Raw genomic sequence first — 41,782 nt, 5'->3', positions numbered from 1 at the left:
GCCCGGCCCCGCTGGGGCTGTCACGGACCCCGGCGCGCCCGGGCGCGTCCCGGTTCGGGGCCCGGCCGCGCACGCCGCCGCAGCGGCGCAGCCGCCCGCCCACCACGGCGATCACCCGCCAGGCGACCCAGCAGGGCGTCGCCGACGACCTGCGCCTGCGCCCCACCGTGCAGGTGCCGGTCTCGGGCCTGCCGGACCTCGCCACCGCGACGCCGCTCCTGCGACGCCGCACGATCGATCCCCTCGATCCCTACGGCCCGCTCGGCATCCGGCTCGGCGGGCTGACCCTGTTCCCGGCGCTGCAGCAGAGCGTCGGCTACGATTCCAACCCCGACCGCTCGATCTACCGCCGCGGCTCGATGGCCCTGCTCAGCCAGGGCGAGCTGCGCGTCGCGAGCGACTGGTCGTCCCACGAGCTCACCGGCGCGATGCGCTTCGGCTACTTCCTGTACCCGGACAACCGCGCCGCCAACCGGCCGGACGGCGACGGCGCGATGCGGCTGCGCCTCGACGTCGCCCGCGACACCAAGGTCGACGTCGAGGGCCGCTACGCCATCTCGACCCAGCGCGCCGGCAGCCCCGACCTCGCCGTCCAGGTCCGCGACCGGCCCCTCGTCGCGACCTATGGCGGCACCGTCGGGGTGACGCAGAACTTCAACCGGCTGCAGGTCACGGTGGCGGGCCTCGTCGACCGCCAGACCTACGAGAACGCCCAGCTCACCGACGGCACGCTGCTGCGCCAGGACGACCGCAACGCCAACCAGTACGGCCTGCGCCTGCGCACCGGCTACGAGATCCGCCCCGGCTTCACGCCCTTCGTCGACACCCTGGTCGATACCCGGATCCACGACTTCGCCGTCGACCAGTTCGGCCTGCGCCGCGACTCGGACGGCGTGACGGTGCGGGCCGGCTCCAGCTTCGAGGTCAGCCGGCTCCTCACCGGCGAGGTCTCGGGCGGCTACCTGTCGCGCCACTACGCCGACAGCCGCCTGCGCGACGTCTCCGGCCCGGTGATCGACGGCACGATGACCTGGGCGGCCACCGCCCTCACCTCGCTGCGGCTCGGCGCCTCGACCGGGGTGATCGAGACCATCGTGCCGGGGGCGAGCGGCATCCTCACCCGCACCGCCGTCGCCGAGATCAGCCACGACCTGCGCCGCAACCTGCGCCTGACCCTCACCGGCACGCTGATCAACAACGACTACCAGGGCACCAGCATCCGCGAGCAGGGCTACAGCGCCGGCGTCAAGCTCGACTACCGCCTCAACCGCTGGCTCGGCATCCGGGCGAGCTACGCCCGCGAGCTGCTGAAGAGCACCGCGGTGGGGTCGAGCTACCACTCGGACACCTATCTGGTCGGGGTGCGGGTCAACCCGTAGCCGCGGACTCACCCTGCGACACGGGCGCCGCGCAACCCTCACCCGCCTCCCCCGGTTTCACCGGATCGAGGCATCGGTCCCGAGGGAGGGTGGATCCACGCGATGACGACGGCGTTCCGGCCCGAGCGGATCTTCCTGGTCACCAGCCTTGTGCTGACCGCGGCCGCGGCGATCGCGCTCTACCTCCTCCAGGCGACGACGCTGACCATCGCGGTGGCGCCCCGGGACGGGACCGAGCCGGCCCTGATCCGCGCCTACGCGGAGGCGCTGAAGACCGCCCAGAAGGGCGTGCGCCTCAAGATCCTGCCCTTCGACGACGTGCGCGAGAGCGCCAAGGCGCTGGAGCAGGGCAAGGCCGACCTCGCGGTGGTGCGGCCCGACGTCGACCTGCCGGCGAACGGCCTGACGCTGGCGATCCTGCGCGACCAGGCGATGCTGATCGCCTCGCCGGCGCCGTCCGGCATCACGAGCTTCCCGGGCCTTGCCCGCAAGCGCCTCGGCATCGTCGCCCATCGCGACGCCGACCTGTGGCTCCTGAAGAGCCTGATGAGCTATTACGGCCTCGCCCTGCAGGAGGGCGGCACCGGCCCGATTCCGGCCGGACAGGTGCGGCTGGTGCCGCTGGCGGAGGACGACCTCGCCGGGGCCTTCGCGCAGAAGCGCATCGACGCGGTGGTGGCGGTGATCGCGCCGGCCGCCCCGATGGCCTTGCGCCTCGTCGGCACCGTCCAGGCGGCGAGCCGGACCCGCAAGGTCGATTTCGTCGGCGTCGAGGACGGGCCGGCGATCATCGAGCGGCTGCCCCGGCTCCAGGCGGTCACCGTGCCGGCCGGGCTGTTCGGCGGCAGCCCGAAGGTGCCCGAGGAGGAGGTGAAGACCGTCGGCGCGTCCTACCGGCTGATGGCCAAGGCCTCGATGAGCCGCACCGTGGCGGCGGACGTCACCCAGCACCTGTTCGAGCTGCGCTCGCGCCTCTCCGACGCGACGCCGGCGGCCGACTACGTGGCGGCGCCCGCCTACGAGACGACCGCCGAGGCGACGAGCGCGCGGCTGCCGATCCATCCCGGCGCCATCGACTATTTCGAGCGCGAGCAGCAGGGCTTCATCGAGCGCTACGGCGACTGGGTCTACCTGCTGGCGGTGCTCGGCGGCGGCTTCGGCTCGGCGCTCGCCTGGCTGCGCCAGCGCCTGCGGCGCCTGCGGCGCGAGCGCATCGACGTGGTGATGGACCGCCTGCTCGAGATCCTGGCCGAGGCCAGAGGGGCCGACGCCGCCGGCCTCGACACCCTCACGGGCGAGGTCGACGCGCTCGCCGCCGACGTGGTGCGCTACACCCGCGAGCGCGAGACCGACACCCGCACCATGGCGGCGGTGATGATCGCGATCGAGACCGCCCGCTCGACCATCGCCGATTGCCGCCGGATGACCGGGAACGCGACGGGGGGCGCCGCGGAGCCACGCCGTCAGGCCTTCCGGCTCAGCGCCGCCGAGTAGGCCGCCCGCCTGAGGGGGCGGTCCGATCATCATGGGCGGATTCTCGGGGCCCGCCCCACGCGACGTCCGGGTTCGTCCCGGCCGGCAACGGCCGGACCGGCGACACGTCCCTGCCCTACCGCGGAATCGGCGCGATCGACCGGAACGCCCATGACCGAGGCGAGCGGGCCGAGGCCGAGGCTGAGCTGGCACCCTGCGATCGACGAGTGCGGACGAACCGAGCCACACCACGGGCCGGCCCTTCCCTCCAGAAGGCTTGACGCGCTAAAACATTAGTGCACCAATAGTTGGAAAGCACGCAGCGATTCACTCACGATCGCGGGCCGCCAGAGCCCGGTGCGAACCAGCGGGGGGAACATGACGATCACACGCCGCAGCGCGGTCGTGGGGCTCGCGGCCGGAGCGGGGATCGCCCTCGGCGGGCGTGCCCGGGCCGGCCTCGCCCTGCCGACGTCGCCCGTCGTCGTCACGGTGGTGGACGTCGCCGGCAACCTGGCGCTCACCCAGAAGGCGATCGAAGCCTATCGCCGGGCGCGGCCGGGCATCGTCTCGCGCTTCGCCTTCACCAAGGCGCCGGCCCCCGAACTGCCCTCGAAGCTCAAGGCGCAGCAGGCCGCCGGCCGGGTCGACATCGACCTCGTGCTCACCGGCACCGACGGCATCGCCGCCGGCATCGAGCAGAAGCTGTGGGTCGACCTGAAACCCCATGCCGGCCAGCTGCCGAAACCCGCCGAGGTCTACCAGCCCGCCGCGCTGCGGCTGAACGGCCTGGCGCAGGACCAGGGCCTGTGCGTCGCCTGGTACCCGTCGGGCCCGCTGATCGAGTACATGCCCGACCGGGTGAAGACGGTACCGACGAGCGCCGAAGAGCTCCTGGCCTGGGCACGCCAGAACAAGGGCAAGTTCATGTATGCCCGCCCGGCCAATTCCGGCCCGGGCCGCACCTGGATCATGGGCCTGCCCTACATCCTCGGCGACAAGGATCCCAAGGACCCGGACAAGGGCTGGGACAAGACCTGGGACTACCTCAAGGCGATCGGCGAGACGGTCGATTACTATCCGGGCGGCACCTCGCAGACGATGAAGGAACTCGGCGAGGGCAGCCGCGACATCATCGTCTCGACAACCGGCTGGGACATCAATCCCCGGGTGCTGGGCATCGTGCCGGCGGAGGCCAAGGTCGGCACGCTCAAGGACTTCCGATGGGTGGCCGACGCCCACTACATGGCGGTGCCGAAGGGCGTGCCGGAGGAGAAGCTCGCGGTCGTCCTCGACCTGATGGCGTTCCTGCTCCAGCCGGCCCAGCAGGCCTATACCTACGACGAGGGCTACTTCTATCCGGGTCCCGCCGTGAAGGGCGTCACCCTCGACATGGCCCCGCCGGAGAGCCGCGCGGCGCTGAAGGAGTTCGGCCGGCCGGAATACGACAAGATGATCGCCGACCACCCGATCGAAATGCCGCTCGACGCCGACAAGCTGGTGGTGGCCTTCCGCCGCTGGGACGAGCAGGTCGGCTCCGGCAAGAAGCGCTGACGACGCGATCGGTGCCCGGAAAGAGGCGGTAAAATCGAGGACCTGGCGCGACACCCGATCGTCACGCGATCGGGTGTCGCTCTGGCGGCAGAAGAGGACACCGATGGCACGCCATCACGAGACGCCGCAGGACCTGCGGCTGACCGGCCTGAGCCGCCGGTTCGGCGCGATGACCGCCCTCGACGGGCTCGACCTGACGATCAGGGGCGGCGAGTTCGTCGCGCTGCTCGGGCCTTCGGGCTGCGGCAAGTCGACGGCGCTCAACTGCATCGCCGGGCTCCTGCCGCTCACCGGCGGGTCGATCCATCTCGGCGAGCGCCGCATCGACCGGCTGAAGCCGGAGGAGCGCGGCTTCGGCATGGTCTTCCAGAGCTACGCGCTCTTCCCGCACATGACCGTCGCGAGGAACGTCGGCTTCGGCCTTGCCATGCGGGGCATCAAGGGCGAGGCCGCGGCGCGCCGGGTCGACGACGCCCTCGCGATGGTGCGGCTGCAATCGCAGGCCGCCAAGCTCCCGGGCCAGATGTCCGGCGGCCAGCAGCAGCGGGTCGCCATCGCCCGGGCGATCGTGATCGAGCCGCCGGTGGTGCTGATGGACGAGCCGCTGTCGAACCTCGACGCCAAGCTGCGCCTGGAGATGCGGGCCGAGATCCGCCGCATCCACGACGCCATCGGGTCGACCACGATCTACGTCACCCACGACCAGGACGAGGCCCTGTCGATGGCCGACCGGATCGTGGTGATGCGCGACGGACGCATCCGCCAGGTCGGCACGCCCGAAGACCTCTACGAGCGGCCGGCCCACCCGGACGTCGCCGACTTCATGGGCTTTCGCAACCGCCTGCGCGGCCGGGCGGTCGCGGTGGACGGCGTGCGGGCCGAGGTCGAGGTCTGCGGCACCCGCCTCGCCGGCATCCTGCGCGAGACGCTGGACCCGGGCGCCCCGGCGGTCGCGGCGATCCGCCCCGAGGACCTGACGCCGGCCGCCGAGGGGGTGCCGGTCCGGGTCGCCAGCGTCGAGTATCGCGGCCGGGCCTTCTTCGGCACCGCCGTGGCCCAGGACGGGACCGAGCTGTTTTTCCGCTCCGACCGCGCCGTGGCGCAGGACGAGCCCTTGCGCCTCGCCGCCGCCTCGCCCCGGGTCCTGGTCTTCCCCGGCGAGGCCGCGTGAGCGCGACCTCGCTCCCCACGGCCGCGTCGGCGACGCCCGGGGAGGAGACGCCGCCGCTCGCGGTGCGGCTCGCCGCCCGCGGCCTCGACGGTACCACGCTGCTGGTGCTGCCGGCGCTCCTCGCGATTATTGGCCTGTTCGTCTATCCCTTCGCCTACGGGCTCGTTCTGTCGCTCCAGCCGAAGGCCGGGGCCTGGTGGGCGAACTACGCCCGCTTCTTCTCCGATCCGTTCCTGTACGACACCATCGCGGCGACGCTGCGCCTCGCGCTGCCGGTGACGGTGCTCAACCTCGTGCTGGCGGTGCCGATCGCCCTGCGGGTGCGGCTGATGCGCCACCAGCGCCTGCTCACCACCATCCTGGTCCTGCCGATCACGCTGGGCACCGTGCTGGTGGCGGAGGGCCTGCTCAACTTCCTCGGCCCGCAGGGCTGGTTCAACCGCTCGCTGGTCTGGCTCGGGGTGATCGGCGGCCCGCTCAAGCTCACCAACAACTACTGGGGCGTCTTCGCGTCTCTGCTCATCACCGGTTTCCCGTTCGCGTTCCTGCTGACGCTCTCGTCGGTCACCGGCATCGATCCGGCGCTGGAGCAGGCCGCGGCGACCCACGGCGCCAACGCCTGGCAGCGTTTCAAGGCGGTGATCCTGCCGCTGATCCTGCCGGGCCTCGCGGTGACCTTCTGCCTGTCCTTCGTCCAGGCCTTCTCGGTGTTTCCGTCCGCGGTGCTGCTCGGGGCGCCGGCCGGCGCCACGCGGGTGATCTCGATCGCCGCCTACCAGGCGGCGTTCGAGGAGTACGACTACTCGCTGGCCTCGGCGATCGCGATGATCATGGGGGCGGTCCAGCTCGCCATCGTGGCGGCGGTGCTGTGGGGGCGCAGCCTGCTCTATACCGGCCCGGTCGGAGGCACCAAGGGATGATCGAGCGATGATCCGCGACACCGGTCCCGGCTCGCGCCTGTGGCGGATGGCGGTGTGGGCCGTCACGCTGCTGTTCTGCCTCAACCTCCTGGCGATGATCGCCGCGGTGGTGCTCAACTCCTTCGCCACGCGCTGGCTCGGCACCTGGTTGCCGCTCGCCTTCACCACCCGCTGGTACGCCTCGGCCTGGGACGAGTTCCAGCTCGGCGACGTGCTGGTGGTGACGCTTCAGGTGGTGTTCCTGGTGGTCCTGCTCTCCGGGCTCCTCGGGGTCACGGCGGCCTACGCGCTGGCGCGGCGCGACTTTCCGGGCAGGCGGATGGTGATGCTGGTCTTCCTGCTGCCGCTGCTCGCCCCGCCGATCACCTACGGCATCCCGCTCGCCACCGTGCTCTACCGGGCGGGGCTGGCCGGCACGCTGTGGGGCGTGGTGCTGGCCAACCTCGTGCCGAGCATCCCCTTCGTGGTGCTGGTGATGATCCCGTTCATCGAGCAGATCGACCCGCGCATCGAGGCGGCCGCCCGGGTCTTCGGCGCCGGCACGGGCCAGCTCTTCCTGCGGGTGCTGCTGCCGCTCCTGATCCCCGGCATCCTGGCCGCCCTGCTGCTGGTGCTGGTGCGCACCATCGCTATGTTCGAGCTGACCTTCCTGGTCGCCGGGCCGACGAGCCAGACCCTGGTGGTGGCGCTCTACTACGCGGTCTTCGCCGCCGGCGTGCGGGCCGGGCAGTCGATCGACGCGATGGCGGTGGTCTACATGGCGCTGACGCTCGTCTGGCTGATCGTGGCGTTGCGCTTCGTCAACCCGACGCAGATCGTGGCGCGGGCGAAGCGCCAGGAGGCGTGAACGAGGGGGCGGCCTGCCTCCTCACCGCCGAAACCGCCACACCCCCGTCCGCTTGATCTCGGCATCCTCCAGCGCCCGGGTCACCGGCACTTCGTAGGTCGCCAGATTCTCCAGCCGGTCCTTCGGCAGGTAGGCCCGGCCGGGGTCGCCGAGCAGCACCCGGGCGCCGCGGGCGTGCAGCGTCGCGAGCCAGTCGCCGACCCGCAGCGCGAGGTCGCGCTCGTAGAAGATGTCGGCGGCGAGCACGCAGTCCCAGCCGTCGTCGCGGCCGATCAGGTCGTCGGCCTGCACGGAGACGCGCTCGGCGACGCCGTTCTCGGCGGCGTTGAGGGCGATCGCCGCGTGCGCGAAGGGATCGAGGTCGCTCGCCTCGACCGACGCCGCCCCCGCCAGGGCGGCCGCGATGGCGACGAGGCCCGAGCCCGAGGCGAAGTCGAGCACACGGGCGCCCGCCACGGTCCGAGGGTTCTCCAGCACGTAGGCGGCGAGCGCCTGACCGCCGGCCCAGGCGAAGGCCCAGAACGGCGGCGGAAGGCCGATCTCGCCCAGTTCCTCCTCGGTGCGGCCCCACAAGTCCGTCGCCTCGTCGGCGACGTGGAGGCGGATCGCCGGGGCGTGCGGCACCGGGCGGAGCGCCGTGTGGGCGCGGATGAAGGCTTCGGGCTCCATCAGGCGAGGTCCGCGTAGAGCGCGAGCACGGCCCGCGTCACCGCCGCCTCGGTGAAGCCGCCCTCGACGATGCGGGCGCGGGCGGCGGCCCCCATCCGGGCGACGAGGGCCGGATCGGCGGAAAGCCGCAGCATCGCGGCGGCGAGCGCCTGGGGATCGTCGGGCGGTACGACCAGGCCTTCGATCCCGTCCCGCACCAGGGTGCGGCAGCCCGGTACGTCGGTGGTCAGGATCGCCCGGCCGCTCGCCGCGGCTTCGAGCAACGCCCGCGGCAAGCCTTCGCCGCCGCGCGAGGGCAGGCAGGCGACGTGGGCCTGCGCCAGGGCTCCGGCGACGTCGTCGGTCGGACCGTGCCAGGTCACCCCGTCCCGCGACCAGTCGCGCAGGGTCGCTTCGGGAATCGCGCGGCGGTTCGACGGGTCGGGGGCGCCGTGGAGCGAGAGCCCGAGGTCGACGCCCTGGCTCCGGGCGAGACGTGCGGCCTCGACGGCGGTGTCGATGCCCTTCGACCACAGCATCCGGGCAATCAGCGCGATCCGGAGCGGCGGGTGGGGCGGCAGGGGCCCCGGCGTCCACGCCTCCGGGTCGATGCCGGCGCCGCCCACGATCGTCACGCGGGGATCGTCGGGGCGAAGGCCGAGCAGCGGAGCGTCGTCCGGGTTCTCGAACAGGTAGCGGGTGCGGGCGGTTTCGAGCGGGCCGCGGATCAGGAGGCGCAGGCCCGTACGGGCGAGGCGTCCGGCACGGTCCCGGCGCGCGCCGAACAGCCCGAGGCCGGTCAGCGCGTAGACCCGGGACGGGATGCCGGCGAGCACCGCCGCCGCGCCGCCGACCAGGATGCCGCGCAGCGCGATGCAATGGACGATGTCGGCCTTGAGCGCCTTCAGGATCGCCGCGAGCTGGCCGGCGGCGTAGCCCGCCGCCATCGGGTTGAGGCTCGATCGCTCGGCCTCGAGCTCCACCACCCGGGCCCCGGTCGCCGCGATCGCGTCCCGGTGGGCCCGGACGCGGGTGACGACCGAGACCGGATGGCCGGCCGCCACCGCGGCGCGGGCCATCGGCAGGAAATGCGAGGCGAAGAACCAGTCCTCGGTCACCACGAAGGCGATGTGCGCCCGCTTCTTCTCCCCGCCGTCGTCCTGTGGCTGCACCCGGTCTCTCCCGCTGTCGCTTCCCCCCTCCCTACAGGGCGGCGCGGCGCGGGGGAACGGCTGCGCCGCGCCGGAACCGGCGCGGGCGGGCGCCGGTTGAGACCGACTAGGAACGTATCGAAGGTCGGAACGCCCATGCTGTCGGATCCCGAGATGGCGGCGAGCGCCGCCGAGGATCGCATCGACACCCGCGAGGCCGCCCGCGAGGCGGGCCTGCGCTACGTCGGCGACGAGGAGCCGGGCTACCGCCGCAAGCGCAGCGGCCGCGGCTTCACCTACGTCGACGCCAAGGGCGCCCGGGTGCGCGACGAGGCGACGCTCGACCGGATCAGGGCGCTGGCGATCCCACCGGCCTATACCGACGTCTGGATCTGCCGCCACGCCAACGGCCACATCCAAGCGACCGGGCGCGACGCCCGCGGCCGCAAGCAGTACCGCTACCATCCCGAGTTCCGTGAGGCCCGGGAGAGTACCAAGTTCACCCACATGATGAGCTTCGCCGAAGTGCTGCCGGGCCTGCGCGCCACCGTCCAGGCGCATATGGGCCGGCGCGGGCTCCCGCGCGAGAAGGTGCTGGCGACGGTGGTGCACCTCCTCGAGACCACCCTGATCCGGGTCGGCAACGACGATTACGCCAAGCAGAACAAGAGCTTCGGCCTCACGACCTTGCGCGACCCGCACGTCACTGTCGAGGGCAGGGCGCTGACCTTCCGGTTCAAGGGCAAGAGCAACAAGGTCTGGGACGTGTCGATCCACGACCGCCGGGTGGCGAAGATCGTCAAGGCCTGCCAGGACCTGCCGGGCCAGGAACTGTTTCAGTACCTCGACGAGGACGGTGTTCAGCGCGACGTGACCTCGGCCGACGTGAACGCCTACCTGCGCGAGATCACCGGTCGCGACATCACCGCGAAGGATTTCCGGACCTGGTCCGGCACGGTGCTGGCCGCCATGGCCTTGCGCGAATTCGAGGCCTTCGACAGCGAGGCGATGGCCAAGCGCAACGTGCGCGCCGCGATCGAACGGGTGGCCGAGCGGCTCGGCAACACACCGACCGTCTGCCGCAAGTGCTACGTCCACCCGGAGGTCCTCGGCTGCTACCTCGAGGGCGAGCTGCTGCTCCAGGTCAAGGACGAGGTCCAGGCGGCGCTGCGCGACGACATCGCCACCCTGCGCCCGGAGGAGACGGCGGTGCTCGCCCTGCTCCAGGGCCGCCTCGCCCGGGTCGAGGAGGCGGCGAGGTCCGGCACGCGGGCGAAGGCCGCGAAGAAGAAGCGCTCGGTCGGCGGCAAGGCGAGCAGCGGCAAGGCGAGCGGCGACACGTCCGGCGGCGCCCGGAGCGTCGCGTCCCGCGGCGGGCGGTCGGCGGCCCGCAAGGCGGCCTGATCGCGCCGGCGGGCCGTCCGGACCCGGTCCCGCGCGTCGGCGATCCGTCCCGGATCGCCCGGTCCCGCGCCGCCCCTCAATGAGGGACGACGCGGTGCGCCTCGTGGGCGATGCGCCGCAGGGGACGGGCCTCGTTGTCGAGGACCGGCGCCAGGCCGATCTGGCGGGCGAGCTGCACCAGGTCCTTCAGGCGGCCGGTCTTGGTCTTGCGTCGCAGGTTGAGCCGGTGGGTCTCGACGGTGCGGACGCTGACGGTGAGGCGGCGTGCCACCTCCTTGTTGCTGAAGCCGGCGCTGAGGAAGCGCAGCACCTCGGCCTCCCGGGGGGTGAGGCCCAGGCTCTCGGCCGCCATAGTCTCCGGGGCCGGCGCCTCGGCGTCGCCCTCGTGCAGCGGCAGGCCGCGGGCAAGCGCCAGGATCGCCGCGCAGATCTCGCGGGCGGGCGCGCAGCGGGCCACGAAGGCGTCGGCGCCGGAGGCCGCGAACCGGCCGATCTCCGCTGCGTCGGCGGCCTGGAACGCCACCAGGATGCGGGCCTGCGGCGCCCGCTCGCGCAGGGCGGCCACCGCGGCCGGGCCGACCTCCGGCGCGAAGGCCAGGACGACGCAGGCGCCGCCCGGCTCCGCCAGCTCCTCCTCGCCGATGGTCCGCAGCGCGGGGTCGTGCTCCAGCGTCGCCCGGAAGGCGGCGCCGAGATCCGACGGCTCGTTGATCATCAGAACCTTGACGGCGTCACTCATGCCGCTTGCCTCCGTTCCAGCGCGATACAGGCGCGGTGTCCATGCCGGAGACTGTTCAAGCGGCGTTCCATTCCGGCCGGGCCGGGCGGCGTGCCGCCTCCCGGCGAGCGACGGAGCGGCGCTCCCGAGGGGAAGAATGCCTAGGTAGACCGACTCCGCGGCAGGATGTCGCGAATCGCCGCGCGCGGGGCGGGGCCAGGTCGCGTGGCGGGCGCGAGCGCGGCGCCTCAGTTTGGAACGTCGGCCTCGGTACTTTCCCGCATTGGGATCGAGCGAGACGCTGGGACCGGACCGAGAATGGCCGGCGGCCCCCGGCCGTTGCACCGCCTTCTCGAGGAAGTTGCCGGCGGGCGACGCGCGATACGGCGGGAACGGATCGCGCGGCGCGAAGCCCGCTCGACTGTAGAGGCTCGGGGCCTCGACGGTGCGGTCGCCGCGTTCGAGCACGACGACCCGGGCACCGGCCCCCGCACGACGGGGGCATCGGCGGCCGGTGCCGCGGGCTCAGGCGTACATCGCCTTGAGGTTCAAGGTGCTCTCGCGCCCGACCGCGTCGTAGTTCTCCGCCAGCCAGGCCTTGGCCGCGTCCCGTCCGGCATCGCGCAGATGCAGGAAGAACGGCCACTGCGCCCGCAGCCGCGAGGAAGCCGAGGCATCGTCGAGGGCCGAGCCGCTGCCGTCGATGCGGTGGAGCAGCACCTGCTTGTAGGCATTGGAGCGCCCGAGCACGCCGTCCTCGATCAGATCGTCGACGAAGTCGATCGCCCGCAATTCCCGCAGGAGGTTGGCGTTGAAGCTGATCTCGTTGAGGCGGTCGCGGATCTCGGCCGGGCTGCGCGGGGTCTCGCGGCGCTCGACCGGGTTGATCTGGACCAGCAGGATGTCGGACGAGCGGGCACCGTGATAGAGCGGATAGAGGGGCGGGTTGCCGAGATAGCCGCCATCCCAGTGCGGCACGCCGTCGATCTCCACCGCCTGAAAGACCGTCGGCAGGCAGGCCGAGGCCATCAGGTGGTCGATCGTCAGGTCCGGCCGCTCGAACACCGCCATCTTGCCGGTCCACACGTTGGTGGCCGAGATGAACAGGTCGGCCGGCCCGTCGCGGCGGACCGCCTCGAAATCGACCGTGTCGGCGAGCGCCCGCTTCAGCGGATTGATGTTGAGCGGGTTCGTCATGTACGGGCTGGCGACGGCGTTCCAGAACGCCCCGACCGGGGTCTTCTTCCAGAAGCTCATCACCCCGTCGATGACGGTCTGCTGGGCGTGCGACAGGTCGGCGTCGAGGCTGATCTCGCGCCAGAACATCTCCAGACGCTCGCGCGCGCCGTCGGGGCCGCCGCGCAGCCACCCATCGACCATCACGACGGCGTTCATCGCGCCGGCGCTCGCGCCGGTCATCGCCTCGAAGGCGAGGCGCCCGTCCTCGATCAGGGCGTCGAGCACGCCCCAGGTGAAGGCGCCGTGGGCGCCGCCACCCTGGAGCGCCAGGGCGATCGGCTTCTCGGCCCGCGGGCCGACGAGGCCGCGGCCGAGAGGTCCGGTGGCGGCGTGCGAGCCGGCTTCGGGAGCGGCGGGCGGGACGGGACCGCGGTCACCCGCGCTCCGATCCGGTTCCGGGAACGAGGCTGAATCCGTCATGACCGGGGATGTGGTGTGTCGCACTGCGAAAGCCAAATGGTGCGCTGCAAAGTCGCGCAAGGGAACCCGACGAGGGAACGCAACGTGCGACGGTCCGACGGCCCATCGGGGCGTCACGCGCTTGACGCGCCCGTCCGGCATCCTCAGCTAAAGGCGAAGCGATGGAGTGGGGCGATGCACTGCCGGGAGCCGGCGCAGGAACGGCTCCCCGCGAAGGAAATCGCAAGGATGTCGCGGCATTCCGCCGGGGACCGGCGTAGCCCGTTGATCGCGCCGGGATTTCATACGGGCAAGGCGATTTCCACCGCGCCCGGAAATGCTCTAGACGGAGGGCAAACCGCGGCTCTCGCGACCGCGCCCGACCGTCTCGTCACGATTCTCCTGCGAACGACCCCCTGAAGGTATCCGATGCAAGCCATGGAAGCCCTCGCCCCGGCGGAGACCGCCGCCCCCGAGATCGCGGGCCCGAGCCCCCGCCACCGCACCGTCGGCGTCCGGATCGGCGAGGGCGAGGGCGCGGTGGTGATGGGCGGCGGCGCCCCGATCGTCGTGCAGTCGATGACCAACACCGACACCGCCGACATCGACGCCACGGTGGCCCAGGTCGCCGCGCTGGCGCGGGCCGGCTCCGAGGTCGTGCGCATCACCGTCGACCGCGACGAGGCGGCGTCGGCCGTGCCGAAGATCCGCGAGCGTCTGGACCGCATCGGCGTCCACGTCCCGCTCGTCGGCGACTTCCACTATATCGGCCACAAGCTCCTGACCGACCATCCGGCCTGCGCCGAGGCGCTGGCCAAGTACCGGATCAACCCGGGCAACGTCGGCTTCAAGGAGAAGAAGGACCTGCAGTTCGGCACCATCGTCGAGCAGGCGGCCCGCTACGGCAAGGCGGTGCGGATCGGCGCCAACTGGGGCTCCCTCGACGAAGCGCTCCTCACCCACATGATGGACGAGAACGCCAACTCGGCGAAGCCGCGCGACGCCCGCGCGGTGATGCGCGAGGCGATGGTGCAATCCGCCCTCCTCTCCGCCGACCGGGCGGTGGAGATCGGCCTGCCCAAGGAGCGCATCGTGCTCTCGGCCAAGGTCTCGGCGGTGCAGGACCTGATCGCGGTCTACCGCGAGGTGGCGCGCCGCTCCGACTACGCCATCCACCTCGGCCTGACCGAGGCCGGCATGGGCACCAAGGGCATCGTGGCGGCCTCCGCGGCGATCGGCGTGCTGCTTCAGGAGGGAATCGGCGACACGATCCGCTACTCGCTCACCCCGGAGCCTGGCGGCGACCGCACCGTCGAGGTGAAGGTGGCCCAGGAGCTGCTCCAGACGATGGGCTTCCGCACCTTCGTGCCGCTGGTCGCCGCCTGCCCGGGCTGCGGCCGCACCACCTCGACGGTGTTCCAGGAACTCGCCCGCGACATCCAGAACTGGATCACCACCTCGATGCCCGAGTGGCGCAAGACCTATCCGGGGGTCGAGGGGCTGAACGTCGCCGTGATGGGCTGCATCGTCAACGGCCCGGGCGAGTCGAAGCACGCCGATATCGGCATCTCGCTGCCCGGCACCGGCGAGACCCCGACCGCCCCGGTCTTCATCGACGGCAAGAAGGCGATGACCCTGCGCGGCCCGACGCTGGCCAAGGACTTCGAGGGCATCGTCGTCGACTACATCGAGCGCCGCTTCGGCAAGGGGACCGGAGAAAGCCTGGGCAACCGCAGCGCCGCCGAGTGAGGCGAGGCGCGGTCCTCCACGGCCGACGAGGTGACGCCGGTTAACGGTGGGGCAGCAGGCGGTCCGCCTTGCGCCCCACCGGCTCCGTGCTACAATCTTGCCACATTCCGACCCGGCGGACGCGCCGGGCCGCCAAGGATTTGAGCCCGCCACCCGGCCCATCAGCGCGCTTGGCGGCCATCCCGACCGCCCGCGGGCGCATCCCCGATCAGACATGACCCAGTCAGCCGCACCCACGGACGGTTCCGCCGCGCCGACCGACACCCTCACCCCGCCGAGCGGCGGCCCGCCGACCAAGGCCGGCACCGTCGACGAGGCCGAGGGCCACGGCCACGCCAAGGCGAGCTTCTGGACGCTCTTCCTCGGCTCCGTCGGCGTCGTCTACGGCGACATCGGCACCAGCCCGCTCTACGCCTTCCGCGAGGCGCTGGCCCCCGGCCGGGCCGACGGCGTGCTCACCGGCGAGGAGGTGCTCGGCACCGTCTCGCTGCTGCTCTGGGCGCTGGTGCTGATCGTTACCATCAAGTACGTCCTGCTGCTCCTGCAGATGGACAACAAGGGCGAGGGCGGGATCCTCTCGCTGATGGCGCTCGCCCGCAAGGCGTTGGGCGGCTCGCACATCGTGTTCATGCTGGGCCTGTTCGGCGCCGCCCTGTTCTACGGCGATGCGATCATCACCCCGGCGATCTCGGTGCTGTCGGCGGTGGAGGGCCTGAAGCTGGTCACGCCGGCCCTCGACCACTACGTCCTGCCGATCACCATCGCGATCATCCTGCCGCTGTTCCTGGTCCAGAGCCGGGGCACCGCCCGGATGGCGACGTTCTTCGGCCCGATCATGCTGGTGTGGTTCTCGGTGCTGATGCTCGCGGCCCTGCCGCACATCGCCCGCACGCCGCAGGTCCTGTGGGCGCTCAACCCCTGGCACGCCGTGCACTACCTCCTCGGCCACGGCACCGGCGCGCTCGTGGCGCTCGGCGCGGTGTTCCTGGCGGTGACCGGGGCCGAGGCGCTGTTCGCCGATCTCGGCCATTTCGGCCGCCGGCCGATCCAGACCGCCTGGATCGTCCTCGTCGGGCCGGCGCTCGCCATCAACTATCTCGGCCAGGCCGCCCTGGTGCTGTCGAACCCCGACACGACCGACCCGTTCTACCAGCTCGTCCCCGAATGGGGCCTGCTGCCGATGGTGCTGCTCGCCACCGCCGCCACCGTCATCGCCAGCCAAGCGGTGATCACCGGCGCCTTCTCGCTCTCGCGCCAGGCGGTCCAGCTGGGGCTCCTGCCGCGGCTCGAGATCCGCCACACCTCCGAATCGCATTCGGGCCAGATCTACCTGCCGCAGATCAACATGCTGCTGATGATCGGCGTGGTGATCCTGGTGGTGCTGTTCCGCTCGTCCTCGGCGCTCGCCTCGGCCTACGGCATCGCCGTGACCGGCACGATGCTGATCACCGCCGGCCTCGCCTTCCTGGTGCTGTGGCGGGTGTGGAAATGGTCGCCGCTCGCCGCCGGCGCCGCGATGGTGCCGTTCATCGCCGTCGAGCTCCTGTTCCTGGTCTCGAACCTGCTCAAGGTGTTCGAGGGTGGCTACATGCCCCTGCTGCTCGCCGGCTGCCTGGTGCTGCTGATGTGGACCTGGGTGCGCGGCGTCACCATCCTGTTCAACAAGACCCGGAAGACCGACGTGCCGCTGACCGAGCTCGTCGCCATGCTGGAGAAGAGCCCGCCGCACCACGTCCGCGGCACCGCCGTCTTCCTCACCTCCGATCCCGACACCGCGCCCGCCGCGCTCCTGCACAACCTGAAGCACAACAAGGTGCTGCACGAGAAGAACGTCGTGCTCACGGTGAAGACCATCGACCTGCCGCGCATCGCCGATGCCGACCGGGTCCGGATCGAGCCGATGGGGCCGCATTTCTGGAAGGTCGTGATGAAGTTCGGCTACATGGAATCGCCGAACATCCCGAAGGGCCTGGCGCTCCTGCGCAAGCAGGGCTTCAAGTTCGACATCATGGCGACGTCGTTCTTCCTGTCGCGGCGCTCGATCCGCCCGGCGGCGCAGTCGGGCATGCCTCTTTGGCAGGACCGGGTGTTCATCACGCTCGCCCGCAACGCCAACGACGCGACGGACTTCTTCCAGATCCCGACCGGCCGCGTGGTCGAGGTCGGAACCCAGGTGACGGTGTAGCCCGCCGATGGGAGCGCTCGACGGCAGGCGGATCCTCCTCGTCATCGGCGGCGGCATCGCGGCCTACAAGTCGCTGGACCTGATCCGGCGATTGCGCGAGCGCGGCGCCTCGGTGCGCTGCGTCCTCACCAAGGGCGCGCAGGAATTCGTGACCCCGCTCGCCGCGGCGGCGCTCGCCGGCCAGCGCGCCCATACCGACCTGTTCGACCGGGCCGACGAGGCCGATATCGGCCACATCAAGCTCGCCCGCGACGCCGACGCGGTGGTGGTGGCGCCCGCCACCGCCAACACGCTGGCCCGCATGGCCGGCGGGCACGCACCGGACCTCGCCTCGACGGTGCTGCTCGCCACCACCCTGCCGATCCTGATCGCGCCGGCGATGAACGTGCGGATGTGGCTGCACCCGGCGACGCAGCGCAACCTCGCCCTCCTGACGGGCGACGGCGTCGCGGTGGTGGGACCCAACGTCGGACGGATGGCCGAGGCCGAGACCGGTCCAGGCCGGATGGCCGAGCCGGACGAGATCGCCGACGCGGTGGAAGTTCTGCTCGCAGGGCCGCAGGAAGCGAAGCCGCTGTCGGGCCGCCACCTTCTCGTCACCTCCGGGCCGACCCATGAGCCGATCGACCCGGTGCGCTACCTCGCCAACCGCTCGTCGGGCAAGCAGGGCCACGCCATCGCGACCGCCGCCGCGGCGGCCGGTGCCCGGGTGACCCTGGTCTCGGGCCCCGTCACCCTTCCCGATCCGCCGGGCGTCACCGTGGTCAGGGTCGAGACCGCCAGCGAGATGCTGGCGGCCGTGGAGGCGGCGCTGCCGGCCGACATCGCGGTCTTCGCCGCCGCCGTCGCCGATTGGAGGCCGGTGGCCTTCGGCGAGGAGAAGATCAAGAAGGGTCCCGACGGGCCCCCTCCCCTCGCGCTCACCGAGAATCCCGACATCCTGGCGACGATCGCGCAGCGGCACCAGGGACGCCCGCTCCTGGTGGTGGGCTTCGCCGCCGAGACCACCGAGGTGATCGCCCATGCCCGGGCCAAGATCGCCCGCAAGGGTTGCGACCTCATCGTCGCCAACGACGTCTCGGCCGCCACCGGCGTGATGGGGGGCGACCGCAACAGCGTCCACCTGATCGGCCGCGACGGCTCGCTCGAGACCTGGCCGGACCTGCCGAAGGACGAAGTCGCCCGTCGCCTCGTGGCGCGCCTGGCCGAACTGGCTCCCTCCCCCTGAGGCAAGATACCTCCAGCCCTGGAGGTTTCTCGTGGACGCAATCGGCATTATATCACCGCCTCCCTAGCCGGGAGGTCGCCTTGCCCACCATTCTCGTCATCACGCTGATCTGCGCCTCCTCCCTGGCGGCGAAGGATTGCACGCGCGCCACTGCCCAGGACGTCATCACCCACCCGGCCCACTCGCCGCAGGAATGCATGCTGCTGGGCCCGGCCATCGCCGCCGGATCGGGCCGCGGCACTGAGGCCGGAACCTACGTGAAGACCCTGTGCGAGCAGCGGCGTTAGAGCGTCCGCCTACACGCCCTGTGGTACCCCCCTTGCCCCCTGCCCGTAGCTCCGGTTCGGGGTGCCTTCGCTAAAGGGGGGGAGCCCATGAAGTGCGAAGACCTCACGGAAAAGCTGCTCGACAGCAAGCGCGAAAAGGGCTGCACCTGAAAGTGCATTCAGGAGGTGATCGGCGGCAACTCGCCGATCCTGATCACCGCCGCCTGCATGGGCCAGATGAAGCTGCCCAAGGCGCAAGCGGCGAAAGCCGCCGCCCTGTTCGACCTCTCGGCCGCCGAGGAGCGGATGCTCAACGAGGCGCCCTATCGCGGCTCGATCCCGCAGATGCCGCCGACCGACCCTCTGATCTACCGCTTCTACGAACTGGTAATGGTCTACGGTACCACCTGGAAGGCGCTGATCCAGGAAGAATTCGGCGACGGCATCATGTCGGCGATCGACTTCAACATGAAGATGGAGCGCGAGCCCAACAACAAGGGTGATCGCGTAAAGCTGCAGATGTCGGGCAAGTTCCCGCCGTACAAGTATTACGGCAACGAGGAGGGTGTGCCGGAATACGGGTTCAAGGAAGGCTGAGCATCACAAGCTGCCGACCCGGGAGCGCGAGCGTCTCCGCCCGCTCCCGGTTAGGGCAAAGCAAGGCTCGCGGCAACGGCAATGGAAGATCACTCTCATACGGCATCCGATTGATCGCTTTGCGATGCGGATACCGGCCCTCCTCTGGCGCCGCGCGGACCTGCAATACATTTTCCCAGAAGATCTCCTCCGGGAAACTGTATCATACACTTCGCGCAAAATCGACGATCTCGCGGGCAGCTGCCTGAGGATCATTCAGCTCGTACCGTGCAACCCCATCGTCATAATTTTTCCACTCGCAGGGCGTATAAACGTAAAACGATCTGTTGTTGTTTATAGCATCAAACATCGCATGATTCGAGCTATAGGTGTGCGGCGACGCGTTGAAGGCAACGAAGACTTGATCATAGCGTGGTTCATTGAAGATGTTCGTGTGCAATGCAGACCCGACCTGACCCATGACGATCCGTGTCCTTCGGAAGAGCGCGACTTGCTCCGGTATCGTCAGCTGCTCCGGATGAACGATCTGAACACCGAGATGCTGCAGGGCTTCGACCAGACGCGCTTCGTTCGCCATTCCGTGCGGAAGGTCTCGGAATTTAGTCTTTGCCAGATAGATCATATCTATCGGGCTGGTGACGTCCTGTGTCTTGGCAAGCCTGTCGCCCCAACGATGCGCGGCGTGCGCATGCGTCGTATGGGCGTGCGTGCATTCCACGAAGGACGGCCGCGCCACCACCAGTTCCCGAATGCGCGTCGGTCGATCGAAATTAGCGAAATCTTCGTAATTGATCCCGGCGGCGCCGAACAGGGTCCGGGTATGCGACCACGAGAACCAATGGGGCGGGCCACCGACCGCGTGGCCAAGCAACGGCATAGACCCTTCCCGATACCGCGGCAGTGCCCACAACCGGGACATCGTGCTACAAAGAAAATGGCCGTAGTGATTGAAGACATTGCCGACGTAGAAGTATCGCTGGCGCGGCGCATAGGGCGCTCTGGACAGGTCGAGAGGGCAAACATCGCTTTGCCCTTCGCGCTTGCCGACGCGATAGAAGGCTGCCGCCTCGATCAGCTTCCCATCGCGGTCATAAATCCCCCAATCTTTGTTCTCCCAATAATTTGCGGGCTCGATCACCGGGACATAAACACAATCGCGATAAATCTCGACGATCGGCTCCGACGATTCGATGACAAAGCGCTGTTCGGGCTCATAGGCAGCCAGCATTTTTTGACCTGATCTTCCAGTTTTTGTTAATCGGCATAATAACAAAAAGAAACCTGGATGTCTACACCCGAAAAATCTCTCGGACAACTAGATTTCCCACCCCGGTGATCAGGCACCAGTCGATATCTGCACATCGCACCCATCGTCATCTCCGATTGACGATCAGGCTACAGCGTAAGTAATGACCTCGGTGGATGATCGAGACTCCCCTTGAGGTCGCAGAGTGTCGTTTTCATGTCGGAACGATCCAGAAAATTAGGCACAGAACCATTCGATGAGTCAAACTCCAATATCTAAAAACTAAAGCACCATGAAAAAGAGCCGGAGACAAATAATCAGAAAAAGTTGAGATAGTGCCGCGTTCAAATTTAAATTTCATATTTTCGCCTTCATGATCGCCAATAGCTCATAAGCGCACTCCCGGGCATTGGGCAAATACCTCGCAGTTAAAAAGCCTTCTTTCTTTTCAAGCACTTGTATTTCGCTAGAGTAATGATAGGTAGCAAAATTGTCTGATAGCTTGTCAATAATGGAGAAATTTGAATTTATTTGCAATGCTACGTTCAAGCATGTGATGTTACGGTCCGGGCAGAATAGGCTAGTGTGTAAGAATGATCCGGACGATCCCATGATATTCCTACGACTTCCCATTAATTTTATTTGATCTGGGAACGACAGCCTCTCTGGATAAATGATATCCACGCCTTCTGATCGCATGACATCATCGATTTCGCCCTCATTAACAATAACTCCTACCGCCGAAACGAGTTGTGATTTTGAATAGTATATAGGCCGATCGTCATTTATCAGGCTGGCATGCGGGCAAATTCGGTCGCTGATTTCACGACATAGCTGGCCGTACACGACGTGACCAGCGTACTGCTCCTGGAAACTGGTGCGGGGAACGACGAGCGTGTCGACGACGGTCGGAGCGTCGAAGACGACGAAATCCCGCTCACTCAATCCGAGAGCAGCGAATGACTGCGCCAAGAATGGAATATTGAACCAATCCGAGGGCGACCCTGCGCCGTGGCACAATATCGGCGTATTCGGAGTCCGTATCTTTAGGATATTCCAGAATCTTGGAAGGGTGTTGACCAGAAAATGTCCGTAATGATTGCTGATCTTGCCGCCATAAATGAAGACACCATGTGCCCGGCTTTGGACTGGCGCCGAAATGACATGATCGAGCGATTGGCCGTGCGAGCTGAAATTGTTTTCCCGATAATCTGTCGCAGATCGGATGATTCGCCCGCCTTGATCGTAAATGCCCCATGGATCGGAGCACCCGATAGGAATGCAAAATACATTCTGGTGTATCTCGTAGCCGGGATCCCTTTGAATGACATGGGCAGCCCCCCACAACTCGCTGCAGAGTTCCATCGGAGCCATGACCTCTTCCTCGATCTTCATTTAATTATTAATCCCTATATTTTTCATTTTCTTATTTATGAAAGGCGTTTTTTCAAACACTAAAATACTGTCGTATGCCGTCATGGCAAAGGTTTGCCTTGTGAAGTCACTGCAAGCCACCATACCATCTTTTACATGCTCTGCGTTCAGATCATCGATCAGACCCTTAAAACGTTCGACCATCGAACGTGGATCGCCGCGGCCGCCACCGTAAGCCGGCCAATACGCGGTGTGCATGCCTTCGATCAAGTAGACGCCGGCAGGCGACATCTTCCGATAGAGAAAGTCGAACGTCGGCACGACGTGGGCCATGTGATGGCTTCCGTCGTCAAGAATGATGTCGAACGGACCGAATTCGTCGATCAAGGATTGGAGGAATTGCGGATCTGATTGATTTCCCGTGCGAGCGGAAATCTGCTCGTCGGCGCATTGCGCACAACTTGGATCAATATCAATGGTCACGATACGCGCGAGCGGACCGAGCCACTGCTTCCACATTTGCGCCGAACCACCACACCCCGTACCGATTTCCAGAAACGTCACAGGACCGCCGACGAATCGTCCAAAATGTCGCTCATACGCGAAAAAATAGTGGCTTGATTTGTGGATTTGCTGGCCTGAGTTGTTCAAAAATAAACTATATAGCGACATTTCCCTATCCGCCCCTCGTTGGAAGGTGCCTTGCATTCAACGATCACAGGCAATCATTTATAAAACCTGTAATCACCGTCCATCTGTGTTCTGCAGCGCACCTGCTAGCTCCATACGTGAAGGCGCGCCAACCCGCAAGGTAACGGCGACAATGCAAGACAAATCAATGGCCTATCCCACACCGTCGACGCCCGGCCTTCAGAGGAGGATGGATCTTTTCGGTAGCATTTCGGCCTTCTGTCGGGAATTGGCGAGAGCTCGGCACCGGCATCGAACGCCACGACGTCGCGACCGAGTGCCGACGCCGTCGGGATACGGTCCGCTTGCCATCCCACCCCCGATCCGATAAAGGCCCGGCCATCCCACACGCGGAGCCGGCCTCATGCCTGAATGAGGCGTTTCCGGTGGCCGGTCGCCTGTCAGGTCTCGCCTCTTGGCAAGTCCATCAATGCGCCGGTCGCTTCCTCCGCGGCGGAGACAACCGGAGAGAACGAAGACCATGGCCCTTCCCGACTTCACCATGCGCCAGCTGCTCGAGGCCGGCTCGCACTTCGGCCACCAGTCGCACCGCTGGAACCCGAAGATGCAGTCGTACATCTTCGGCACCCGCAACAACATCCACATCATCGACCTCGCCCAGACCGTGCCGGCGCTCGCCCAGGCGCTGCAGGCGGTGAGCGACACCGTCGCCAAGGGCGGCCGCGTGCTGTTCGTCGGCACCAAGCGCCAGGCGGCCGACACCATCGCGGACGCGGCCAAGCGCTCGGCCCAGTACTACGTAAACTCGCGGTGGCTCGGCGGCACGCTGACCAACTGGAAGACCATCTCGGGCTCGATCCAGCGCCTGCGCAAGGTCGACGAGACCCTCGCCGGCGGCGGCCAGGGCCTCACCAAGAAGGAGCGCCTGATGCTGTCCCGCGAGAAGGACAAGCTCGAGAAGGCGCTCGGCGGCATCAAGGACATGGGCGGCGTGCCCGACCTGCTGTTCGTGATCGACACCAACAAGGAGCAGCTGGCGATCAAGGAGGCGAACCGCCTCAAGATCCCGGTGGCCGCCATCGTCGACACCAACTGCAACCCGGACGGCATCACCTACGTGGTCCCGGCCAACGACGACGCCGGCCGCGCCATCGCGCTCTACTGCGACCTCGTCGCCCGCGCGGCGATCGACGGCATCTCCCGCGGCCAGGGCGCGCTCGGCGTCGACCTCGGCGAGTCCGAGGAGCCGATGGCCGAGGAGCTGCCGGCGCTTGCCAACGAGCCCGAGGTCGCCCCCGTCGACGTCACCGAGCCGTATGTCGGCGAGCCCTTCGAGCTGCTGGCCGCCCCGCGCGGCGCCCCGGACGACCTGACCAAGCTCACGGGCGTCGGCCCGCAGCTGGTCCAGAAGCTCAACGACGCCGGCATCTACCACTACTGGCAGATCGCCGCGATGAGCCCCGAGGACGTCGCCAAGGTCGACGGCGACCTGAAGCTCAACGGCCGCTTCGACCGCGACGGCTGGGTCAACCAGGCCCGCGGCTTCGTCGAGGCCGCCGCCGCCGCGTAACGTCGGTTCGGTGACCCGGCGGGGCGAGAGCCCCGCGACCCGATGCTCTTCCAAAGCCCGGCGCCGCCACGGCGCCGGGTTCCCTTTTATCCGCCGACCGGCGCGGCCTTCGGGGCGCGCGGGGGCGCCAATCGAGAGGATCCCACGATGGCCAACATCACGGCAGCGATGGTCAAGGAGCTGCGCGAGAAGACCGGCGCGGGCATGATGGACTGCAAGTCGGCCCTCAACGAGACCGCCGGCGACCTCGAGGCGGCCGTGGACTGGCTGCGCAAGAAGGGCCTCGCCAAGGCCGCCAAGAAGGCCGGCCGCGTCGCCGCCGAGGGCCTGGTCGCGGTCGAGTCCGCCGGCCACCACGCCGCGGTGCTCGAGGTGAACTCCGAGACCGACTTCGTCGCCCGCAATGACGGCTTCCAGGCCTTCGTCCGCGAGGCCGCCAAGCTGGCGCTCACCGCCGGCGACAGCATCGAGACCCTCGAGGCCGCCCGCTTCCCGGGCGCCGAGGGCACCGTGAAGGACAAGCTGCAGGAGCTGATCGCCACCATCGGCGAGAACATGACCCTGCGCCGCGTCGCCAAGCTGTCGGTCGAGAAGGGCGTCATCGCCTCCTACGTCCACGGCCAGGTCTCCGAGGGCCTCGGCAAGATCGGCGTGCTCGTCGCCCTCGAGTCGGCCGGCGACGTGACGATGCTGAGCCAGCTCGGCCGCCAGATCGCCATGCACGTCGCGGCGACCAACCCGGTGGCGCTGGACGCCTCGGGCGTCGACGCCGCGACGGTCGAGCGCGAGAGCAACATCCTGCGCGAGAAGAACGCCGGCAAGCCGGACCACGTCATGGCCAAGATCGTCGAGAGCGGCCTGAAGAGCTACTACAAGGAGGTCACCCTCCTCGATCAGCCCTTCGTGCACGACGGCTCGAAGACCGTCGCGCAGGTGCTCAAGGAGGCCGAGGGCAAGGCCGGCGGTCCGGTGAAGCTCACCGGCTTCGTCCGCTACGCGCTCGGCGAGGGCATCGAGAAGGAAGAGGCCCCGGACTTCGCCGCCGAGGTCGCCGCGGCCGCCAAGGGCTGAGATCGCCAGGGGCTGGGATCGACCGTCAGCGTCGCCCGCGGCGACGCGCGGCATGCAATGGGGGGCCCGCTCAGGCGGGTCCCCTTTTTTCGTGCCGGGACCGCGTCCGGCGCGCGTCGTCCGGGCGTGCCGATTCCCGCAGGCCGATGCCTCGACGGGCCGGGAGCGACAGGCTAGAACCCGGCCCGACTCGCATCGACGCTTGACGCCGGCGGCGGCCGCTCCACCGGGGCGGGCCAGAGGAGCCCCCATGCCAGACCATCGCTTGTCGGACCCTTCCCTGACGGCGCAGGGCGCGCCGCGCTTCCGCCGCGTGCTGGTGAAGCTCTCCGGCGAGGCGCTGGCCGCCCCCGACGGCTATTGGCTGCATCCCCCGACCCTCGCGGCGCTCGCCGACGACATCGCCCGGGCGGTGAAGAAGGGCTTCGAGATCGCCCTCGTGGTCGGCGGCGGCAACGTGATCCGCGGCGCCCGCGTCTCGGCCGCGGGCTGGATCGACCGCGCGACGGGGGATTCCCTCGGCATGATGGCGACGGTGATGAACTCGCTGGCGCTCGAGACCGCGCTCAACGCCGCCGGCGTCACCGCCCGCACGATGTCGGCGGTCTCGATGCCGACGATCTGCGAGACCTATGCCCGCCAGCCGGCCCTGCACCACCTCGACAAGGGCCAGGTCGTGGTGCTCGCCGGCGGCACCGGCAACCCGTACTTCACCACCGACACCGCCGCGGTGCTGCGCGCCGCCGAGCTGAAATGCGACGCGGTGCTCAAGGCCACGCAGGTCGACGGCGTCTACTCGGCCGACCCGAAGACCAACCCCGACGCCGTGCGCTACGAGCGCCTGAGCCACGACGAGGCGATCGCCCGCGACCTCAAGGTGATGGACACCGCCGCCTTCGCGCTCGCCCGCGATGGCGGGCTGCCGCTGATCGTCGGCTCGGTCCACGCCCCGAGCTCGGTGACGGCGATCCTCACGGGTGCCGCGCCCTCGACCCTGGTGGCGCCCTGAGGAGCCCGCGGCGTGCGAAATCCGCCGTATCCCCGAGCGAAATCCGCCGCCCGACGATTTGCGGCGGGTCGGGTTTTGGTTCATTGAAGCCCGATCGGGGCGCGGCCCCGGCCCGCCCGCAAGGGTGCGGCCTCGGGCCCGCCCCTCCCCCTCTCCTCACGACGCCTCGGGACGCGCAGGAATGGCTACACCCTCCTTCGACCTCAACGACATCAAGCGGCGCATGCAGGGCGCGATCAACTCCCTGAAGCACGACCTCGGCTCGCTGCGCACCGGACGGGCCACGCCCTCGCTCCTCGACCCGATCCAGGTCGACGCCTACGGCGCCGCGATGTCGATGGCCCAGGTCGCGACGATCAGCGTGCCGGAGCCGCGCCTGCTCAGCGTCTCGGTCTGGGACCGCGGCATGGTGGCGGCGGTCGAGAAGGCGATCCGCGAATCCGACCTCGGGCTCAACCCGATGACCGAGGGCCAGACCATCCGCTTGCGCATCCCCGAGATGAACGAGCAGCGCCGCAAGGAGATGGTCAAGGTCGCGCACAAGTACGCCGAGGAGGCCCGCGTCGCGGTCCGCCACGTCCGCCGCGACGGCCTCGACCTCCTGAAGAAGCTCGAGAAGGACGGCGCCATCAGCCAGGACGACGAGAAGCGTCAGGCCGACCAGGTGCAGAAGGCGACCGACCAGCACATCGCCGAGGTCGACCAGACCCTGGCGTCCAAGGAGAAGGAGATCATGCAGGTCTGAGTGTCTCGGACCGGCATGACGGAAGCGACGGCGTGGAGAGCGCGGAGCCGGATCACGGCTCCGCCGGGGTCGGGGCCAGCATGGCAGGCGACAGCGAGACGGTGACCCTGCTGGACGCAGGCCGCGCCGAGGGCCGGGACGGGACGTGTCCCGAGACCGGGGATACGGCCGTGCCGGGCCCCGGGGCGGCCGGCGGGCCGAACCCGGCGATGCCCGCCCACGTCGCCATCATCATGGACGGCAACGGCCGCTGGGCCGCGCGCCGCGGGCTGCCGCGGGTCGAGGGCCACCGCCGCGGCGTCGAGGCGGTGCGCCGGGCCGTGCGCTCGGCGATCGACCTGCGCATCCCCTACCTGACGATCTACAGCTTCTCGTCCGAGAACTGGCGCCGGCCCGCCGCCGAGGTGGCGGACCTGATGGGCCTGCTCAAGCTGTTCGTGCGCCGCGACCTCGCCGACCTACACGCCAACGGCGTGCGGGTGCGGATCATCGGCGAGCGCGACGGCCTGCCGGCCGACATCGCCGGCCTCCTGCGCGAGGCCGAGGAGCGCACCGCCCGCAACACCAAGCTGACCCTCGTGGTGGCGTTCAACTACGGCGGCCGCCAGGAGATCCTGCGCGCCGTGCGCAAGCTGGCCCAGGCGGTCTCCGAGGGGCGGCTCCCGCCCGAGGCGATCGACGCCGCGGCAATGACGGGCGCGCTCGACACCGACGGCATCCCAGACCCCGACCTGGTGATCCGCACCTCCGGCGAGCAGCGGGTGTCGAACTTCCTCACGTGGCAGACCGCCTATTCCGAGTTCGTGTTCGTGCCCGATTTCTGGCCGGACTTCGACCACGCCGCCTTCCTCGCCGCGATCGGGGAGTTCCAGAGCCGCGACCGCCGCTTCGGCGGCCTGAGCGCCCGGGCGGGCTGATGGCGGGCTTTGACGGGACGAAACTCCCGAGCGGTCGCCCGGCCTGGCCGGCGACGGAACTCGGCGCCCGCACGGTGTCGGGCATCGTGCTCGGCCTCCTGGTGCTCGGTGCCACCCTGAACGGCGGCTGGATCTTCGCGGTGGTCTGGTTCCTGGCCGGCCTCGCCGTGGTCGGCGAGTGGATGGCCATCACCCGGACGGCGCCGCACCGCCCGCTCCTGGCGATCGCCGGCCTCGTGCTCCTCGGCGTCGTCGCCGGCGCGCGGCTGCCGATCCCGACGCCCTGGCTCCTGGGCGCCACCGCGCTCGGCCTCGCGCTCCTGGCGCTCCTCGCCCGGCCCGCCGCCGGGCGGATCTGGGCGCCGGCGAGCCTCGCCTGCGCCCTGGTGGTCGCCCTGGTGCCGGTGCTGCTGCGCGACGATCCCCGCATCGGGCTCGCCGGCCCGCTCTGGCTGTTCGGGGTGGTCTGGACCACCGACATCGCCGCCTACTTCACCGGCCGCTCGCTCGGCGGGCCGAAGCTGTGGCCCGCGGTGAGCCCGAAGAAGACCTGGTCGGGCTTCTGCGGCGGGCTCCTCGGCGCGACGATCGTCGGCGGCGCGGTGGCGGCCGGCGCCCGGCATCTCGGCGCCACCGACGCCCTGTCGCTGCCGCTGGCCTGCGCGCTCTCGGCCCTCGCCTCGGTGATGAGCCAGGGCGGCGACCTCGCCGAATCGGCCCTCAAGCGCGCCTACGGCGCCAAGGATTCCGGCCGCCTGATCCCCGGCCACGGCGGCGTGATGGACCGCCTCGACGGCTTCTTCGCCGTCGCGCTCCTCGCCGGGCTGCTCCTCGCCGGCCTCTCTCTCACGGGACATCCATGACCCTCACCGTTTCCGTCCTGGGGGCCACCGGCTCGATCGGGCGCTCCACCGCCGACCTGCTCGACCAGCACCGGGACCGTTTCCGGGTCGGCGCCGTGGCGGGCGGGCGCGACGCGCAGGCGCTCGCCCGCGTCGCCCGCGAGCTGAACGCCGAGTTCGCGGCGATCGCCGATCCCGATGCCGGCTCGGCACTGCGCGAGGCGCTGTCCGGCTCCGGCATCGCGAACGGCGCCGGCCCCTCGGCGGTGATCGAGGCGGCGACCCGGGACGCGGACCTCGTCGTGGCGGCGGTGAGCGGCGCGGCGGGCCTGGCGCCCACCTGCGCGGCGATCCGGCTCGGCCGCACCGTCGCGCTCGCCAACAAGGAGAGCCTGGTCTGCGCCGGCGACGCCTTCATGCGCGACGCCAAGAAGTTCGGCGCCCGCATCCTGCCGATGGATTCCGAGCACAACGCCCTCGCCCAGGCGATCGGCGAGGGCAAGGTCGACGACATCGCCCGGATGACCATCACGGCCTCCGGCGGCCCGTTCCGGACCGCACCGCGCGAGCGCATCGCCGCCGCCACCGCGGCCGAGGCCGCCGCCCACCCGACCTGGTCGATGGGCATGAAGATCAACATCGATTCCGCCAGCCTGATGAACAAGGGGCTGGAGCTGATCGAGGCCCACCACCTCTTCGCCATCGAGGCCGAGCGCCTCGACGTGGTGGTGCACCCGCAATCGATCGTCCACGGCCTCGTCGTCTGGCGCGACGGCGCGGTGACGGCCGGGCTCGCCATGCCGGACATGCGGGTGCCGATCGCCCATTGCCTCGGCCTCGGCGAGCGCCTGTCGATCGCCCGCGGCCGGCCGCTCGACCTCGTCGCCACCGGCAGCCTCACCTTCGAGCGTCCGGACGAGGAGCGCTTCCCTTGCCTGCGCATCGCCAGGGCGGCGCTCGCGGCGGGCGGGGCCCAGCCGACGGTGATGAACGCGGCCAACGAGATCGCGGTCGCGGCCTTCATCGCCGGCCGCATCGGCTTCTACGACATCGCCGCCCTGGTGGAGCGGGCCTGCGAGCATTTCGCGGCCCGCTTCCCCACGGCGCCGGCGGACGTCGAGGAGGCGCTGTCCATCGACGCCGAGGTGCGCGGCTGGAGCACGGCGGCACTGGCCGCCTGAGCGCCCGTCAAGCTTCCGTTAAGTTAACCCTCGGTCGACGCGTGGCCTGTTCGCGGGCCCGCGGACTCTGTATGAGTGACGATCGGCAAGGTGGCCGGACCGGGCCGGGGAGAGCCCGCCGCGCCGCATCGAGGTGACCATGGATCTGCTTAACGCCGTCGGCGGCGCGACGACGAACCTGCTCGGCTACATCGTGCCGTTCCTGTTCGTCCTGACCGTCGTGGTCTTCATCCACGAGCTCGGCCACTTCCTGGTCGGGCGCTGGTGCGGCGTCGGGGTGACCAGCTTCTCGATCGGCTTCGGGCCCGAGATCGTCGGCTTCAACGACCGCCGCGGCACCCGCTGGAAGCTCTCGGCGATCCCGCTCGGCGGCTACGTCAAGTTCGTCGGCGACATGAACGGCGCCAGCGTGCCGGACCAGAACGCCATGGCGCGGATGAACCCGGCCGACCACGCGGTCAGCTTCCACGGCAAGAACGTCTGGAAGCGGGTCGCCATCGTGGCGGCGGGCCCGGTCGCCAACTTCCTCCTCGCCATCGCGGTCTTTGCCGGCGCGGTCTACGCCACCGGCCGCTACGAGGTGGCGCCCCGGGTCTCGGCGGTGCAGGCGGGCAGCGCGGCGGAGCGGGCCGGCTTCCAGGCCGGCGACGTGGTGCTGACGATCAACGGCAGCGCCATCCACAACTTCGCCGACATGCAGCGCACCGTCTCGGGCGCGGCCGGCGACCGGCTCGACTTCACGGTCGAGCGCGGCGGCGTCACCACCCCGCTCACCGCGACCCCCGACGTCTACAAGGACAAGACCCCGTTCGGCACCCAGCGCATCGGCCGGCTCGGCATCCAGGGCCCGCGGGACGCCGCCGACGTGAAGTTGGTGCAGTACGGCGCCCTCGATTCGCTCAAGATCGGCGTCGCCGAGACCTACTTCGTCGTCGACCGCACCTTCAGCTACATCGGCAAGCTGATCACGGGGCGCGAATCCGCCGACCAGCTCTCGGGACCGATGGGCATCGCCCGGGTCTCGGGCCAGGCCGCCAAGGTCGGCGGCATCGGCGCCCTCGTCGGACTGATCGCGGTCCTGTCGGTCTCGATCGGCCTCATCAACCTCTTCCCTGTGCCGATGCTCGATGGCGGCCACCTGATGTTCTACGCCGTCGAGATCGTCCGCGGCCGCCCCTTGAGCGAGCGGGCGCAGGAGATCGGCTTCCGCATCGGCCTCGCGCTGGTGCTGATGCTGATGCTGTTCGCGACCTGGAACGACATCCTGCATATCGGCGGCTTCAACCGCGGCACCTGACCGGCGCCTCCCCTCCCCCGGAAAAACGCCGTCCGCGCGAAAGCCCGGGCGGCGTTTCCGTGATTCCGCGCAATTTTCATAAAAAGCGTTCCATTCCGGGGCTTTCGCTCCGAGGCGGCATTCATCGCGCGCTGACCGTGCCCTGTGAAAAGCGTGGCCGTGGGCCGTGACAGGAAGGCAACGTCTGGGCAAAATCCCGGCAGGTCGGGAGCGTGGCGTTTGCGTCGCCGGGGATTCCCGATAGAAGCAGGGCTAGGACCAGGGGACTTCGACCTCGCGAGAGTTCGATCGTCTGCGGGTGCAAACCCGTGCCGACAAAAAATGAGACGGGCCATTTATGATGTCGATGACGGGTAAGCGCCGGCGTGCGTCGGCGAAGGGCGCCATTGTCATGGCCGCCACCATCGCCGCCAGCGGCAGCGCCTTCGCGCAGCAGATTGTCGTCCAGGGCAACTCCCGGATCGACCCGGATACCGTCCGTTCCTACGTGGTCGGCGTGTCGCCCGAGGAGGGCCGCCGCAACCTGATCGCCAGCGGGATGTTCTCGGACGTGCGGGTGTCGCACAGCGGCGGACGCATCGTCGTCTCGGTGCGCGAGAACAACACGATCAACCGCGTCTTCTTCGAGGGCAACAAGAAGGTCGAGAAGGCGACGCTCGAGGGCATCGTCGAGTCGAAGTCGCGCGGGCCCTACAGCCAGGCGCAAGTCAACTCGGATCTCGAGCGCATCCGCGAGGTGTACCGCCGCGCCGGCCGCGGCTCGGCCAAGGTGTCGGTACGCACCGTCGACCTGCCGAACGGTCGCGTCGACGTGGTGTACACCGTCGACGAGGGTGACAAGACCGGCATCAAGGAGATCAAGTTCGTCGGCAACCAGGCCTATTCGGACGGTCGCCTGAAGGACCTGATGACGCTGTCGGAGATGAATCTCCTCAGCTTCGTCAAGACCTCGGACGTCTACGACCCCGACCGGCTCGCCAACGACCTCGACCTGATCCGGCGCTACTACCTGAAGAACGGCTACGCCGATTTCCGGATCGCCTCGGCCGACTCGCGCTACGACGACGCCGCCGGTGGCTGGATCGTCACCATCACGGTCGAGGAAGGCCAGCAGTACCGCGTCGGCGCGGTCTCGGTCGACTCGCGCATCCCGGGCGTCGACGGCACCGTCCTGCGCGACGAGCTGCGCACCGGCGTGGGCGACGTCTACAACGCCGAGGACGTCGAGAAGACGCTGACCGGCGTCACCACCTCGGTGGCGCGCTCGGGCCATCCCTTCGCCCAGGTCCGCCCGACCGGCGAGCGCGACCGCGCCACCGGTACCGTCGCCCTCGGCTACATCGTCGAGGACGGCCCGAAGGTCTACATCGAGCGCATCAACGTGCGCGGCAACACCCGCACCCGCGACTACGTCGTGCGGCGCGAGCTCGACCTCACCGAGGGCGACGCCTACAACCGCGTCCTGGTCGACCGGGCCGAGCGGCGCCTGAACGGCCTCGGCTTCTTCAAGAAGGTGCGGTTCTCCAACGAGCCCGGCTCCGCCCCCGACCGCGTCGTCGTGAACATCGACGTCGAGGATCAACCGACCGGCTCGTTCTCGGTCGCCGGCGGCTACTCGACGGCGGACGGGATCATCGGCGAGGTCTCGGTCTCCGAGTCGAACTTCCTCGGCCGCGGCCAGTACGTCCGCCTCGCCGGCACCGCCGGCCAGTACACCCGCGGCGTCGACTTCTCGTTCACCGAGCCGTATTTCCTGGGCTATCGCCTGGCGGCCGGCTTCGACGTCTTCAACAAATACAGCGACCAGACCCGCTACTCGCGCTACGTGACCGACGTGGTCGGCGGCCAGCTCCGCCTCGGCCTGCCGATCACCGAGGAGTTCGGCATCACGCTGCGCTACTCGATCTACAACACCGACCTGAAGATCCCGAACACCCTGAAGCGGCCGTACAACGACTGCTCGTTCGGGATCCCCGGCTACACGAAGCTCAACCCGGCCGGCACGATCTACAACGGTCGTGACGTCGGCGGCCTCCCGGCCTACCCGAACTGCGCCTATGACGGCGAAGCGTCGATCGCGCTCAAGGAGGCGGTGGGCTCCACCCTCACCTCGCTCGCCGGCGTGACGCTCGCCTACTCGACCCTCGACAACCTGCAGCTGCCGCGCAACGGCTTCTACGGCGAGCTGAAGCCCGAATACGCCGGCATCGGCGGCGACTCGAAGTTCTTCCGCGTCACCGGCGAGGCCCGCTACTACAAGGAGCTGTACGAGGACGTCGTCGGCTTCGTGAAGTTCCAGGGCGGCCACGTCCAGCCGACCGAGGGCAACTCGCTCCGCGTGACCGACCAGTTCTTCCTCGGCCCGTCGCTGGTGCGCGGCTTCGCGCCGAACGGCATCGGCCCGCGCGACGTCGGCTCGGGCGATGCCCGCTCGAACGCGATCGGCGGCACGACCTATGTCGGCGCCTCGGTCGAGGTGCAGTTCCCGATCTGGGGCCTGCCGCGCGATCTGGGCCTGAAGGGCGCGGTCTTCGCCGATGCCGGTACGCTGTTCGGCTACAAGGGCCGCCGGTCCTTCGACGTCAACGGCGACGGCTTCATCAACGGCTTCAGCCCGACCGGCGGCTGCAACTTCAGCGCGACGGCGATCACCGTCGAGCCGGAATGCGTGAACGTCCGCGACAAGGCCACGATCCGCTCGTCGGTCGGCGCCTCGATCCTGTGGAACTCGCCGCTCGGCCCGATCCGCTTCGACTACGCCTACGCCCTCTCGAAGGACGAGGGTCAGAAGGTTTTCGGCTCCGACGGCACCTATTTCGGCAAGGTCGGCAAGGACCAGACGCAGGCGTTCCGCTTCTCGGGCGGCTCGCGCTTCTGAGGACATCGCGGGGGTGCCCATGGCACCCCTGCCGGGATCGACGGCCGCCGGGCAGCCCGCCCGGCGGCCGTTTTCGTTTGTACCCATTCGATTATGCCGCTAGTCCGGGCGCCCTCCCCTCGATGAGGACGGGCGGGCCGACCCTCCGGCGCACCCGGCCCCAGTGGATGCAGGCGATGTCGGAACCGGTCTTCTTCCCCCTCTCGGGCCCCGTCTCCCTGAGCGAGATCGCGGCGCTCGCCGGTGCGACCCTGCCGCCGGGGACCGACGGCGAGGCGGTGGTCCGGGCCGCGAGCCCGCTCGAGAGCGCGGGTCCCGACGACCTCGCCTACATGGACAACGCCAAGTACGGCGACGCGCTGGCGGCGACCCGCGCCCGCGCCTGCCTGGTCTCGCCGCGCTTCTCCGCCCGGGTGCCGGCCGGCACGGTCGCCCTGGTGACGCCCCAGCCCTATCGCGCCTTCGCGCAGGTGCTGGCCCGGCTGTTTCCGAGCGCGGCCCGCCCGACCTCGCTGTTCGGCGCCACCGGCGTGTCGCCGGGCTCCTTCGTCCACCCGACCGCCCGGCTCGAGCCCGGCGTCGTCGTCGATCCCGGCGTGGTGGTCGGGCCCGAGGCCGAGATCGGCGCCGGGACGGTGCTGGCGGCGGGCTGCGTCGTCGGCCCCGGCGTGCGGATCGGGCGGGGCTGCGCCATCGGCCCCGGCGCCTCGGTGCTGCACGCGTTCCTCGGCAACCGGGTGATCGTGCATGGCGGCGCCCGCATCGGCCAGGACGGGTTCGGCTTCGCCATGGGACCGGGCGGCCACCTCAAGGTGCCGCAGGTCGGCCGGGTCATCATCCAGGACGACGTCGAGATCGGCGCCAACACCACGATCGACCGGGGCGCGAGCCGCGACACGGTGGTGGGCGAGGGCACCAAGATCGACAACCTGGTGCAGATCGCCCACAACGTCGTCATCGGCCGCCACTGCGTGATCGTCGCCCAGGTCGGCATCTCAGGCTCGACCACGCTCGAGGACTACGTCGTGCTGGGCGGCCAGGTCGGGGTGGTCGGCCACCTGCGCATCGGCATGGGCGCGCAGATCGCCGGGTCGAGCAACGTCAACAAGGACGTGCCGGCGGGCTCGCGCTGGGGCGGCACGCCGGCCAAGCCCGTGCGCGAGTGGTTCCGCGAGATGACGACGCTCAAGAACCTCGCGGCGCGCGCCCGCGACGAGGGCGGCGAGGGCTGAGGCCCGTCGGGGCCGGAATTCCGGGATCGGGATTCCATGCTCGAGATTCCGGGGCGCGGACAGGGGCTTGGACCGGGAGCTGGGCCTCCGCCGCGCTCCCGCCGCAAATCGCTTGCATCCGCGCCGCTTCTCGCCAAAGACGACGCACCGATGACCGGAGCGTTTCCGGGGCCGCGATGAGGGAGCCAGACACCATGACCGAGATGCCTGCCGAGCTGGGTACGGCCGACATCCTGCGGGTGATGGAGCTCCTGCCCCACCGCTACCCGTTCCTGATGATCGACAAGATCGTGCAGATCGACCGGGACGAGAGCTGCATCGGCATCAAGAACGTCACGATCAACGAGCCGCACTTCACCGGCCACTTCCCGGCCGCCCCGGTCTTCCCCGGCGTGCTGCTGATCGAGGGCATGGCCCAGACCGCCGGTGCGATCTGCTGCGCCCACAAGCTCAAGGGCGACGCCAAGCCGAGCAAGGTCTTCTTCATGACCATCGACAAGGCGAAGTTCCGCAAGCCGGTCGTGCCGGGCGACGTGGTCGAGTACCACATGCGCAAGACCAGCAACCGCCGCTTCATGTGGTGGTTCAAGGGCGAGGCCAAGGTCAACGGCGTGCTGGTGGCCGAGGCCGAGATCGGCGCGATGCTGGTGACCGAATGAGCGAGATCCAGACCGGCGAGGGCCGGACGGACGACCTGCCCGAGACCCGCATCCATCCGAGCGCGGTGGTCGAGGACGGCGCGGTGATCGGCGCCGGCGTCGAGATCGGGCCGTTCTGCCATGTCGGGCCGCAGGCCACGCTCGGCGACGGCGTCAGGCTCGTGAGCCACGTCGTCGTGGCCGGCCGCACCACCGTCGGCGCCCGCACCCGAATCTACCCGTTCGCGTCGATCGGCCACCCGCCGCAGGACCTGAAGTTCCGCGGCGAGGACTCGACCCTGACGATCGGCGCCGATTGCCAGATCCGCGAAGGCGTGACGATGAATCCCGGCACCGCCGGCGGCGGGCTCGCCACGGTGGTGGGCGATTCCTGCGCGTTCCTCGCCAACAGCCACGTCGGCCACGATTGCCGGGTCGGCAGCCACGTCGTGTTCTCCAACAACGTGATGCTGGCCGGCCATTGCCAGGTGGGGGACTACGCGATCCTCGGCGGCGGCGCCGCGGTGATCCAGTTCGCCCGGGTCGGGGCGCATGCCTTCGTGGGCGGCCTGTCGGGGCTCGAGAACGACCTGATCCCCTACGGCATGGCGGTGGGCAACCGCGCCCACCTGTCGGGGCTGAACATCATCGGGCTGCAGCGCCGCGGCTTCTCCCGGGAGGAGATCCACGCGCTGCGCAAGGCCTACCGCCTGCTGTTCGCTCTCGAAGGCACCCTGATGGAGCGGGTCGAGGACGTGGCGACGGAGTTCGACCAGCACCCCATCGTGCAGGAGATCCTGGCCTTCATCCGCGAGGGCGGCAAGCGCTCGGTCTGCACCCCGCGCGAGGCGCCGGGTCCGGCGTGATGGCCGCCGCGGCGGCCCGCGCCGATCGCCCGCCCGCCTCGCAAGCATCCGGGCCGGTCGCCATCGTGGCCGGCTCCGGCCGGCTGCCGCTCCTCATCGTCGAGGCCCTGGAACGGGCCGGCCGGCCCTGCCGCTTGCTGGCGATCCGGGGCTTTGCCGACCCGGCGACCCGGCGGCGGGCCGACGCCACGGTCGATCTCCTCGACGTGCGCGGCGCCCTCGACACCCTGTGCGGCTGGACTCCCGCCGGGGTGACGCTGGCCGGCGCCGTGGCGCGGCCGAGCCCCGCCGCCCTCCTCAACACGCTGGCCGCCTACCGCAACCGCGAGACCCTGCGCTCGCTGGCGTCGGGCGGCGACGACCACCTCCTGCGCGGCGTGCTGGCGCTGCTCGAGGAGCACGGCCTGCAGGTGCTCGGCGTGCGCGACCTCGCCCCCGGCCTGATGGCGCCGGTCGGCCGTTTCGGGGCGCTGGGGCCGGACGAGGCGGCGGACGCCTCGGTGGCGGCCGGCCGGGCGCTGCTCGCCAGCCTGTCGCCGCACGATGTCGGCCAGGCCGCCGTCGTGGCGAGCCGGCGGGTGCTGGCGGTCGAGGGACCGGAGGGCACCGACCGGATGCTCGACCGCGCGCGGACGCTCGCCCGCCGCCCCCTCGGCCTCGGGCGCGCACCCGCCGCGATGGTGCTGGTGAAGCGGGCCAAGGACGGCCAGGACCTCCGGGTCGACCTGCCGGCGATCGGCCCGCGCACGGTGAAGCGCGCGGCGCAGGCCGGCTGCATCGGCATCGCGGTCGGGGCCGGCGACACCCTGGTGCTCGACCGCGCCGAGACGGTGGCGCTCGCCGACCGGCTCGGCCTCTTCCTCCTCGGCCTGCCGCCCGATCCGGAGCCTGCCCCTTGAGCGACGCGGCCCCGACCGGGCGTCCCCTCACGATCTGGCTGGTGGCGGGCGAGGAATCCGGCGACCAGCTCGGCGCCAAGCTGATCCGCTCGCTCAACGCCGTCTCGGACCGGCCGCTGACGCTCGCCGGCGTCGGTGGCGACGCCATGGCGGCGGAGGGCATGGCCTCGCTGTTTCCGCTCGAGGACGTGGCGGTGATCGGCTACCTGGCGGTCGCCGCCCGCATCCGCCTGCTGATGCGGCGCATCCGCCAGACCGTGCGGGCCTGCGTGGCGGCCCGTCCCGACGTGCTCGTCATCATCGACAGCCCGGGCTTCACCCACGCGGTGGCGAGCCGGGTGCGCCGCCGGCTGCCGGACCTGCCGGTGGTCGACTACGTCAGCCCGAGCGTCTGGGCCTGGCGGCCGTGGCGCGCCAAGACCATGCGCGGCTACATCGACCACGTGCTCGCCCTGCTGCCGTTCGAGCCCGACGCCCACCGGCGCCTCAATGGTCCGGCCTGCACCTATGTCGGCCATCCGCTGATCGAGCGCCTGGGCGAGCTGCGCCCGGGCCCGGCGGAGCAGGAGGCCCGCCGGGGGCCCGAGCCGGTTCTGGCGGTGCTGCCGGGCTCGCGCCGCAGCGAGATCGAGCGGCTGATGCCGGTCTTCGGCGCCACCCTGGCCAAGGTCCGGGCGCAGGGCCACGCCTTCACGGTCGAGCTGCCGGCGGTCGCCCGCCACCGCGCCCTGATCGAACGCCTCTCCGCCGCCTGGCCTCTGCGCCCGCGGCTGATCGACGGCGAGGCCGACAAGCTCGCGACCTTCCGGCGCGCGCGCGCGGCGCTCGCGGCGTCGGGCACGGTGACGCTCGAGCTCGCGCTCGCCGGCGTGCCGATGGTGGTGGCCTACCAGGTACCCAAGATCGAGGAGGTGATCGTGCGCCGCCTGATCCAGGTGCCGACGATCGTGCTGCCGAACCTGATCCTGGGCGAGAACGCGATCCCCGAGCTGATCCAGGCCGAGTGCACGCCCGAGCGGCTGGCGGCGGCGCTCGGGCCCCTCCTCCCCGACGGTCCGGCCCGGGCGGCGCAGGAGGGCGCGCTCGCCCGCCTCGACGCCACGATGCGGCTGCCCGACGGCGACGATCCGAGCCGCAGCGCCGCCCGGATCGTGCTGGCGGCGGCGGGCCGACGCTCTCCGGCCTGACCCCTACTCGCCCCAGCCGCGGACAGCCGCGCCGCCGAACACGACCCGGTCGCGCAAGGGCGGCCGCGACAAGCCGGAGAGCATCGGCCCGCCGTCGCTCGCCGCATCGAGCGCCGCCAGGTGCTCGGGCGAGAGCGCGAGGGTCAGCGCCGTAGCGTTGTCGCTCACCTGATCGGCCCGGCTCACCCCCATCAGGGTCGAGGCGACGCCCGGCCGGCCGATCACCCAGGCGAGCGCCACCCGGGCCGGCGTCTCGCCCGCCTCGGCGGCGACGCGCTTCAAGACCTCGACGATGTTCCAGTTGCGCGCGGTGAACAGGCTGTCGCCGAAGGGGTTGTCGCCGTCGAGGCGCTTGTCGTCGGCCGGGCGTGCGGCCTCGGCCGCCGCGGCCTCGTTCGGCACGCCGTCCCGGCGGCGCGGTCCGGCCTCGACCGCGGCGCGGTCGTACTTGCCGGTCAGGAGCCCATAGGCGAGCGGGCTCCACGGCACGAGGCCGAGGCCGGCCGACCGGGCGAAGGGCAGGTGCTCCCGCTCCGCCCCGCGCTCGGCCAGGCTGTAGAATTCCTGCAGCCCGACCGGCATCGGCCGGCCGCGCAGCCGCGCCATGGTGGCGATCTCGGCCGCGTACCAGGCCGGGGTGTTGGACAGGCCCCAGTAGCGGATCTTCCCGGCCCGGATCAGCGCGGTCATCGTCTCCAGGAGCTCCTCGGCCGGGGTGATCCCGTCCCAGACATGCACCCAGTAGAGGTCGATGACGTCGGTGCGCAGCCGCGCGAGCGACCGGTCGAGGGCGGCGCGGACGTGGCGCGCGCCGTTGCCGCCGGCATGCGGGCCCCGCCCGGTCGCGAACCCGAATTTCGTCGCGATCACCAGGCGGTCGCGCAGGCCGGCCTCGGCGACGAACCGGCCGACCATCTCCTCCGACCGGCCGCCGGCATAGACGTCGGCGGTGTCGATGACGTTGCCGCCGAGGCCGACGTAGCGGTCGAACACCGCGCGGCTGCCGGCCTCGTCGAGACCCCAGCGCGGCGTGCCGAAGGTCATGGTGCCGAGCGCGAGCGGGCTGACGAGCAGCCCGGAACGGCCGAGGGCGCGGAGCGAGTGGAGGTCCATCGGGAAGAATCCTGTCTCGTCGGGGCGGGGCATCCGAGGGATCGCCGCTCGGAGGGCTGCCCCCGAGATGGACCGGGTCCGGCCTGCGGATTAGACGGGACGGACCGCACGGGTTGCTGAAGGATTCTCAGCAGTGGATCGTGATCTCTGGTCCGGGCTCGCCGTCTTCGCGGCCATCGTCGAGGCGGGCAGCTTCGCCCGGGCGGCCGTCCGGCTCGGCCTGTCGGCCTCCGCGCTCAGCCATTCCATGCGGTCCCTCGAGACGAAGCTCGGCGTGCGGCTCCTCGACCGGACCACACGCTCGCTGGCGCCGACGCAGGCCGGCGCGGACCTGCTGCTGAACCTGCGCCCCGCCATGGCGGCGGTCGAGGAGGCGCTGGGCGGCCTGGACGCCGCCCGCGCCCGGCCCGCCGGCCACATCCGGGTCAATGCGCACCGCACCGCGGCCGTGCACGTCGTGCTGCCGCGCCTGGCCGCCTTCGCGGCCACCTGCCCGGACGTCTCGGTCGAGCTCGCCGTCGACGACGGCCTGACCGACATCGTGGCCGAGCGGTTCGATTGCGGGGTCCGGCACGAGGTCGAGCTGCAGCGCGACATGATCGCGGTCCGCATCAGCGAGGCCGTACCGCTCGTCTTCGTCGCCGCCCCGGCCTACCTGGCGGCTCACGGCGACGTGCGGGAGCCGGGGGACCTCGGCCGGCACCGCTGCCTGTGCTACCGCTACACCTCGTCCGGCACGGTCCACGTCTGGGAGTTCGTACGGGACGGGCACCGGTTCGAGCGCGCGGTGCCCGGCGCCTTCGTCACCAACGACGTCGGGGTCATGCGGGATGCCGCGCTCGCCGGCCTCGGCGTCGCCTGCCTGCCGCTCGCCTGCGTCGAGGACGGGATCGCGGCCGGCGCCCTCGTCGAGGTGCTGGCCGGGTGGGCGCCGGTCCTGCCGCCCAACCACCTGTACTACCCGAGCCGCCGCCAGCCGAGCGCCGCGTTCCGGGCCTTCGTCGAGGCGATGCGTACCTGACCCGACGCCTACCGGCTCCGGAGGTAGTCGAGCATCGTCCCGGCATCCGAGACCGTCAGGCCGACGCCCGGCGGGTCGTCGCGAAAGCCCGGCTCGACGAACATCTTGACGATCCGGCCGTCCTCGACATGCATCGCGTAGCGCCAGCTGCGCATCCCCATGCCCTGGCGGCCGCGCTTGACCAGCATGCCCATCTGACGCGTGAAGTCGGCATTGCCGTCGGGCAGCATGAACACCTTCTCGATGCCCTTGGACTTCGCCCATTGGAACATCACGAAGGCGTCGTTGACCGACAGGCAGATCACCTGGTCGATGCCGAGGGCGGAAAAGGCGTCGGCATGCTGCTCGTAGCCCGGCAGGTGGTCGTCCGAGCAGGCCGGCGTGAAGGCGCCGGGGAGCGCGAACAGCACCACGCTGCGCCCGCCGAACACCTCGGCGGTGGTGAGGTCCTTCCACTCGAACGGGTTGGGACCGCCGAGGGCGTCGTTCCTGACGCGGGTGTGGAAGGTCACGTCCGGGACGGTGGCGGGCGGCATCGGAACCTCGCGGGCTGGGGGAGCGGGAAACGGATCGCTCACGACTGAAATGCGCACCGCGAGCCTAGCCCTGGAAACCCTTCGCCGTCACGGCAAAACCGGCCCGCCGCGCCAGATCGGACCGGTCTCTCGGGAACACCCTCCGGGATGCCGGCAAGTCGGGCCCAGGCATCGGCAGCGCCCTCGCCCGAAGATCAGACAGGGCCATGCCACTCCCACCGTGCACGCGATCGTTCCGTAAGGATCCCGCGACAAAGTCGCGCTCCGGGAAGTCGTGCACTATCCTTTGGGGTTGGTTGATATCCCTCGCCCGTGCCTATCTGCTCATGAGGATAGAGGCCTGACCGCGTGTCGCGAGGCTGAGCCAGCGGCTAGGAGGCCCCGGATGGTGGACATATCGGAGAAGCCGGACCTCGGCGGCCTGGGGCCCGCCGTGACGTCGCGCGGCCCGCGGGCCGTGAACGACACTCATTCCGACATCTTCTTCGCCGCCGTCGAGACGACGCGGATGCCGATGATCGTGACCGATCCGCACCAGCCGGACAACCCAATCATCTTCGCCAACCAGGCCTTCCTGCGCA

General features: G+C 69.9%; 35 protein-coding genes and 2 pseudogenes. 28 read left to right on the top strand and 9 right to left on the bottom strand.

The features are described from left to right. The 6 genes from HPY23_RS11145 to HPY23_RS11120 all read left to right on the top strand — a co-directional run. Window positions 1-1,379 (top strand): outer membrane beta-barrel protein (locus HPY23_RS11145; protein ID WP_200649605.1); only part of this gene is annotated, 1,379 nt, incomplete at its 5' end. A 102-nt stretch (window positions 1,380-1,481) separates the two neighbouring features. After that, a complete protein-coding gene (locus HPY23_RS11140; RefSeq protein WP_060848099.1) occupies window positions 1,482-2,873 on the top strand; it encodes a TAXI family TRAP transporter solute-binding subunit in 1,392 nt (463 codons plus the stop codon). Window positions 2,874-3,230: 357 nt separating this feature from the next. Continuing rightward, window positions 3,231-4,406, top strand: coding sequence for an extracellular solute-binding protein (locus HPY23_RS11135; RefSeq protein ID WP_091884136.1), 1,176 nt, complete (start codon window positions 3,231-3,233; stop codon window positions 4,404-4,406). Between the two features lie 103 nt (window positions 4,407-4,509). After that, on the top strand, window positions 4,510-5,577 hold the full coding sequence (locus tag HPY23_RS11130) for an ABC transporter ATP-binding protein (protein ID WP_091884139.1): 1,068 nt from the start codon (window positions 4,510-4,512) through the stop codon (window positions 5,575-5,577). Then, window positions 5,574-6,497: an ABC transporter permease gene (locus tag HPY23_RS11125; RefSeq protein ID WP_175539898.1), complete on the top strand. Its 924-nt coding sequence runs from the start codon at window positions 5,574-5,576 to the stop codon at window positions 6,495-6,497. Before HPY23_RS11130 ends, HPY23_RS11125 begins: the two co-directional genes overlap by 4 nt. Before the next feature lie 7 nt (window positions 6,498-6,504). After that, window positions 6,505-7,344: an ABC transporter permease gene (locus HPY23_RS11120; protein ID WP_091884141.1), complete on the top strand. Its 840-nt coding sequence runs from the start codon at window positions 6,505-6,507 to the stop codon at window positions 7,342-7,344. A gap of 21 nt (window positions 7,345-7,365) precedes the next feature. Here the strand turns inward: HPY23_RS11120 and HPY23_RS11115 are convergent, their stop codons facing one another. Then, a complete protein-coding gene (locus HPY23_RS11115; RefSeq protein WP_060848104.1) occupies window positions 7,366-8,013 on the bottom strand; it encodes a class I SAM-dependent methyltransferase in 648 nt (215 codons plus the stop codon). Next, window positions 8,013-9,164 (bottom strand): glycosyltransferase family 4 protein, encoded by a 1,152-nt coding sequence (locus HPY23_RS11110; protein ID WP_091884144.1) that lies wholly within the window; start codon window positions 9,162-9,164, stop codon window positions 8,013-8,015. The genes HPY23_RS11115 and HPY23_RS11110 overlap by 1 nt, the downstream gene beginning before the upstream one ends. Window positions 9,165-9,299: 135 nt before the next feature. Between HPY23_RS11110 and HPY23_RS11105 the strand changes: the two genes are divergently transcribed. Further along, window positions 9,300-10,547, top strand: a complete 1,248-nt coding sequence (locus HPY23_RS11105) for a DNA topoisomerase IB (RefSeq protein WP_139234908.1) — start codon at window positions 9,300-9,302, stop codon at window positions 10,545-10,547. 76 nt (window positions 10,548-10,623) lie between these two features. Here HPY23_RS11105 and HPY23_RS11100 read toward each other — a convergent pair whose 3' ends face one another. Together HPY23_RS11100 and HPY23_RS11095 are read right to left on the bottom strand one after the other, a co-directional pair. Next, a complete protein-coding gene (locus HPY23_RS11100) occupies window positions 10,624-11,286 on the bottom strand; it encodes a LuxR C-terminal-related transcriptional regulator (protein ID WP_091884266.1) in 663 nt (220 codons plus the stop codon). Between the two features lie 504 nt (window positions 11,287-11,790). Beyond that, entirely contained in the window at window positions 11,791-12,924 is a 1,134-nt protein-coding gene (locus tag HPY23_RS11095) for a patatin-like phospholipase family protein (protein WP_082742595.1), read from the bottom strand. 408 nt (window positions 12,925-13,332) lie between these two features. Between HPY23_RS11095 and ispG the strand changes: the two genes are divergently transcribed. The 5 genes and pseudogenes from ispG to cynS all read left to right on the top strand — a co-directional run bounded on the left by ispG (window position 13,333) and on the right by cynS (window position 18,928). Beyond that, complete coding sequence (gene ispG / locus HPY23_RS11090) at window positions 13,333-14,652, top strand: flavodoxin-dependent (E)-4-hydroxy-3-methylbut-2-enyl-diphosphate synthase (protein ID WP_091884147.1); 1,320 nt, start codon at window positions 13,333-13,335, stop codon at window positions 14,650-14,652. A gap of 214 nt (window positions 14,653-14,866) precedes the next feature. Continuing rightward, window positions 14,867-16,837 (top strand): potassium transporter Kup, encoded by a 1,971-nt coding sequence (locus HPY23_RS11085; RefSeq protein ID WP_060848109.1) that lies wholly within the window; start codon window positions 14,867-14,869, stop codon window positions 16,835-16,837. A 7-nt stretch (window positions 16,838-16,844) separates the two neighbouring features. After that, complete coding sequence (gene coaBC, locus HPY23_RS11080) at window positions 16,845-18,065, top strand: bifunctional phosphopantothenoylcysteine decarboxylase/phosphopantothenate--cysteine ligase CoaBC (protein WP_091884149.1); 1,221 nt, start codon at window positions 16,845-16,847, stop codon at window positions 18,063-18,065. Between the two features lie 80 nt (window positions 18,066-18,145). Then, entirely contained in the window at window positions 18,146-18,352 is a 207-nt protein-coding gene (locus HPY23_RS11075; RefSeq protein ID WP_060848111.1) for a hypothetical protein, read from the top strand. A gap of 87 nt (window positions 18,353-18,439) precedes the next feature. Continuing rightward, window positions 18,440-18,928 (top strand): annotated as a pseudogene (cynS, locus tag HPY23_RS11070) (cyanase). A gap of 202 nt (window positions 18,929-19,130) precedes the next feature. On the opposite strand, the gene HPY23_RS11065 reads toward cynS, so the two are convergent. From HPY23_RS11065 to HPY23_RS11055, 3 genes are all read right to left on the bottom strand, one after another. Beyond that, complete coding sequence (locus tag HPY23_RS11065; RefSeq protein ID WP_082742596.1) at window positions 19,131-20,156, bottom strand: glycosyltransferase family 61 protein; 1,026 nt, start codon at window positions 20,154-20,156, stop codon at window positions 19,131-19,133. 375 nt (window positions 20,157-20,531) lie between these two features. Then, window positions 20,532-21,569, bottom strand: coding sequence for a glycosyltransferase family 61 protein (locus HPY23_RS11060; protein ID WP_091884152.1), 1,038 nt, complete (start codon window positions 21,567-21,569; stop codon window positions 20,532-20,534). Continuing rightward, a complete protein-coding gene (locus HPY23_RS11055) occupies window positions 21,570-22,256 on the bottom strand; it encodes a class I SAM-dependent methyltransferase (RefSeq protein WP_236012804.1) in 687 nt (228 codons plus the stop codon). Between the two features lie 463 nt (window positions 22,257-22,719). Here HPY23_RS11055 and HPY23_RS11050 point away from each other — a divergent pair, with 463 nt between their 5' ends. From HPY23_RS11050 to lpxB, 14 genes are all read left to right on the top strand, one after another. Beyond that, window positions 22,720-23,769: a 30S ribosomal protein S2 gene (locus tag HPY23_RS11050; RefSeq protein ID WP_060848112.1), complete on the top strand. Its 1,050-nt coding sequence runs from the start codon at window positions 22,720-22,722 to the stop codon at window positions 23,767-23,769. A 147-nt stretch (window positions 23,770-23,916) separates the two neighbouring features. Next, window positions 23,917-24,840, top strand: coding sequence for a translation elongation factor Ts (gene tsf, locus HPY23_RS11045; RefSeq protein ID WP_091748589.1), 924 nt, complete (start codon window positions 23,917-23,919; stop codon window positions 24,838-24,840). 250 nt (window positions 24,841-25,090) lie between these two features. Next, the gene (gene pyrH, locus HPY23_RS11040; RefSeq protein ID WP_091884154.1) at window positions 25,091-25,849 is read left to right on the top strand and encodes a UMP kinase; all 759 of its coding nucleotides are present in this window, start codon (window positions 25,091-25,093) and stop codon (window positions 25,847-25,849) included. Between the two features lie 181 nt (window positions 25,850-26,030). Then, window positions 26,031-26,594, top strand: coding sequence for a ribosome recycling factor (frr, locus tag HPY23_RS11035; protein WP_060848115.1), 564 nt, complete (start codon window positions 26,031-26,033; stop codon window positions 26,592-26,594). A 209-nt stretch (window positions 26,595-26,803) separates the two neighbouring features. Then, a complete protein-coding gene (locus HPY23_RS11030) occupies window positions 26,804-27,511 on the top strand; it encodes an isoprenyl transferase (protein ID WP_060849496.1) in 708 nt (235 codons plus the stop codon). Next, window positions 27,511-28,374, top strand: a complete 864-nt coding sequence (locus HPY23_RS11025) for a phosphatidate cytidylyltransferase (RefSeq protein ID WP_060848116.1) — start codon at window positions 27,511-27,513, stop codon at window positions 28,372-28,374. The genes HPY23_RS11030 and HPY23_RS11025 overlap by 1 nt, the downstream gene beginning before the upstream one ends. Further along, window positions 28,371-29,534, top strand: a complete 1,164-nt coding sequence (dxr, locus tag HPY23_RS11020) for a 1-deoxy-D-xylulose-5-phosphate reductoisomerase (RefSeq protein WP_091884157.1) — start codon at window positions 28,371-28,373, stop codon at window positions 29,532-29,534. Before HPY23_RS11025 ends, dxr begins: the two co-directional genes overlap by 4 nt. A gap of 139 nt (window positions 29,535-29,673) precedes the next feature. After that, a complete protein-coding gene (rseP, locus tag HPY23_RS11015) occupies window positions 29,674-30,831 on the top strand; it encodes an RIP metalloprotease RseP (protein ID WP_091884159.1) in 1,158 nt (385 codons plus the stop codon). Between the two features lie 337 nt (window positions 30,832-31,168). Next, window positions 31,169-33,709 carry an outer membrane protein assembly factor BamA gene (gene bamA / locus HPY23_RS11010; RefSeq protein ID WP_091884162.1) on the top strand — a complete coding sequence of 847 codons (2,541 nt, stop codon included), beginning with the start codon at window positions 31,169-31,171 and terminating at the stop codon, window positions 33,707-33,709. A gap of 176 nt (window positions 33,710-33,885) precedes the next feature. Further along, complete coding sequence (lpxD, locus tag HPY23_RS11005; protein ID WP_091884165.1) at window positions 33,886-34,941, top strand: UDP-3-O-(3-hydroxymyristoyl)glucosamine N-acyltransferase; 1,056 nt, start codon at window positions 33,886-33,888, stop codon at window positions 34,939-34,941. Window positions 34,942-35,144: 203 nt separating this feature from the next. Then, a complete protein-coding gene (gene fabZ / locus HPY23_RS11000; protein ID WP_395413591.1) occupies window positions 35,145-35,600 on the top strand; it encodes a 3-hydroxyacyl-ACP dehydratase FabZ in 456 nt (151 codons plus the stop codon). Further along, the gene (gene lpxA / locus HPY23_RS10995) at window positions 35,597-36,445 is read left to right on the top strand and encodes an acyl-ACP--UDP-N-acetylglucosamine O-acyltransferase (protein WP_091884168.1); all 849 of its coding nucleotides are present in this window, start codon (window positions 35,597-35,599) and stop codon (window positions 36,443-36,445) included. Before fabZ ends, lpxA begins: the two co-directional genes overlap by 4 nt. Beyond that, window positions 36,445-37,344 (top strand): LpxI family protein, encoded by a 900-nt coding sequence (locus tag HPY23_RS10990; protein ID WP_091884170.1) that lies wholly within the window; start codon window positions 36,445-36,447, stop codon window positions 37,342-37,344. The genes lpxA and HPY23_RS10990 overlap by 1 nt, the downstream gene beginning before the upstream one ends. Further along, window positions 37,341-38,531: a lipid-A-disaccharide synthase gene (gene lpxB / locus HPY23_RS10985; protein WP_060848123.1), complete on the top strand. Its 1,191-nt coding sequence runs from the start codon at window positions 37,341-37,343 to the stop codon at window positions 38,529-38,531. The genes HPY23_RS10990 and lpxB overlap by 4 nt, the downstream gene beginning before the upstream one ends. 3 nt (window positions 38,532-38,534) lie before the next feature. On the opposite strand, the gene HPY23_RS10980 is transcribed toward lpxB, so the two are convergent. Beyond that, on the bottom strand, window positions 38,535-39,677 hold the full coding sequence (locus HPY23_RS10980; protein ID WP_236012803.1) for an aldo/keto reductase: 1,143 nt from the start codon (window positions 39,675-39,677) through the stop codon (window positions 38,535-38,537). A gap of 100 nt (window positions 39,678-39,777) precedes the next feature. On the opposite strand from HPY23_RS10980, the gene HPY23_RS10975 reads away from it, so the two are divergent. Then, entirely contained in the window at window positions 39,778-40,665 is an 888-nt protein-coding gene (locus HPY23_RS10975; RefSeq protein ID WP_200601867.1) for a LysR family transcriptional regulator, read from the top strand. Window positions 40,666-40,673: 8 nt separating this feature from the next. Here HPY23_RS10975 and HPY23_RS10970 read toward each other — a convergent pair whose 3' ends face one another. Further along, window positions 40,674-41,201, bottom strand: a complete 528-nt coding sequence (locus HPY23_RS10970) for a peroxiredoxin (RefSeq protein ID WP_060848126.1) — start codon at window positions 41,199-41,201, stop codon at window positions 40,674-40,676. A gap of 385 nt (window positions 41,202-41,586) precedes the next feature. Between HPY23_RS10970 and HPY23_RS32970 the strand changes: the two are divergent. Further along, window positions 41,587-41,782, top strand: a pseudogene (locus tag HPY23_RS32970) (hybrid sensor histidine kinase/response regulator); the annotation flags it as partial.

The organism is Methylobacterium ajmalii (assembly GCF_016613415.1).
GTDB classification, from domain to species: domain Bacteria; phylum Pseudomonadota; class Alphaproteobacteria; order Rhizobiales; family Beijerinckiaceae; genus Methylobacterium; species Methylobacterium ajmalii.
This window is presented reverse-complemented; position numbering and strand designations above follow the sequence as displayed.

Excerpts from the sequence above, each read along its gene's own strand:
- HPY23_RS11060 (WP_091884152.1), bottom strand. The coding sequence starts at position 21,569 with ATGAAGATCGAGGAAGAGGTCATGGCTCCGATGGAACTCTGCAGCGAG.
- HPY23_RS11100 (WP_091884266.1), bottom strand. The coding sequence starts at position 11,286 with ATGAGTGACGCCGTCAAGGTTCTGATGATCAACGAGCCGTCGGATCTC.
- HPY23_RS11095 (WP_082742595.1), bottom strand. The coding sequence starts at position 12,924 with ATGACGGATTCAGCCTCGTTCCCGGAACCGGATCGGAGCGCGGGTGAC.
- pyrH (WP_091884154.1), top strand. The coding sequence starts at position 25,091 with ATGCCAGACCATCGCTTGTCGGACCCTTCCCTGACGGCGCAGGGCGCG.
- HPY23_RS11135 (WP_091884136.1), top strand. The coding sequence starts at position 3,231 with ATGACGATCACACGCCGCAGCGCGGTCGTGGGGCTCGCGGCCGGAGCG.
- HPY23_RS11085 (WP_060848109.1), top strand. The coding sequence starts at position 14,867 with ATGACCCAGTCAGCCGCACCCACGGACGGTTCCGCCGCGCCGACCGAC.
- HPY23_RS11055 (WP_236012804.1), bottom strand. The coding sequence starts at position 22,256 with ATGCAAGGCACCTTCCAACGAGGGGCGGATAGGGAAATGTCGCTATAT.
- HPY23_RS11115 (WP_060848104.1), bottom strand. The coding sequence starts at position 8,013 with ATGGAGCCCGAAGCCTTCATCCGCGCCCACACGGCGCTCCGCCCGGTG.
- frr (WP_060848115.1), top strand. The coding sequence starts at position 26,031 with ATGGCTACACCCTCCTTCGACCTCAACGACATCAAGCGGCGCATGCAG.
- HPY23_RS11105 (WP_139234908.1), top strand. The coding sequence starts at position 9,300 with ATGCTGTCGGATCCCGAGATGGCGGCGAGCGCCGCCGAGGATCGCATC.
- bamA (WP_091884162.1), top strand. The coding sequence starts at position 31,169 with ATGATGTCGATGACGGGTAAGCGCCGGCGTGCGTCGGCGAAGGGCGCC.
- HPY23_RS10980 (WP_236012803.1), bottom strand. The coding sequence starts at position 39,677 with ATGCCCCGCCCCGACGAGACAGGATTCTTCCCGATGGACCTCCACTCG.
- HPY23_RS11030 (WP_060849496.1), top strand. The coding sequence starts at position 26,804 with ATGCCCGCCCACGTCGCCATCATCATGGACGGCAACGGCCGCTGGGCC.
- lpxA (WP_091884168.1), top strand. The coding sequence starts at position 35,597 with ATGAGCGAGATCCAGACCGGCGAGGGCCGGACGGACGACCTGCCCGAG.
- coaBC (WP_091884149.1), top strand. The coding sequence starts at position 16,845 with ATGGGAGCGCTCGACGGCAGGCGGATCCTCCTCGTCATCGGCGGCGGC.
- fabZ (WP_395413591.1), top strand. The coding sequence starts at position 35,145 with ATGCCTGCCGAGCTGGGTACGGCCGACATCCTGCGGGTGATGGAGCTC.
- HPY23_RS11050 (WP_060848112.1), top strand. The coding sequence starts at position 22,720 with ATGGCCCTTCCCGACTTCACCATGCGCCAGCTGCTCGAGGCCGGCTCG.
- HPY23_RS10970 (WP_060848126.1), bottom strand. The coding sequence starts at position 41,201 with ATGCCGCCCGCCACCGTCCCGGACGTGACCTTCCACACCCGCGTCAGG.
- HPY23_RS11065 (WP_082742596.1), bottom strand. The coding sequence starts at position 20,156 with ATGCTGGCTGCCTATGAGCCCGAACAGCGCTTTGTCATCGAATCGTCG.
- HPY23_RS10990 (WP_091884170.1), top strand. The coding sequence starts at position 36,445 with ATGGCCGCCGCGGCGGCCCGCGCCGATCGCCCGCCCGCCTCGCAAGCA.
- rseP (WP_091884159.1), top strand. The coding sequence starts at position 29,674 with ATGGATCTGCTTAACGCCGTCGGCGGCGCGACGACGAACCTGCTCGGC.
- HPY23_RS11025 (WP_060848116.1), top strand. The coding sequence starts at position 27,511 with ATGGCGGGCTTTGACGGGACGAAACTCCCGAGCGGTCGCCCGGCCTGG.
- lpxD (WP_091884165.1), top strand. The coding sequence starts at position 33,886 with ATGTCGGAACCGGTCTTCTTCCCCCTCTCGGGCCCCGTCTCCCTGAGC.
- tsf (WP_091748589.1), top strand. The coding sequence starts at position 23,917 with ATGGCCAACATCACGGCAGCGATGGTCAAGGAGCTGCGCGAGAAGACC.
- HPY23_RS11120 (WP_091884141.1), top strand. The coding sequence starts at position 6,505 with ATGATCCGCGACACCGGTCCCGGCTCGCGCCTGTGGCGGATGGCGGTG.
- HPY23_RS11140 (WP_060848099.1), top strand. The coding sequence starts at position 1,482 with ATGACGACGGCGTTCCGGCCCGAGCGGATCTTCCTGGTCACCAGCCTT.
- dxr (WP_091884157.1), top strand. The coding sequence starts at position 28,371 with ATGACCCTCACCGTTTCCGTCCTGGGGGCCACCGGCTCGATCGGGCGC.
- HPY23_RS11130 (WP_091884139.1), top strand. The coding sequence starts at position 4,510 with ATGGCACGCCATCACGAGACGCCGCAGGACCTGCGGCTGACCGGCCTG.
- ispG (WP_091884147.1), top strand. The coding sequence starts at position 13,333 with ATGCAAGCCATGGAAGCCCTCGCCCCGGCGGAGACCGCCGCCCCCGAG.